The organism is Catenibacterium mitsuokai (assembly GCF_025148785.1).
In the GTDB taxonomy this organism is placed as follows: Bacteria; Bacillota_I; Bacilli_A; order Erysipelotrichales; family Coprobacillaceae; genus Catenibacterium; species Catenibacterium mitsuoka.
This window is the reverse complement of sequence record NZ_CP102271.1, coordinates 2535344-2593014: the sequence shown is the minus strand read 5'-3', so window position 1 is coordinate 2593014 and position 57671 is coordinate 2535344. Positions and strand designations below refer to the sequence as shown.

The window sequence follows — 57671 nt, the reverse complement described above, 5'->3', positions numbered from 1 at the left end:
AATGATTTCATGAAGAAAGGTAAAAAAGCACTCTTCTATAAGTTCATGCATTATAAAAATAAAAAGAAAGTAAAACAGTATGCGACTGATTTCTGGGCCTGCTCAGAACTAGCAGGACAGTTCTTCTTTGAAGAAGATATACGTCAGAGTCCTCGTTATCACGTTATTAATAATGCGATTGATACAGATCGTTTTAAATATGACAGAGAGGTCAGAGCCGCTTATCGTAAAGATCTTGATGCTGAAGATAAGATTGTAGTAATGAATACGGCAAGATTCACTTATCAGAAGAACCAGCTATTCTTAATTGATATCTTTTCTGAATTAAAGAAGATGGATGATCGTTTCGAACTTGTATTAGTGGGTGATGGAGAATTAAGAAGTGAACTTGAACAGAAGATTTCTGATTTGAATTTAACAGATAGCGTACAGCTGCTCGGCTTGCGTAGTGATATTCCAGAATTATTATCAGCCGCTGATATATTCCTCTTCCCTTCTCGTTTTGAAGGATTTGGTATATCATTATTAGAAGCACAGGCTTCTGGACTGTTATCCTTTACTTCCAAGACAGTTGTCCCAGAAAGTGTAGGGATTACAGATTTACTCACATATATTTCATTGGATGAATCTCCTAAAGAATGGGCTGATATCATTTATGGACAGTTCATCAAGAGAGACATTGAAAGAAATAAATATACGGATGTCATCAAAGATAAGGGATTTGATATTTATACTGAAGCTATGAAATTAAAATCCTACTTAGATGATTAAAGAAAGGAAAACAGTTATGAAAAAATATTATTTACAGGTTACTATCGATTCTAATTTGGATGCAAGTACAAAAGCTGTCCAGGATTGTAATAAGATTCTTCATCAGAATGGATTTGCACCTTTTGAAGTCAACCTTTATAAATCAGGAAATAAGTATATCAAGAAGGTACATAATTTTCTTGCCTTCAATCATTTAAATAAAATTGATGAAGGTGCGCTACTTGTCGTGCCTCACCCTCTTTATGTGAATAAGAGATATATTGATATCTTAGAAAAAGTAAAACAGAAAAAGCATATCAAGCTTGCATTTCTTATTCATGATTTAGACTCATTAAGAAAGTTATTCTTAAATGCACAGGATGATTTTGAATATATGGATCATAAGATGTATGACATCTCTGACTATATTATTGCGCATAATGATTCTATGATTGAATACTTAGTATCACAGGGGGTTGCAAGAGAAAAGATTCATAATCTTCATATCTTTGACTATTTATGTGATTCAAATAATACAATCAAGTTTGATCGTTCTGTGAGTATTGCAGGTAATTTAGATGAAAAGAAGAGTAATTATCTTGCTAAGTTAAAGGATATTAAAGCAGTACATTTTGATTTATATGGTGTTCATTTAAACGAAGAAATTCTTGCTTCTAATATCACTTATCATGGGGCTTTCCCACCTGATGAAATCAATAATCAGTTATATAGTGGTTTCGGTCTAGTATGGGATGGAAGTTCTATTGAGAGATGTGATGGTAATACAGGAGAGTATTTAAAATACAATAACCCTCATAAATTATCTTTATATTTAGTATCTGGTATTCCTGTTGTCATCTGGAAAGAAGCAGCAGAAGCTAAATTTGTAGAAGAATATGGCTTAGGTATTACAGTAAATTCTTTAGATGAACTTGGAGAAAAATTTGCGAGTCTAAGTGAAGAAGAATACTTTGAAATGGTAAAACGTGTGGCAGTCGTTTCTGAACGTCTTAAAAACGGTTATTACCTTACTCAGGCTATCAAAGAAATTGAAGAGGCATAATGCCTCTTTTTCTTCTTTAACTCTTACTATTTTTGAATTATAATAGTTGCGGTTTGTAACAAGGAAAGAGAGGTTTTGTATGAAAAAACAGAAATCACTTAAGTTGAATTTCATTATGAATGCATTACTTACAATGTCTTCATTCATATTCCCACTTATTACATTCCCATATGTATCGAGAGTATTAGGACCTACAGGAACAGGTCAGGTTAACTTTGCGACGTCATTGATTACTTATTTCTCTATGTTTGCACAGTTAGGTATTCCAACATATGGTATCAAAGTATGTGCACAAGTAAGAGATGATCATGAAAAATTAACAAGAACAACACAGGAATTACTAATTATTAATCTTGTCATGACCGTAGTCTCTTATATTGCGTTTATTATTGCGTTATTCACAGTACCAAAACTTGCATCTGATAAGATGTTGTATGTGATTACTAGTAGTACTATCTTACTTACTACAATAGGTATGGAATGGCTCTATAAAGCACTAGAACAATATACATATATCACTATCCGTTCTATTATCTTCAAGTTTATCGGACTTGTTGCAATGTTCATGTTAGTACGAACAAAAAACGACTATGTGATGTATGCGGGTATCACAGTATTTGCGGCGAGTGCTTCATTTATTCTTAACCTGTTGAATGCGCATAAGTATATTGGTCTCAAGCCAGTTGGACACTATAACTTTAAGAAGCATTTTAAGCCAGTTGCGATATTTTTTGCGATGAGCTGTGCAACAACTATCTATACGAACCTAGATTCAGTTATGTTGGGTTTCATGGCTACAAATGCGGATGTAGGTTACTATGGTGCAGCTGTCAAGATCAAGAATATTTTAGTATCCATTGTTACGTCATTAGGTACTGTATTACTTCCAAGAGCGGCTTATTATATTGAACATCAGCAGATGGATGAATTTAAGAAGTTGAGCAGAAAGGCATTAAACTTTGTATTTCTAGTCGCTTCACCAATGATGATTTATTTCATGCTTTTCGCAAAGCAGGGAATCTATTTCCTATCAGGTGATGCTTTTGGACCAGCCGTTGTGCCAATGCAGCTTATTATGCCTACCCTGCTTCTTATTGGTATTACAAATATCTTGGGTATTCAGATTCTTGTACCATTAGGATATGAAAAAGCTGTACTTGTATCAGAAATAGTTGGTGCAGTCATTGACTTAGTGGTTAATGCGTTATTGATTCCAGTGTATCAATCAAGTGGCGCAGCCATTGGTACATTACTTGCAGAATTTGCGGTTATGGTTGTTCAGTGCTTAGCCTTAAAGAACGAAATCAAATCAGCTTTTAGTGATATTAAATACTTAAAGATTATTCTTGCGATTGTAATTGCATCAATTGCATCATGTTGGGTAACAGTACTTAACCTTCATGTATTTATTACACTCGTTATTTCAGCTGTCCTATTCTTTGGTGTATATGGTGTTGTACTCATTATCATGAAAGAAAAGCTAGTGATTGAAATATTGACACAAATCTTTAATAAATTGAAACATAGAAGCGCATAATCTGCGCTTTTTGACTTATAAAACAATAAAGGTTATACTTTTATTGTAATGACTATTTAACATGAATGATGTAAAATGAATTATATTCATATGAAGGAGGAAATCAAAAATATGCCTGATAAACAGAGAATCGGTATTTTAGGAGCTGGTACCTGGGGTATGGCTCTTGCAAGAATGCTTGCTGATTGTGATAAGGAAGTTACAGTGTGGTCTGCACTTCCACAGGAAGTAGAACAATTAAGTACTACACATACACATCCGAAACTTCCTGGTGTGGATTTTCCTGAAACCATTCGTTATACAACAGATATAGAAGAAGCATGTACTGATCAGAATATTATTATGTTTGCAGTTCCTTCTATATTTGTAAGAAGCACAGCTGAGAAGGCTAAACCTTATATTAAAGACCATCAGATTATTGTGGATGTTGCGAAAGGTATTGAAGCAGATACATTCATGACCCTCACTGAAGTGATTGAAGATGTACTTGATAATGACACATTACATTTAGTTGCTTTATCTGGACCAACTCATGCCGAAGAAGTAGCAAGAGGATTACCTACTGCCATCGTATCTGCATGTAAGGATCTAGAAGCGGCTAAATATGTACAGAAGTTCTTCAGTAGTCCATTTATGCGTGTTTATACAAATAACGATGTAAAAGGAATTGAAATCTGTGGTGCATTAAAGAATATTATTGCGTTAGCTGCAGGTATTTCTGGAGGCTTAGGCTATGGAGATAATGCCCGTGCTGCTTTAATCACAAGAGGTCTTGCTGAAATGGAGAGACTGGGTGGTAGAATTGGATGTACACCACATACATTTAGTGGATTAACAGGTATGGGTGATTTAATTGTCACTTGTACAAGTGAATTTAGTAGAAACAACCAGGCAGGTCATTTGATTGGTGAAGGAAAGACACCAGCCGAAGCAGTGAAAGAAGTTGGCATGGTTGTAGAAGGAATTAATGCATTACCAGCAGCTGTTCAACTTGCGGAAACTTATAAAGTGGATATGCCTATTGTGATGACTGTCAATGAAATCGTTAATGAAGGCTTGAATCCAAAGGATGCAGTGAATGCATTATTACAGAGAGATTTAAAATCAGAAACACCTCTTCCATCTATTAATGATGTATTTGAAGAGTCAGTATTAAGAAAGACGAGGAAAAGTGGAATGAAGAGAGTTATTACTTATGGTACTTTTGACTTATTACATTATGGTCATATCAATCTATTAAGAAGAGCAAAAGAATTAGGTGATTACCTAATTGTTGGTTTATCAACAGATGAATTCAACTGGAATGAAAAACAGAAGAAATGTTATTTTACATATGAACAGAGAAAACAGCTACTTGAATCAGTAAGATATGTAGATTTAGTGATTCCTGAATGTGGATGGGATCAGAAACGTAAAGATGTTCATGAATATCACGTTGATACATTTGTTATGGGGGATGACTGGAAAGGTCAGTTTGATTTCTTAGAAGAAGAAGGCGCTGAAGTCGTTTATTTACCAAGAACTCCTGAAATCAGTACTACAAGAATCAAAAAAGACTTGAATAAATAGTCATAATTTAACTTGTGAATGAAAATGATATGTAATTTTTGTGTATTTATCCCGTTAAAGGTTTTCATTTTTTCATTTACGAGTATAATGACGAATGAACCCGAATATTAGGAGGTAGTTATGAAATTTATTACATCACGTGCCTTGATTCTAGGTATCCAGGCTGTTGTGAGTGCAGTGCTCGCATTCTTTGTGGTGAAGATTGGAATCTTACCAACAAAGTATTTAATGGCTGCATTTGCAGTACTTGTTGTATTATGGCTATTAATGTTATTGTTTACTAAGCCATCAAAGAAAAATAAAGTTGGAAGACCTTTAGTAGGTAAAATAGTTTCTCTTGTATTAAGTATCGCAATGGTTTTTGGTACGAGTAAGATCATCAAAGGTGACTCATTCCTTTCATCTCTTACTAATGTAGGTACTGAAACAACTACTTATTCTTTAATTGTACTAAAGAGTAGTGGTTATAAGACTGTTTCTTCATTAAAAGGTAAAACAATCGATTACTATACAAACGATAAAAAGAAAGCTATGGAAGTAAAAGATGAGTTACAGAAACAGATCAAATTCCATGGTAATGGAGAAGAAGATAACGCTAAGCTAGCATCAGATTTATATAGTGGTGATTGTGATGCAATTCTTTTAAATGAAAGTTATCGTGATTTAATCAAGGAAACATATAGTAACTTTGATTCAAAGACTAAAGTATTATGGCAGACTAAGCTCGTAGAAAAAGTTGAAAATACTGCATCTGATATTAACGTTACTAAGAAACCTTTCGTATGTTATATCAGTGGTGTTGACTCACGTGGCGGTGTAAATGAAAACAGCCGTTCAGATGTTAACTTATTAGTGACTGTTAATCCAAATAATGGTCAGATTTTAATGACAAGTATTCCAAGAGACTATTATGTAGAACTTGCAAACTGTGGTAAGAAAGATAAATTAACACATTCTGCTTTATATGGTGGTACAGATAACAGTGTAAAGACTATTGAAGACTTCTTAGATATCAATATTGATTTCTATGCAAGAGTTGATTTCCAGTCAGTTATTCAGTTAGTTGATGCACTTGGTGGTATTGATATTTATTCTGATAAGGCATTTATTCCATATACAGATCATGGTATTAAGATTCCTGAAGGTAATGTTCATATGAATGGTCGTATGGCACTTGCTTTCGCAAGAGAACGTTATACTTATAAGTCTGGTGACCAGCATAGAACTGAAAACCAGCAGGCTGTATTACAGGCTATTATCAAGAAAGCAGTATCTCCAAAGATTCTTACAAACTATAGTGAAATCTTAGATTCTATCAAAGATACATTCACTACAAATATGCCATCTTCAAGCATCAGAGCTTTAGTTAATAAGCAGTTAGATGACAATATCAAATGGGATTTCCAGAAATCATTCTTAAAGGGTGAAGGTGTTATCCAGACAGGTGGATATTCAATGCCTAAGACTAGATTATGGTATTGCATCCCAGATGAAGAAAGTATCAAATTAAATTCTAAGTATATCAACGCTATGTGTGATGGTAAGAAGATTGATACTGAAAAGAAAATCTTTGATGTAGAAAAAGCTGAAAAAGAAGCTAAAAAGAACGCAAAAGAAAATAACTAATTAAGAGACGGGGGCGGTTCATAGACAGCCCTCGTTTTATTTTGTGTTATGTGGTATTATTGAAGAGACGAAAGAAGGACATCAATATGAAATATGATTATCTAGTAGTAGGATCAGGTCTTTATGGTGCTGTTTTTGCCCATGAAGCAAATAAAAGAGGAAAGAAGGTTCTTGTCATTGATAAGAGACCTAACATTGCAGGAAATATCTATACTGAAGAAGTAGAAGGTATCAATGTACATAAGTATGGTGCACATATCTTCCATACAAATAATAAGGAAGTATGGCAGTATATCACTCAGTTTGCAGAGTTCAACAGATTCACAAACTCACCTGTTGCGAACTATAAGGGAGAACTTTATTCACTTCCATTCAACATGTATACATTCAATAAGATGTGGGGAGTAGTGACTCCAGAAGAAGCTGCTGCAAAGATTGAAGAACAGAGACAGGAAATCAAGGGAGAACCAAAGAACCTTGAAGAACAGGCTATCTCACTTGTAGGTAGAGATATCTATGAAAAGCTCATCAAAGGCTATACAGAAAAGCAGTGGGGAAGACCATGTACAGAACTTCCATCATTCATCATCAAGAGATTACCAGTAAGACTTACTTTTGATAATAACTACTTCAATGCGTTATATCAGGGTATTCCAATGGGTGGCTATACAAAGATGGTAGAAAACATGTTGGAAGGTATTGAAGTAAGATTGAATACAGATTACCTAGAAAACAAGGAAGAACTAGACAGCCTTGCAGATAAGGTTGTTTATACAGGACCTATTGATGCTTACTTCAACTATAAGCTAGGTACATTAGAATACAGATCAGTCAGATTTGAAACAGAAGTATTAGATAAGCCAAATTTCCAGGGAAATGCAGCAGTGAACTATACAGACGCAGAAACACCTTGGACAAGAATTATTGAACATAAATGGTTTGAATTCGGTACACAGCCTAAGACTGTCATCAGTAGAGAATACAGCTCTGAATGGAAACTAGGAGATGAACCATATTATCCAGTCAATGATGAAAAGAATGGTGCCTTATATGCAGAATATAAGAAGCTAGGCGAAGCAGAAACTAAAGTAATCTTTGGTGGAAGACTAGGAGAATATAAGTACTATGATATGGATGCAGTTATCGCAGCTGCGTTAGATAAAGTAAAAGAGGTATTTGAATAATGAAAAATTTAGTATCTATTATTATTCCTGTATATCGTGGAAATCCTGTATATTTTAATAAGACAATTGAAAGTTGTTTGAGTCAGATTTATAAAAATGTAGAAGTGATTATTATTGATAATGGGTTTAATGATGAATTACAGGATACATTGAATGAATTAAATACAAAAGAGAATGTGACAGTTATTAAGAATTCTAAGAGTGGTGTATGTTCAGGTAGAAACCTTGGTGTAAAGAATGCGAAAGGTGACTATATTATGTTTCTAGATGCAGATGACTGGATTGAAAGTAATGCCTGTAAAATACTTCTAAATCATGCAGTAGAAGCCGAGGCAGATTGTGTTATCTGTAACTATAGTAGAGATTATAGTGATCATAGTGAAAAGATGCTTCATTATATAAGAGATACAATGTATAGTGACTGGAAGGATTATTTAAAGGATCTTTTAAATGTTCAGGCTGGTGTAGGATTCTGTTGGGGAAAATTGATTAAAGCCTCTACTATTAAAGATGTATTATTAAATGAAGAATTGAGTCTTGCAGAAGATGCAGAATATTGTGCACGTGCTTCACAGAAATGGAATGTAATTGTGGGAGATGAGCATCCACTTGTTCATTATGTATTTAATGATCAGTCAGCTGTACGTAAGTTTGATACAGCTTATGCAGATAAGTTCCTCTTATCTATGAAAGCAGTAGAAGAAGATTTAAAAGATGTTATGGCAGAGGACAAGAATATAGAAACATTATTCTATAACTTTGTAAGTTATCATGTTTTACTTATTCTTGTGAATTACTGTGCACATCCACAAAATAAAGATCATGCGATGTCTTCTTTAAATACATTAATGAAGAATGATTTATTTAAACGTGCTGTAAAGAACTCTAACTACAATGGTATTTCTATTACACGTAAAGTACCATTATGGTTCTTAAAGCATAAGATGAATAGATTTGCATTACTTGTAGGACAAGTAAGACAGAAACAGTTCTCTAAGAGTAAATAAGGAGTATATTATGAAAGTACTTGTATTTGGAATTACAGATAATCCAGGTGGTATGGAAGCCGTAATTATGAATTACTATCGCCATCTAGATCGTACACGTGTACAATTTGATTTCTTATGTAATACTGAAATAGTCGCACATGAACAAGAGATATTAAGTTTAGGTGGAACTATTTATCGTATTCCTGCAAGAAGTAAAGATAAAAAAGCTTTTTCAAAGGCTTTGGATAACTTCTTTAAGACACATGCATCAGAATATAAAGCTATCTGGTTTAATACATGTTCTCTTGCGAATATTGATTATCTTAAGAAGGCTAAACAGTATGGTATCCCTACTCGTATTATTCATTGTCATAATGCAGCTAATGGTGATAGCTTCTTAAGAGGATGTCTTCATAAGTTCAATAGAACACAGATTAGAAAGTATGCAACAGATTTCTGGACATGTTCAGAAGATGCCAATGAATGGTTCTTTGGTAAGAATGCGGTATTACCTAACTATAAATTGATTAACAATGCGGTAGATGTGAATTTCTTTAAACCAAATGAAGAAATCAGACAATCTATCAGAGAAGAACTCAATGCAGGTGATAAGGTTGTATTGGGACATACAGGGAGATTCCATTTTCAAAAGAATCATCCTTACTTATTAAAGGTATTCAATGCATTGGATCATAAATATCCAGGTAAGTATATGTTGATACTTATTGGGGATGGTGAAGATAAAGAAACACTTAAAAACCAGGTCAAAGAATATGGTATTGAAGAAGATGTAAAGTTTTTAGGTATTAAGAGTAATGTGAGTGATTATATTCAGGCAATGGATCAATACATCTTCCCTTCTCGTTTTGAAGGGCTAAGTGTCGCATTATTAGAAGCAGAAGCCAATGGGTTACCATGCATGATCTCTGATACTATTTCTTTAGCCTCTATTGTGAATGATAATGTGAAGATGTTCCCTATTACGGATGAAGCAGTAGACAAGTGGGTAGAAGCAATCGAAGAAGCATCTCATCAATCTAAGCATTTTAATATTGAAGCATTTGAAAAACGTAATCTAGAAATAAATACAGAAGCGAAGAAGATGCAGGATTTCTTCTTATCTCTATAAAGCCTTCATTTATTGAAGGTTTTTTATTTGTATATATTTTTATACATAAATACGGCATTATTGTGTAATAATTGATGATTATTTATGTGATATTATGTTAATATGTTTTTTGGATTATATAAGAGGAAGGGAGATATATATGAACAAAAAGTTGTTTACAGGTTTTGTAAGTGCAGCTCTTGTTTGTTCAATGGGGATATCTGGTGTTAATGCAGTCACGCCAGCACCAGCTATGCTTAAGGACAATCAAGTAAGTGCCGCATCACTAAGTAAATCTATTTCTGATTACAAAAAGATCAATGGCATTAATGATCAGACTGTATTAGGTGCGGATTTTACTCATTACCAGCAGGACTTAGGATGGGGTAAGGCTTACTACAATTACAAGAGTGTAAAAATTAATAACCTATTTGAGTTTATGAAGGAACAAGGAATTAATACAATTTCTGTCAAGGTTGCGGTTAACCCAGATACATCTAGTGATGCATCTGCATGTTATACACTCGATAGTGCTATTAAAACAATTAAAGAAGCGAAGAAGGCAGGCTTAAAAACAAACATTACATTATTTTATTCTGATGATGTCACTTATGCGAATAGTCAGAATTTACCAGCAGGATGGACTAAGGATAATGTGGTAGAAAAAGCAACAGATTATACAAAAGAAGTACTTGATACTTTAAGTAAGAATGATGCTTTACCTACTATGATGACTATTGGAAATGAAGTGAATTATAACTTCCTTGGTTTAAGTGAAGATGGTGGATGGAACGGCTTTGTCGCAATGGCTGCTTTATCTGAACTTATTAATGAAAAAGGTGTTAAAACGGCTTTAAGTATTGCAACACCAGATAACGCAGAAGATGTTCAGTATGTAATTGAAAAGTTAGGTTATGCGAAAGTAAACTATGAGTATTTAGGAGTAAATCTTTATGCTGATCGCAGCAACATAAATGATTATGTGAAGACATTACGTACTACAGTAGAAGAAAAGGCATCTGATAAGCAGTTAATTGTATCTAATATTAAGTTCCCACGTGTGGATAATACAGATACAGCATCTAATGAAACACAGGCAGAAAGTACTTATAACTTATTGAGTGCTTCTATTGATGAGAGTAATGCAGGTGGATTAATTTATGATGAAGCTGAATATGTAGGAAGCTGGAATGGTTTCTTTAATGAACAGGGACTTGCACAGAATTCTCTTGCAGTATTTGGTTTTGCACAGGGCTGGAATGTAGATATTGATACATACAGAGACCCTTATGAATATGGTGATGATACTGGATTAAAGGAACAGAGAGTCACTTTTCATAAGATTTCTAATATGTCTGAATCTACAATCAGAGGTGTAGATATTGGATCATATATCGCACTTAAGAATGCAGGTGTTAAATATTATGATTATGATGGTAAAGAACAGCCATTAATGAAGATTCTTAAAGACAATGGTGTAAACTATATCCGTTTAAGAATATGGAATGATCCTTATAATGAAAAAGGTGAAACTTATGGTGGTGGAGACTGTACTGTAGAAAATGGTTTGAAGATTGGTGAAGAAGCTACAAAATATGGGATGAAAGTACTTGTAGACTTCCATTACTCAGATTTCTGGGCTGATCCTGCAAAACAGATTCTACCTAAAGCATGGCAGAAAGATGCGAATAATCCAGATAAGATGTGTGAAAACATCTATAGCTTTACTAAAGATACTTTACAGAAGTTTAAAGATGCTGGTGTTAATGTAGGTATGGTACAAGTTGGTAATGAAATTACCAAAGGTATGGCTGGTATTCATAATGCGGACAACAGTAAGTCTGTTTGGAAAAATGAAGCACAGTATACTATATTAGATCGTTATTTAAATGCAGGTTCTAAGGCAGTACGTGAAATCACTCCAGATGCTTTAATTACATTACATCTAGAATCACCTAATCGTTCTGCTTATTCTGCAATCATGGATGCATGGGATAAAGGAAATGTAGACTATGATGTATTAGGTTCTTCTTATTATCCATTCTGGTGGAATACAACAGATATGTTGAATGATGTAGAAACTCTTGCAAAAGAAAGAGGAAAACTATTTGCAGTTATGGAAACTTCATGGGTAAATAGCTATGAAGATGCTGATGGTACACCTAACTCAATTGGTGCGAGCTATAATCTTCATCAGTATGAAATAGGTCCTCAGGGTCAGGTTGATGAATTAACTGATATGTATAAGACCCTTACCTCACATGATAATGGTTTAGGTGGTTTCTATTGGGAACCAGCATGGATTCCAGTAAAAGCTGGATGGACTAACTGGCAGTATAATAAAGAAGCTGCTGATAAGTATGGTACTGGATGGGCTTCCAAGGGTGCTGTAGGTTATGCACCTGATAATGAAATGTACTATGATGGTCAACCTTCATGGGGTGGATCAAGCTGGGATAACCAGGGATTATTTGATATCCAGGGTAATGCATTGCATTCATTGAGATTCTATACTAATTCAGTTTCTTTAGGTAAAGTACAGACTACAAGAATTCATATTGTGAACAAGAAAAATGAAGTACTTAGAACTGAATTTGTGAATGTGAATGTTGGTGATACAAAGACTATTTCACTTCCAGGTATTTCTGGATATTCTGCACCAGATAAGAACTATAGCTATACAATTATTGGTGATACTGATGGAGTGAAGACTCTCTCAATCACTTATAATGTATCTAAAACAGCTAATCTTGTGAATAAAGATGGTGAATGGTACTTGATGCAGGATGATCAGGTTGTTCATAAGACAACTCTTGCACAGGTAAATGGAACTGGTACTTGGTATTATGTAGAAGATGGTAAGCTTAACTGGAATTATACTGGTTTAGTGAAATACTATAGCACTTGGTACTATGTACAAAATGGTGTGCTTCATTGGGATTACAATGGTTTAATCCAGCATAAGAATACTTGGTACTATATTGAAAATGGTAGAGTGAATGAAAACTATACAAACCTTGTGAAATACAATGGTTCATGGTTCTTTGTGAAGAACGGAAAAATCGACTGGTCTATCAATACTCTTTCACAGGTTGATGGAAAAGGTACTTGGTATAAAGTAACAGGTGGTAAGTTAGATTGGAATTTTACTGGTTTAGTCAATTATTTTGGTACTACATACTATATTCATAATGGTATACTTAATTGGGACTACAATGGTTTAGTACAGCATAAGAATACTTGGTACTATATTGAAAATGGTAGATTGAATAAGAATTATACAAACCTCGTAAAATACAATGGTACTTGGTATTTTGTGAAGAATGGACAGATTGATTGGTCAATCAATACTCTTTCACAGGTCAATGGAAAAGGTACTTGGTATTATGTAGATAATGCGAAGATTAATTGGCATTATACAGGTCTTACAAATTACTTTGGGACTTGGTATTATATCCAGAATGGTGTATTAGACTGGAATTATAATGGTTTAACTTATTATAATGGTACTTGGTACTATGTACAGAATGGTAGAATCAATTGGGATTATGAAGGTATTGTTTCTTATAATGGTAAGAAATATTATGTCACTAATGCGAAGATTGATTGGTCATTTACTGGAAAATATAAAAATTACAACATCAAGAATGGTGAAGTAAAATAAATGAAAGGCAGTATGCATTTTGACGCACACTGCCTTTTTTTACTTGATATTATCGAATAGATTTGTTGAATAAACACCTTCATCAATCAACTGTTTGAATGATTCCTTAACTACAGGTGCATCTTCTTTATATGTGACACCAAACCATGAATCCTGTACTTCTAATACCTTAACACTTAATTTATTATCTCTTAGTAGTTCACCAATATAGATAGGTAATAAATATTCATCTTTTAGTGGATCTTTGATGTTTTCAAAGAATTCTACAAAACCTTCCTTTAAAGTATTTACGAATTCAGGAGTTAATCCCCAGAAGTTCATAGATACATTCACGTTAGGATCAATTTCTCTGTCTCCTACATGTGCACCAGTAGATGTCTTTTCAATATTCTTAGTTTCTTCTACATCTGTTAAGTATCCTTCATCATTGACTGCACAGATACCTCTCGTTACACCACCATTATCACTTAAAGTATTCTTTAAGATAAATCCTGCCATAGCTAGTTTTTCTGGATGTTCAGGTGTGTAGTCTAATAAGAAATCATGAATCTGTACAAATGCTTCCTTACCATAATAATCATCGGCATTAATAACTGCGAATGGTTCATGAATCAAACCATCACATGCAAGAACTGCCTGACCAGTACCCCAAGGCTTAGTACGTCCTTCAGGACATTCAATACCTTCTGGTAATGCCTTTAAATCCTGGAATGCATAAGCAATTTCTACATCATATTTCTTTGCGACTTCTTCAATACGATTCCCAATAACTTCTCTGAAGTCTGCTTCAATATCTTTACGGATAATAAAGATAATTTTGTTGAAACCAGCGGCAATTGCATCATGGATAGAATAATCCATGATGATTTCGCCATTAGGTCCAACTGGTTCTAACTGCTTGATTCCTCCACCAAAACGTGAACCAATACCAGCAGCCATAATTACTAAAGCTGTATTCATAATATAATCCTCCGTCAAACATGATAATTATATTATATAACGAAAGTTGTGTAATAGATATGTAATTAAAAAAACTCAGGATAATTCCTGAGTTATATTAGATGGTGAAGTCTACACAAGCTCTTACTTCTGCATTTTCCTTCGCAATTTTCGCAACAGCTAAATGTCTAGGATCATTTGCATAGCTAGAAAGATCTTCCATATTATCAAATTCCATAACTAATGAAACATCATATGTTTCATTAGGGTTTTCATTTCTACCAACATGTAAAGAACGGATACCATCAATCTGTCCTACAAGTCCCTTTAATCCTTCTACAAACTGATTCTGTAGATCTTCTGTACCTTCTTTAAATTTCCATACAACAACGTGCTGAATCATTTTTTATTCCTCCTTCATTAATTCATTCACTATAGGCATAAGTTCCATCTGTGTAATTGTTTCAATAAGACCTGCATCAACTACTTTAGTAATTGCAGGATCCATTGGAAGACGACATACAGTAGAAATATTAAACTTCTTCGCAATTTCATCTATATGACTTTCACCAAACAAATAATGTTTATGTCCACAATCAGGACAGATATAATAACTCATATTCTCAACAAGCCCTAGAATAGGAATATTCATCATCTGTGCCATATTCACTGATTTTTCTACAACCATGCTGACAAGTTCCTGTGGTGAAGATACCGTAATAATACCATCTACAGGAAGAGATTGGAAGACTGTTAGAGGAACATCTCCTGTTCCTGGAGGCATATCGACAAATAAATAATCTAATTCGCCCCAATAGACATCAGTCCAGAACTGTGTAACAGTATTAGAAATCAAGTTTCCTCTCCATACAACAGGATCAGTAGGATCATCTAGCATCAAGTTTAAAGAAACAATCTTAATACCTGTACGTGTTTTGGCTGGAATAATACCCTTATCACATCCATAAAGCTTTTCAGTTAAACCAAAAGCCTGGGGAATTGATGGTCCTGTAATATCCGCATCTAAAATACCTACATTATAACCAATACGGTTCATCATGACTGCAAGTAATGATGTCATTAAACTCTTACCTACACCACCCTTACCACTTGTGACTGCAATAACATGTTTGATATGGGAATCCTTATTCAAATCTTTATGAAGATCCTTATTAAAATACTTATCATATTCACCCATTTTAATCACCTCATGTATTATTATACATGAAATAAAATGAAAATGCTGATTAACGAAGTGAATAACCAGCATACATGGTGATGGCAAATAAGATTAACACACAAATAATCTTAGATACTGCCCAGGCGATTTCGTATCTCATTGTCCCTCCTATTCTATACTTAGTATAAAATAAGAGGAGAAATACAAATATCATTACAACTACAAGAATACATAAATATTAAGTAAAAAAAACTAGAGAAATGAATCTCTAGTTTACACTCAATGAGTGGCAGATAGAAGTATAGTTCCCATAATCATTACAGCAACTAATTTTGAACCTAACCAATACAAATTGTACTTCATATCCATCACCCTTTCTTTTTCTATACTCAGTATAGTAAAGAAAGAGTTAAGAAGATATCACACTCACATTAAGTGTTCGTAAGTATTACTTTAAGAAACGTTTGATCCATTTCATCTTATCATCAGTAAGTGGATAATATCTAAATGGTAAATCAATACGTGTACTCTTATGCAAAACAGAACGACGATGAGAGAATGTCTCAAAAGTAAACTTACCATGATAATAACCAATACCACTTGCGCCTACACCACCAAATGGAAGTGTATTAGTCGCAAAATGGCTGACGGTATCATTAATACATGCATCACCAAAACTACATAAATCTAGAATCTTATTGGCATGATATGAATCATTAGAGAATAAATAAAGAGCAAGAGGCTTATCATGACTATTAATATACTGAATCGCTTCTTCAATTCTATTGTATTCTACAAGTGGAAGAATAGGTCCAAAGATTTCTTCTTCCATTAAAGGATTATCAAAATCTACATCATTCACAATAGTAGGCGCAATCTTTAAGTGTTCTTCATCTACTTCTCCACCGATAAGAATATCCTGATTCTCTAATAGCTTCTTTAAGCGATCAAATTGTTCTTTATTGACGATCTTACATAAGTTCTCACTTTCTAATGGATGTTCACCAAAGAACTTCTTAATATATTCTGCAGCATAATCAATAAAAGCCGCTTTCATAGTATCTTTAATTAATATGTAATCAGGTGCAATACAAGTCTGACCAGCATTCAAGAACTTACCGAATATAATACGCTTGGCTGCAATCTCCATAGGAATCATATCAGTTAAAATAGCAGGAGACTTACCACCTAATTCTAGTGTAACAGGTGTTAATGTTTCTGCCGCCTTCATATAGATTTCTCTACCAGCTTTCTTACCACCAGTAAAGAAAATATAATCAAAAGGTAAATCTACAAGTTCCTTAGAAACCTCTAAACCACCTTCAACACAATAGGCATGTCCTTTATCAAAACATGTATCAATGAGCTGCGCTACAATAGCGGAAGTATGTGGTGTCTGTTCACTTGGTTTTACAATCGCACAGTTCCCTGCTGCAATAGTACCAATAAGTGGTTCTATCGCAAGTAGAAATGGATAATTCCAAGGAGAAATAATAAGTGTAACACCATAAGGTTCATAAATCGTATAAGAACGAGAAAAGAACTGATGAAGAGGTGTCTTTACCTTTTCCTTCTTTACCCATTTTTTAATATTCTTTAATGTATATGTGCAGGTTTCAAGAGTTAATCCTATTTCTGTCATATAGGATTCTCCTCTGGATTTACCTAAATCCTTCTCTAAAGCATCTTCTATTAAGTCCATATGGTCTTTAATCCATAACTTAACACGTTTAATTGCATCTATTCTTAAACTTACATCTCTAGTCATTAATGTGTCATAATACGTTTTCTGATCATTAAAAATATTTTCTAAATCCATAGCTATCACTTCCTTCTCTAGTATTCTATTACCTTTTACTTACTAATACAATAAACGAATATAATTCACATAATTCAAAAAACATACTAGATATGATAAGTGAATTCAGTATGAATAAGATAAGAAATTTATGTGTTTATTTGTGATGGCACTTAAGAAAGTATCGTATTATATAGATCTATAGAATTCCTCCGGTGTGTCAACTAGAATGCAAAATTACTTGAATTACTTGAAACATTCACTTTGTTTTTATGATTTCAAAACTTTAAAAATATTTCATTTTTGAAAGTGGCATCTTGTTCATGTTGTTTTAGAACAGTATAATGAATGTAGTGGTTCAGTTTCAAAATTATAAAAAAATTAAACTTTTGAAAGTGGGTGAATATATGAAAACAATTGTGAGAAAAAACTATCTCAATAGGATCATTGAACTAAAGGATACACCGGACATAAAAATCATTACTGGTATTCGTCGTTCGGGTAAATCTAAACTGATGCAGTCATACATTGAATACCTAAAAACAAATTATGATAATATCAATATAATTTTTATCGATTTTATGGATTTAGAGTTTGAAGAAATTAAGGAATATCATGCACTACATTCTTATGTGGAACAACATTATGTAGCAGGTAAAATGAATTATCTCTTTGTAGATGAAGTTCAGATGTGCCCAAAGTTTGAGTTAGCTATTAATAGTCTCTATTCTAAAGGAAAGTATGATATCTATGTAACTGGTTCTAATGCTTTCTTGTTGAGTGCTGATCTAGCAACTCTCTTTACAGGACGATATATTGAAATACATGTATTTCCATTCAGTTTTCAAGAATATTGTGAATATTATAGTGATGTAAGTGATAAGGATAGGCTTTTTGATGAATACTCTTTTAAAGGTGGTTTGGCAGGATCGTATTTATATCCAAATGATAGGGATAGGGTTACCTATATTAAGGAAGTCTATGAAACGATTGTGACAAGAGATCTAGTTCAGAAGTATGCTTTACCTGATACAACGGTATTACAAAGACTAAGTGAATTTTTGATGGATAATATTAGTAATTTGACTTCTCCAAATAAAGTAAGTCAGCTTTTGACTGCGAATAATGTATCTACAAGTCATGTGACAGTACGTAAATACATTAAATACTTATGTAATGCTTTTGTTTTCTATGATATTAAGAGATATGATATTCGTGGTAAGAAATATTTGGAAAGTTCTGAGAAGTTCTATTTGTGTGATACAGGTATTCGATATGCTATTTTAGGTAGTAGAAATATGGATTATGGCAGAGTGTATGAGAATATGGTTTGTATTGAACTATTGCGTCGTGGTTATGATGTTTATGTTGGAAAACTTTACCAGAAAGAGATAGACTTTGTAGCTCAAAGAGGTAGTGAAAAAATCTATATTCAGGTAAGTGATAATATTTCAGCACAAGAAACTTTTGAGAGAGAATATTCTCCTTTACTACAAATTAGAGATGCATATCCTAAAATGATTATTGCAAGAACGAGACATCCAAAGTATAGCTATGAAGGCATTATGATTTATGATATTGCTGAATGGTTACTAGGAGCGTAAGTGCTTTAATGGTTCACTTTCAAAACTTTAATAATATTCAACTTTTGAAAGTGAACCTCTCTGTGATAATGTGAGGACTTTCAACCCTATCATTGACAAGGTTGTAGAAATTTGTTAAAGTTTTAAAGTAAAAGCAATGAACAGAAGAGACTAAAGTGAAATGCATAGAGAACTTATGGCTGGTGTAAATAAGTGTGAAGCTTTAGAAAGATGGTCTGGGAGCTGTTATTTCGAATAGGGATAACCGTAACTCGCGTTAAGAGATTGAGTGACACGTAAGTGTAAAAAAGGTGGTACCGCGATAATTTCGTCCTTTATTAAGGACGTTTTTTTTATTTTTAGGAGGGAGCAGATAATATGAAAGATCCAAAAGATTTCTATTTAACAACCGCAATTACTTATACTTCAGGTAAACCTCATATTGGTAATACTTATGAAATCGTATTAAGTGATGCAATCTGCCGTGCTAAGAGACAGCAGGGCTATAATGTACGTTTTCAGACTGGTACAGATGAACACGGACAGAAAATCGAATTAAAGGCTAAAGAAGCTGGAATTGAACCAAAGGAATATGTAGATAAAGTTGCTGCAGAAGTAAAACGTATCTGGGATATGATGGATGTTACTTATGATAAGTTCATTCGTACTACTGATGAATATCATGTAAAACAGGTACAGAAGATTTTTAAGAAGTTACATGACAAAGGTGATATCTATCTAGGTCATTATGAAGGTAAATACTGTACTGCATGTGAATCATTCTTTACAGAATCTCAGTTAGTAGATGGAAAATGTCCTGACTGTGGTGGAGAAGTTCATGATGCAAAAGAAGAAGCATACTTCTTTAAATTATCTAAATATCAGGATCGTTTAATGCAGTATTATAATGATCATCCAGAATTCATTCAGCCTGAATCAAGAAAGAATGAAATGGTGAACAACTTCTTAAAACCTGGTTTACAGGATTTATGTGTATCAAGAACATCATTTACTTGGTCAATCCCTGTAGACTTTGATCCTAAGCATGTTGTATATGTATGGATTGATGCATTAGTAAACTATATTACTGGATTAGGTTATGACTTAGATGGTAATAACGATGAACTATTTAATAGATATTGGCCTGCAGATGTACATGTTATTGGTAAGGACATCGTAAGATTCCATACTATCTATTGGCCAATCATCTTAATGGCATTAGATTTACCTTTACCAAAACAGGTATTTGGTCATCCTTGGTTATTAATGGGTGATTCTAAGATGTCTAAACATTTAGGTAACGTTATTTATGCGGATGACTTAGTAGACCTATTTGGTGTAGATGCTGTAAGATACTACTTATTACATGAAATTCCATATGATAACGATGGTTCAATTACTTGGGACTTATTAGTAGAACGTATCAACAGTGATCTCGCTAATATCTTAGGTAACTTAGTTAATAGAACAATCGCTATGTGTAATAAATACTTTGATGGTGTTGTCACAAATACAAATGTATGTGAACCAGTGGATGATGAATTAAAATCAATCGCACTTGCAATGCCAGAAAAGACTATTAAGTTAGAAAATGAATTCAAACTTGCAAAGGCATTAGATGAAATCTATGTCTTATTAAGACGTACGAATAAGTATATTGATGATACTATGCCTTGGACTCTTGCTAAGGATGAAACAAAGAAAGATCGTCTTGCAACAGTACTATATAACCTAGTAGAAGCTATCAGATTCTCAGCTATCGCATTAGAACCATTCATTCCTGGTACTTCTAAGAAAATCTTAGATATGATCAATACAGATGAAAGAGATATGATGAAGCTAGATACTTTCGGTTCATATAAATCAGGTACTAAAGTGACTGATCATCCAGAAGTATTATTTGCTAGATTAGATCCTAAAGAAGTTGCTAAACAGGTAGAAAAGTTAACTCCTGCTAAGCCAGTTGTTCCAGAAAAGAAGGATGAAACACCTGAAATCACTATTGATGATTTCTCTAAAGTAGAATTAGTTGTTGGTGAAGTAAAGAAATGTGAAAAGCATCCTAAAGCAGATCGTCTTCTTGTATCACAGATTGATATTGGTGGAGAAGTAAGACAGATTGTTTCAGGTATCGCAGATAGCTATTCACCAGAAGATATGCCTGGTAAGAAGGTAATTGTTGTAAAGAACTTAAAATCAGCTAAATTAAGAGGTGTAGAATCTCAGGGTATGATTCTTGCAGGTGGAACTAAGAAATCTATTAAAGTATTAGAAACAGATTTACCAGCAGGTACAAAAATCAGCTAACATGAAAAGAGTGAACTTTAAACTGGTTCACTCTTTTAAATTCTCTAATTGTGTAATATAGCTATCAATGATTTCAAATGCGTCTTCTTTACTTAACAATCTTTCTTCTAGTATATATTGATAATAGTCATTAAAAGCCATGACAAGACTTGCTTCATGCAGCTGTATTGTTTTGATTGTGCCACTGGCTGATACAATTTGGAAATAGAGTGTATTAATGTTCATGACTATAACTGAGAAAGACATATTATCATATTCAGGGACATCTACAAGGTTTATAGAGTAGGTATTTATAAAGTTCTTTAGTCTACGTAAGATTTTGATTCTATCATTAGTCGTTAGTGGTTGATAGAATGGTTGTAGGAAATCAATTGTATAACCAGTATCTACAAAATGTCTTAATCCTTGTAGAGTATAGAGCCCTGATAGATGATCTTTATTACGCTTCACAAACTGTTTTAAATACATTGAATGTTTCTTGAACGATTCCACAAAATCATTATCTTCTAAAAAAACTGGAAATGGATCGTCCTCTTGATAAACTGCACCAATAGGAGGTGCATAGAGAATACATTTGAAATCTTTTATCACATCGCTTTTATCATCTTTTTTAGTGATTAAACACTTTGTTTCCTTTAAATATTGATTAAATAGTATTTCATACGCATCATATGTTTCTCCTTTTTCATAAAGAATACCACTTGAATGATCTGCTGTATAAATAAGAAGATATCTAGTAGTAAGAATCATATTAGGAAAGAAACAAAGATGGTTATTAATCGCATTGATCTTATTATAGTAATAATATGGACTATAGTGATCATTATTAAAGATCAATGGCATGATATTTGTAAGAACAGTTAAGTTATAGAACTGATTATCTTTCGTTAGTTCATTTGTATTATTTAAACAGAATAAATGCGTAATAGGTATATGAGAAGAGACTATTCTTAATAAATAGAGTGCATGAGTAGGCTGACCAAAGATCCTTATATGAGGTTTTTTTTCTTTTCTTTCTAAGAGAGATAGTTCATATAAGAGATATTCTACATCATATTTATTCGAATAGTGTCCTGTCTTTAAGATAGAATCTAAAGTATCAGGTGTTGTAAAGGAACGATTATCAAGTAATGTGGCTTCTTTTAAGAAGGAACTTACATGCTGACGACAATAATAACGAAACTCTCCTATTCTGTCTATTTCATAGGCATTTAGTAATTCTTTCTTTTCATCATTAGTAAGATAGAGATACTGACTGATCTGCTGGATAAAATCACGATTTGGTATTTTACGTTCTCCTCTAATAATCTTATAAAAAGTAGAACGGTCTATCTGGAAGTATTCTGCACACTTCTTGATATTGATTTTTTTAGTCTTGATATATTCGGATAATAATTGAGAAACATACATAGTACTACATCTCCATTTCAATCATTTTTATACATTCATCAATCAGTTTGATTTCATCTTCTTTACTATAAGCATTCTTCTTCACTACATTGTCAATAAAGTCTTTAAATGCTTCTACAAGGGTGATTTCTTTAATAGAGATATTTGCGAGGGTGCCAGTTGAATCGGATGCAATTATATGGAATGATTGATTAGTTAACTGGAAGTATGTTGTAGATGTTTCAGAAAGATAAGGCATATCTGCCATCATGACATAAGGATGCTTCTTGCAGAATTCTTTCCACTTTCTAAGTAATGTGAGTCTATCTTCTAAAGAAAGAGGGTTAAAGAGTTCTGGGGGAATATCATGTAGATAACCAGTCTTTGCTGTATAGCGTAATCCCTGCAGTGTATAGATAATATGGAATATATCAGAATGTTGAGGATAGAAGACCTGATTCCAGTAATTCACATAGTTTTGATAGTCTTTAATAAATCCTTCTTTATCAGGAAAGAAATCTTTTAATACTCTACGCATAATATTAAAATCACTTTTTTCAAAGACATAAGTAGGACATGGTGTTGTCATGATCTCCTGTGTAATAACATGAGTATCAAAGAATGTCTGCGTGTCTGCAAGATAGTTTGTCCATGAATCACGTGTCATAAAACACTCTGCTTCTTTTAAATAAGCATCAAATTTTTCTTTATAGGCATTCACAATCTGTGGAAGTTTATAAAGTATTCCCTGACTATGATCATTTGTATAGGTAAACACATAACGTGTTGTAATCATTACATTAGGGTAGAATATATCATGTTCATTCATGATAGAAACATTACTGTAGTAGTAATAAGGATGATAATTCTTATTACGTAAGATGACAGGTAATAGATTATTTAAACACTTTAAGTTATAGAATTCATTATTCTTTGTCTGTTTCTGTGAATTATCTAGATAGAATAAATGAGTCATAGGCATCTCTGCTGAAATATGATTAAAAGAATCGAATATAATAGACATATCATAAGGCTGTTCCATGATTCTTACATGAGGTTTTTCTTCTCTTAGTTCATAAGAATATAAAGTATAGAGTATATGTTCTACATTGATTCTTCCTGTATAGACATCATCTACAAGAGTCTGATCATCTTGTACCTGTTCTGTAATGTGATAATGATGATCCAATACATGATCTGCTTCCTTAAAGAAATCCTGGATATGTTTACGACGATAGAATATAAAAGCACCTATTGTATCAATTTCATAAGCTTCTAATATCTGTTTTGTTTCTTCCTGACTTAAACATAGATATTGTGCCATTTTATTGACTAATGCTTCACTTGTTGCAGGTCTTTGACCTTTAATGATCTTATGTAGTGTAGAACGATCTATTTCTAAGTATTGTGAAAATTGTGTTATATTCGTTTTCTTTTTATTAATATAAAACGATAATAGTTCTGATAGAGACATAGTTATATCCTCCCTTACTCATAATTATATCACGGAACTATTTAGCTAAGATATAATCAAATATTTTTTATTAACTCCTATATTTAGGCTTTATCGTATCTAACTTTAATACATTACTTATTTGATTGGTTTATACTATGTATAGGAGATGATAATGTGCAAACATTTTCACAACAATTGCATACGCTCTCTTTTGGTGCTAGACTTAATATGGTTGGATAGTCAACTAAAGAGGTGAGAAAGATGGATAAGAAAGAGAACTTCATGAGTGATAATGCATTACTGTATCGTGCGGCTATTAAATATTATGATAATAGATTAAAGAGATATGATATAGGTTATGGACAGGTTGTGAATCTGATGATGATTCATGAACATCCTGGTATTACTATGAAGGAATTGTCTTCAAGTGGTTCTGTGGATAAAGGAACAATTACCAAGAGTATATCTAAGTTACAGGAGGCGGGCTATATTCGTGTAGAAGAGAATACTCTTGATAAACGTTCTAAGAGGCTTAAAACAACACCTAAAGCGAAAGATGTGATTGCGGAAATGTATCTTGCGAGAAAAGACTGGTGGTCACATCTAACATCTGATCTGACTTTAGAAGAAGTGGATCAGTTAGAAAAGACAATGCATCTATTGGTCAAGAAAGCAATAGAAGAACCAGCTTATCAGAATCATTTTCGCATCTTTGGTTTTCAAAAGCTCACTCTTCTAGATTATCCAGGAAAGATGGCATGTACTCTATTTACTGGAGGATGTAATTTTAAATGTCCTTTCTGTCATAATTCTGATTTAGTTTTCTTACCAGAAAATATGGTGGAGATTGAACAGGAGGATGTCCTTGAATTCTTAGAAAAGAGAAAGAATATATTAGAGGGTGTATGTATTACAGGTGGAGAACCTTTATTACAGGCTGGTATTGTGGATTTCTTAAGAGTGATCAAGGATATGGGGTACTCTATTAAATTAGATACAAATGGTTCTTTTCCTAATAAGTTAAAAGAATTGGTAGAAGATGGTCTTGTAGACTATGTAGCAGTAGATATCAAGAATGCCCCTAAGAAATACAATAAGACAATTGGTTTAGAAGGTTATCGTCTTGATTCTATTAAAACAACAGTCCAGTATTTATTAGAAAATCATGTGGATTATGAATTCAGAACGACAATTATTAAAGAATTTCATACAGAAAATGATATGAGACTAATTGGAGAATGGATCAAAGGTGCTAAGCGTTATTATCTTCAAAACTTTGAAGATAATGAGAATGTGATTCAAAAAGGTTTACATGCATGCTCATTAGAAACACTCCAGAGTTATAAGAAGATTTTAGAAGAATATGTTGATGAATGTGAAATCAGAGGGATAGAAGAAAGGATATGATGATATGTACCAGGTCATTAAAAGAGATGGTAAGATTACAGAGTTTGATTTAAAGAAGATAACCCGTGCGATTGAAAAAGCATTTATTTCATTAAAGAAAGAATATCATCCAAGTGTGATTGATATGCTTGCATTAAAGGTCACAAGTGATTTTGAAAAGAAGATTAAGGATCATAAGATTGCAGTAGAAGATATCCAGGATAGTGTAGAGGATATTTTATCACAGGCAGGTTATAGTGATGTGGCGAAGTCTTATATTCTTTATCGTAAACAGAGAGAGAAAGTAAGAAATATGAAGTCTACGATTCTTGATTATAAGGATCTAGTGAATAGTTATGTGAATGCGACTGACTGGAGAGTGAAAGAGAATTCTACTGTCACTTATTCTGTTGGTGGGTTGATTCTAAGTAACAGTGGTGCAATTACTGCAAATTATTGGTTATCTGAAATATATGATCAGGAGATTGCGGATGCACATAGAGATGGTGATTTCCATATTCATGATTTAAGTATGTTGACAGGGTATTGTGCAGGATGGTCTTTAAAACAATTGATTCAGGAAGGTTTAGGAGGCATTCCAGGTAAGATTACATCTAAACCAGCTAAACATCTTGCGTCATTATGTAACCAGATGGTGAACTTCTTAGGTATTATGCAGAATGAATGGGCAGGTGCTCAGGCTTTCTCTTCTTTTGATACTTATTTAGCACCATTTGTAAAGGTAGATAATCTTCCATATGATCAAGTTAAGAAATGTATTGAATCATTTATTTATGGTGTCAATACACCTTCACGCTGGGGAACACAGGCTCCTTTCTCTAATATTACTTTAGACTGGACAGTACCAAATGATTTAGCTGAATTGAATGCGATAGTTGGTGGAAAAGAAATGGACTTCCGTTATAAGGATTGTCAGAAAGAAATGGACATGATCAATAAAGCCTTTATTGAAGTGATGATTGAAGGTGATGCGAATGGTCGTGGATTCCAGTACCCTATTCCTACTTACTCTATCACAAAGGATTTTGATTGGTCTGAAACAGAAAATAATAAACTATTATTTGAAATGACTGCAAAGTTTGGTACACCCTATTTCTCTAATTATATTAATTCAGATATGGAACCAAGTGATGTCAGATCAATGTGTTGTCGATTAAGACTTGACTTAAGAGAGTTAAGAAGAAAGAGTGGAGGATTCTTTGGTTCAGGTGAATCAACAGGATCAGTGGGTGTCGTTACTATTAACCTTCCACGTATTGCTTATTTATCTCATAATGAACAGGAATTCTATGAAAGACTGGATCACTTAATGGATCTTGCTGCAAGATCATTAAAGGTAAAAAGAGATGTGATTAGTAAGTTATTAGAAGAAGGTCTCTATCCTTATACTAAACGTTATTTAGGATCATTTAAGAATCATTTCTCTACTATTGGCTTAGTAGGTATGAATGAAGCCACACTCAATGCGAACTGGCTTAAAGAAGACTTAACACATACAGATGCACAGGAATTTGCGAAGGATGTGTTAAACCATATGCGTGAAAGATTAGTGATCTATCAGGAAGAATATGGTGACTTATATAACCTAGAAGCAACACCTGCAGAATCTACATCTTATCGTCTTGCGAAACATGATAAGAAGAAATATCCAGATATCATTACTGCCACTAAAGAGGGTAATACACCTTACTATACAAACTCATCTCATTTACCAGTAGGTTATACAGATGACTTATTTACTGCTTTAGATATTCAGGATGAATTACAGACTCTTTACACATCAGGTACTGTATTCCATGCCTTCTTAGGTGAAAAGCTACCAGACTGGAAAGGTGCTGCAACACTTGTAAGAAAGATTGCAGAAAACTATAAACTTCCTTATTATACAATTTCACCTACTTACTCTATTTGTGAAGATCATGGTTATCTTGTAGGTGAACAGCCTATATGTCCTGTATGTGGTAAACCAACAGAAGTATGGAGCCGTATTACAGGTTACTATAGACCAGTTAAGAACTGGAATGAAGGTAAAGCACAGGAATTCAAGGAACGTAAAACATATGATATGGGTCACTCAGTACTAAGTGGCAGACATATGAAGAAGATCAAAGAAGAACAGGCACAACCTGTTATACAGAATGAAAAGCTTTATTTATTCACAACAAAAACATGTCCTAACTGTCGTATTATTAAGAAGATATTAGAAGATGAACATGTAGACTATGAATTAATAGATGCAGAAGAACAAGTAGACCTCACAAAGAGATTTTCTGTCATGCAGGCCCCTACTCTTGTCGTTGCGAATGATAAGAGCTATGCGAAATATGTGAATGTGTCTAATATTAGAAAATATATAGAAGAAAGATCATAACCAAAGTGGGCATCACTAAAAGTGATGCCCATTTCTTTCAAAGTAAAAAGAAGACTGTGAGATCATTCGATTTCATAATCTTCTTTGACTTCTATTGTTTCTTCAAAATACCCACCTTTTGAATCTCTTATTTCTTCAAAAGTCTTTTGGTAAATATATGCTTTATAGCATAAGAATACTAATAATACAACAAGCGCAACTGATAAGAAATTCTTTAATAATCTTCTTACCTTCGCTTTTTCAATCAGACGATCCATATCCTCTTGCTCATAGTAACTAATAATAACTTCCTTGGGTGTACCAAGTCTTTCTACGATTTCATCATATGTCATATCATGAGAACCATCATCAATATTATCTATGAGTTTTCTTATATATTCTTTTTCAGATTTACCATAAGAAGCAAATAGATACTTACATTGTTTAATATACTTTTTAACGTTTTTATTGTAAGTCATGCTCTTCCTCCATAAATGTATCAATAATGCTTGTCATCTCTTTGTATTCTTTGTATATGCTCTCTAGGTACTCTTTTCCAGATGGCTCCAAATGATAATATATTCTTGTCATTCTCTTTCCAACAAGCTTTTTCTCACTTGATATATAGCCTAGATCTTCAAACTTATAAAGAACAGGATACATACTTCCTTCTTTGATATCTATCTTACCATTTGTAAGTTCTTTAATGGAATGAGTGATCTCATACCCATAACAATCTCTTATTGAAAGAATCTTGAGAAATAACATTTCTAGTTTAAAAAAGTTATTATTCTTTTTTGGCATAAGGCTACCTCCATAGAAATAGTAACATGAATATATTTGTTAGACAATATATAGAAAAACTATATAGTGGTTGACAAAAAGATAAACCACATGATAACATTTAAGTGAAGTAAACGTTTACATTTGTGCTGAAAAATGGAGTGTTAAGGTATGAAAAAATTAATTGTGCTTTCTTTTTTGGCTGTTGCTTGTGCAGTATCGCTGGCTAATACTGAAGTTGATGCTTTAGATGATACAGTTATCAATCAATATCTTCTTTTAAAAAATGAATATAATATAACTAAATCAAGATATATGCTATCTGAAACTCATAATAATGCAGTGAAGTTAAATAAAGCAGGAAAGGATATTGATTGTTTTAAAAATCGTATTTATGAATTAAAAGGTAAATCAAGAGAGGAATTGAAAAGATATAAGTATACAAATTCTCAAATTGATGCGATAAAGAATTATGATGGAACAGAAGAAATGACTGTAAAAGCTTCTTCAAAAATCAAGTTTAGCGTTAAGAAGAATATATTAAGTTATGATGCGAAAACAGGATTGTCTACTGTAAAAGCAACAGTAAGCTTTAGCTGGAATGGAACACCTGAAGATTATGGAAATGATGCTTTTGCGATGGCATATGAAGCAGATAATAATCATATTTTTAAGGAAGTTTCATCCGTTACTTCTTTATTAAAATACAAGGAATTCAAATCCTATAAGAGTGTAAAAACATGGACGAAGTCAGCGATTAAGAAAGGTGATCAAGATGTTATTGGATCATATGGATGGTCATTTCCTTTAAGAATAAAAGGTGATCAATATTATGCGTATTTGTATAAGGGATCTTTTTCTATAACAGGAGTAGTAAGTGGAAAATTAAAATATTTCAATGTGCGTTACTTATACAGTCATAAATCATCTATAGTTCCAACAGGATTTGGAATTAGTATATCTAGAGGTATGTCTTCTGCAGGAATAGTACTCACAAAAAGATCTCGACATAAAGGGTATCCTGAAAAACATGGTGGCGTTGTGACTTGTTCATAATCTTAATGAATTATAAGGAGATAATAAAATGAAGAAATTATTGATGATAATATTTTTATTCTTTTTGGTAACTTATGGGTGTCATGTACTAACTCTAATTAATTTAGAGATATTCATGTATATATTTAATGCATGGCAGGATTTTGAATTTTATAACGTGCTCTTTAGTATATACACTGCCTGTGCTATAGTTGTAATAACTATGTATCTTTTGCATAAGAAAAAGAATTAATACACGGGAAAAGACCAATCACTATTATTGATATACTTTGTTTGTTGATACAAATATGAGGCTGTTGAACTTCAACAGTCTTTTATTTTATAAAAACACTTGATTATATAGTTAGTTTATGCTAACCTATAGATAGTTAGTAAGAACTAACTAGGAGGTCAACAATGAAAGTAGTCTATGCATCAAGAACTGGAAATGTAGAAACATTAATTGGAAAACTAGGTATTACAGACGCATTACATATTGAAGATGGTACAGAAAAGGTTTCTGAAGACTATATCTTATTTACTTATACAGATGGCTTTGGAGATGTTCCTTATGAAGTATCAGACTTCTTAGAAAACAATCCATCTATTAAAGGTGTTATTGCATCTGGTGATACAGGATATGGTGAAGCATATTGTTTAGCTGGTGATAAAATCAGTGAAGATTATCATGTTCCATGTCTTTATAAAGTAGAAAATGATGGTACTGATGATGATGTAGAAGCCATCAAAGAGTTACTTTAATATGACCTTAGGATATCATCAATTTGAACGTCTTCTTCTTATGCATTGCACACCTACCTTGATCAAGCGTAAGTTAGGTAGTATGTTTCATCTTGATAATAGATATTCAGATGTTCATGAACTTGTAGAATATTATGATCAGATTCTTAACCTTCAAGGATTACGAATAAATCTCTTTTATACTCATGGTCGTTATACAGTATATGTATATCTGCCTTCCTCACTCAATTACTTAATGACTAACAAAGACATTCAATCCTTTCTGAAACAATATGATTATCCTGATCATGATATTCTATCTCATCTAGAGAAACGTCTTGAGATGAGTCAATATCCACACGAAATAGGGTTATTTTTGGGTTATCCACTTGCTGATGTATGGGGGTTTATACATCATAAGAAGTGTCAATGTTGTGGCTATTGGAAGGTATATGAAAATAAACGTGAAAAAGAAAGTCTCTTTGAACAATTTGACTGTTGTAAAAAAGAATTCATACTCCTTTATGAGCAGGGCTATTCTTTGTCACAAATCCTTAATCAGGCTGATAATCAGCCTTTTTCTTTTACCTTAAATGAATTATAATATTTTCGAGGTGGTTATAAATGATGAGAGTAAATGAAACAGAAACCAAAAGATTATTAGAAGCTGTTAAACCAGCGAAGCTTGTTGCAGCAACTAAATATATTGATGAAAAAGAAGTAGAAAAGCTAGAAGAATGTGGTGTTATGATCTATGGTGAAAATAAAGTACAGGACTTCTTAAAGAAGTATGAAGACTACCATGGAAAAGGTGTATGGCATTTTATTGGTACATTACAGACGAATAAAGTAAAGTATATTATTGATAAAGTACAGATGATTCATTCTGTCGCAAACTATAGATTAATTGATGAAATAGAGAAACAGGCAGCTAAACATGATCTCGTTATGGATATCTTATTACAGGTTAATATTGCGAAAGAAGAATCTAAACATGGCTTTAATGAAGAAGAAATGAATGAAGTGATGGACTACTTAAAAGATAAACCTCATTTAAATCCTAGAGGATTAATGATGATGGCTCCTAACATTGAAGTGGAAGAAACAAGACAATACTTTAAAGCAACTAAAGATCTATTAACTAAACTACAGGAATCTTATCCTAACTATCAATTGACTGAACTATCAATGGGTATGACACATGACTTCCCTATTGCGGTTGCAGAAGGTAGTACAATGGTAAGACTCGGTCATGCATTATTTGATGAATAATTAAAAACATCCCTAGAAACTTATGTTTCTAGGGATTTGTGTTTAGTATAGGAAATCTGGATTATTATATTCTGCACAACATTCCTGCCAGTATGCCATAGATTCCTTAATATCATGACAGACATAATCATAATCTTTCTTCTCTATCTTTCCATGTTCTGCCATACACTTATAGAATTTCTTTAAACTTGTAGCAGTTGTTTTGACAGTTGCAGGAGTAGACCACATACATTTACGGATAAAGAAATCTCCAAGGAAGTCACCAAGCATAGTAACGCCTTCCTCCATAGTTGCATCCATATGGTAATTTAAAAATTCATTGATAAACAGATCGGCATTAGATAGATGATTGTAGATGGTTTTTTGTTTTAATCCTGCATTTTCAAGATCTTCTTGAAAGAGAATTAAGTAGTTATGATTCGTGTCTTCATTTTGTTCACTAAAGTCTAGATGGTCCATAATCGTTATATTCCTTTCGATGTATAAATATATTATATAGTAATAGAAGAAGAAAGGCGTTAAATAGGTGAAAAATTTTATAAAAACGGTATTTTACCGACTTCTCATATTCCGCTGTTATAATAGAAATATGGAGAATACAGGTGTGGTTAAACGTATATTAGCTGTCTTAGTGCTTGTTTCTGTAATGCTTATACCAGGTTGTACGCATGATGAATATTCAGGTGAATTTAAGAACGATGAAGAAGTTGCAGAATATGTAGAGAAAATAATAAATAAGAAGTATAGCCGTTACTTTGATAATGAAAAGTTGTATTGTTCTGATTATGGGACGACTGATGAAGGAGTCTTTTATGCAACTGTATATGTGAAAGATGAGAAGTACGAATTTGGTGTTGAATATGATATTAAGAATAAGACATTAGAGACGGATGTATCAAAAGGATATCATTATGAGGAATTGTTAGAGGATATAAGAAATACGATTCCTGACACAATGAAATACGATGTACAGAGTGTAAAATGTAATAAGCGTAAAGGATTTATCAAAGATTATCATAAGTTTATAAGTGACACGGATACAAAGATTGAGTTAATGTTGTATTTTGATGGCTCTATGAGTGATGATGATGCAAAACAGGTACGAAGTTTAATGAAGATTTTATTTGATAAAGGGTTTAATGGAAGTGTTCAAGGTTGCAATGGAGAGTATTATAGTGATGTATTTAAGTTAGGCTCTATCCTTGATATTAAGAATATAGAAAAGTGTGATAATGAATAAATAGTGTAAAAATAGTGAAAGAATAGTGAAAAAGTTTTCTATACAGGTATAATTATAGAAAGAAGGAGGGCTTTTCTTATGATTAAAGTGACAATAACTAATGATATTTTAAACTCTATTATAGAAATAGAGCTGAACAGATATAAGATGTCGTTAGTGGAATTATCACAGAACGTTTTGAATAAACTTCGTAAAAATTCAAAGAAAAAAAGCTCTTATGCTTCAAACAAGATTGAAGGAAATCCTTTATCTGAAAAACAGGTGGAAGAAGTCATTGAAAGTGGTGAAAGAAAACATTATTTGAAGCCAGAACAGGAAGTAAGAAATTATTTTCTTGCATTGAATTATCTAGAAGAGAAGTTGAACAATAAAGAAAAGTTATCTAAAAAACTAATTTTAGATGTTCAGAAATTAGTTGAGAAAGGTGCTTCTAAAGAAAAAATAGGCCTTAGAGGACCTATGCCACCAGGAGTATTATTTGCAGTATATGATTCTAAGACAGGAAATCCGGATTATATTCCACCAGAATATAATGATGTTCCAGGATTACTGGATGAGTTGATAGAGTATGTTAATACTACTGATGATCATCCATTGATTGTTGCAGCAGTTGTACATTATCAATTGGTAACTATTCATCCATTTGAGGATGGTAATGGAAGAACCGCAAGATTATTATCTGGATATATTATGGATTTAAATGGATATGGTTTTAATGGAATTAGTTCACTAGAAGAGTATTTTGCATATGATGTAGATGAATATTATGACTCTATTCAAATGGGGTTACCTGCATTGTATTATTCTGGAAGAGAGAATCCGCCACATCCTGAAATATGGATTAATTACTTTCTGCGAATGGTAAAGTTGTATTCTAGAAAAGTGTGTGATCTACAATTATCTTCTGAAGAGGAAGATATTGCAGGAAGTTTATCTTTCTTAAAAGAGAGAGAAAAAGAATTATTAGTATTGTTGATTTCAACTTATCGAGGAGAGTTTACTCCAATAGAAGTGAGTAAACAATTATCAGTTACAAATAAGACAGTTATTAATAGATTGGCTGGTTTAGTGAAGAATGGATTTGTGATTCCAATATTAGTTAATAAGAGAATCCGTTCCTACAAACTAAGTGAATTTGCGGTAAATCATGAAAGGGAAATTAAGGAAGCAGTTGGGTAAAAAATATGATGAATAAGTATAGAATTATATTCAGTCCAACAGGTGGAACTGAAAAGGTATCAAAATCAATCACAAAAAATTGGGGGTATGTCGAAGACATAGATCTTTCAGTTGTAGATAAGAATTATCAAAATATATCATTGATAGAAAATGATATTGCGGTGATTGCCATGCCAACTTACGCAGGACTAGCACCACAAGTCGCATTAGATAGACTTGCTAAAATCAATGCACATAACTGTAAATGTGTCATTGTTACGGTATATGGAAATAGAGCATACGAAGATACACTTGTTCAAATGGAAGATTATGCACGTATGGCTGGATTTGATGTCATTGGGGCTATATCAGCCATTGCTGAACATTCTATTTTCCATCAATTTGCGACAGGAAGACCGGATGAGAATGATTGTCATCAATTAAAAGAATTTGGTGATCAGATTCTAGAAAAAGCATCTAATAAGATTAATACTAAACCGAATATTCCAGGTCATAGACCTTATAAGAAAGCAGGTGGAGGAACGATTCCTCAAGCAAATACCTTATGTACAAGGTGTGGCTTATGTGTAATGAAATGTCCAACAGGTGCTATTAGTAAAGATAATCCGCAAGTGACAGACAAGAATAAATGTATCTCATGTATGCGTTGTGTGGCTGTTTGTCTTAGTCAGGCAAGAAGTCTAGATCAAGAGAAGATGGCAGTTATAGAAACAGCAATCACAAAGGCTTGTTCAATCAAAAAAGAGTGTGAATTATTTATATAATTGAATAGTAGATCATACAAAAGAGGACGAGATAGGATGATATTTTCATCCTTCTTTCCTCTTTTTGACTTTGTTGGACGAGCGTCGTACTTTTCCTTACAAATAATTAAAATTTGTGTATTTATCGTGATATTTTGTAATTTTATTAGGCAAAAAACTAGATTATTTCTTAAAATTCGTTTAATATAGGTTCGATATAATACACAAAAAGAGAGAAGGATGTGGAAATATGAAATATTATTTAGGAATTGATGTAGGATCTACGACTGTAAAACTCTATTTGACAGATGAGAATGATAAATGCTTATTTTCTAAGTACACAAGACATTTCTCAGATGTTAGAAAAACAATCTATGAGTTATTAATTGAAGTAAAGAACCAGATGGGTGATATTGATTTATATCCTGTTATGACTGGTTCAGGAGGTTTATCTCTTGCAGATAAGCTTGGTATTTCTTTTATACAGGAAGTTATTGCGTGTACAAAGACAGTAGAAACATATATTCCACAAACTGATGTTGTTATAGAGCTTGGTGGAGAAGATGCCAAGATCACTTATTTTGAAGGACAGCTTGAACAGCGTATGAACGGTACTTGTGCAGGAGGTACTGGGGCATTTATTGACCAGATGGCTACTTTATTAAAGACTGATGCTGCTGGTTTAAATGAATATGCGAAAAACTATAAGACAATCTATCCTATCGCATCACGTTGTGGTGTCTTTGCGAAAACAGATATTCAGCCTTTAATTAATGAAGGTGTATCTAAAGAAGATATTGCGGTATCTATTTTCCAGGCAGTCGTCAATCAGACTATTTCTGGTCTTGCCTGTGGTAAGCCTATTAGAGGGAATGTTGCATTCTTAGGTGGTCCACTTTATTTCATGGATCAGTTAAGAGAACGTTTTATTGAAACATTAGGTTTAACTGAAGATGAAATCATCTTCCCACAGAACTCACAGCTATTTGTTGCTATGGGTGCATGTTTAAATGCGAAAGAAAAGGTAGAAAGCCCATTAAACATCTCTAAGATTATTGAAGACTTAGAAGGTCTTTCAGACTCCCCTACAGAACTTACAAATGTCTTAGAACCATTATTCAATGATGAAGCAGAATTAAAAGAATTCAGAGAAAGACACTTTACCCATATCACTAAGAAAAGAACACTTAAGAAATATAAAGGTAAAGTATTCTTAGGGATCGATGTTGGTTCTACAACATCTAAGATCATCATGACTGATGAACAGGGTGCTATTTTATATTCTTTCTATAGTTCTAATGAAGGAAATCCATTACAGTTGATCATGAGTCTGATGAAGGAAATTTATCAGATGCTTCCAGAAGGATGTTATATTGCGAAAGCCGGTGTTACTGGTTATGGTGAAGCCCTTATTAAAGCTGCTTTAAAGGTAGATATTGGTGAAGTAGAAACAATTGCCCATTATACTGCCGCAAAAGCCTATGAACCTGATGTAGACTTCATTCTTGATATTGGTGGTCAGGATATGAAGGCTATTACTATTAGAGATAATGTCATTCAGAATATTTCATTAAATGAAGCATGTTCTGCGGGATGTGGTTCATTCTTAGAGACATTCGCAAAATCATTAGGTTATAAGATTGAAGAATTCGCAGAACTTGCATTAAAGTCTAAACACCCTATTGATTTAGGTTCTAGATGTACAGTATTCATGAACTCAAAGGTAAAACAGGCACAAAAAGAAGGTGCTTCAGTAGAAGATATTAGTGCTGGTTTATCTTATTCAGTTATCAAGAATGCGTTATATAAAGTTATTAAATTAAGAAGTAAAGAAGATATTGGTAAGCATGTTGTTGTACAGGGAGGTACTTTCTATAACGAAGCTGTACTACGTGCATTTGAAAAAGAAACTGGTATTGAAGTAGTAAGACCTGATATCGCAGGATTAATGGGTGCTTATGGTATGGCCCGTATTGCGATTGAAAATGATGACAATGAACCTTCTACTATTCTTTCATTAGAAGAAATAGAAGCACTTGACTATGATACAAAGATTAGAAACTGTGGTAAGTGTACAAATAACTGTATGTTAACTATTACATCATTCAATGATGGTAGAGAATATATTTCAGGTAATAGATGTGAAAGAGGGGCTAACCTTCCAATGACATCTAAGAAGTTACCTAACCTCTATGATTATAAATATGGTCGTATCTTTGGGTATAAATCACTTTCTAAAGATGATGCAAAAAGAGGAGAAGTGGGTATTCCTAGAGTACTTAATATGTATGAGAACTATCCATTCTGGCATACATTCTTTACTCAGTTAGGCTTTAGAGTTGTCTTATCTGCAAGATCTTCTAAGAAAATCTATGAAAAGGGTATTGAATCTATTCCATCAGAAAATGCCTGCTATCCAGCAAAGATTTCTCATGGACATATTGAAAACCTGATTGAAAGAGGTATTCCTTTTATCTTCTATCCATCAGTAGCTTATGAAAGAAAAGAATATGAAGATGCAGGTAATAACTATAACTGTCCAGTTGTTGCTTCTTATCCAGAAGTTATTAGAAACAATGTAGACAGCTTAGAAGAACACAACGTGAAATATAAGAACCCATTCTTATCTTTAAATAACCCTAAAACATTATTTAAGGTAATGAAGGAATCTTTAGCTGAATATGATATTTCAGATAAGGAAATGCATAATGCGATTGATAAGGCTTATCAGGAATTAGCACGTGCAAGAAAAGATATTGAAGTTAAGGGTCAGGAAGCATTGGAATGGATGCATAAAAACCATAAGAAGGGTATTGTCCTTGCAGGACGTCCTTATCATGTAGATCCAGAAATCAACCATGGTATTGCAAGTTTAATTACAAGTGAAGGTTTCTGTGTATTAACAGAAGATTCTGTATGTAATTTAAATAAAGAAAACTTAGATTTACGTGTAGTAGACCAGTGGACATATCATTCTAGACTTTATCGTGCTGCTGAATTCGTAACAACTCAGCCAGATCTTGAACTCATTCAGTTAACATCATTTGGATGTGGATTAGATGCAGTTACAAGTGACCAGGTGGCTGAATTATTACAGGCAAGAGGTAAGATTTATACACTTATTAAGATTGATGAAGCTTCTAACTTAGGACCAATCAGAATCCGTATTAGATCACTAAAAGCAACAGTAAAGAAGAAAGACAATACTGTACACTTAGAAAATAAATATGAATCTGAAAAGGTATCATTCACACAAGAAATGAAGGATGATAGATGGACTATTCTATGTCCTCAGATGTCTCCTATTCATTTCCAGTTTGTAGAAACTGCAATGAATTCAGAAGGCTATAACTTTGTGGTATTACCTTCAGTAGATAAAGAAGCGGTAGACCAGGGATTAAAGTATGTCAATAATGATGCATGTTACCCAAGTATCTTAGTAGCAGGTCAGATGATGAATGCCTTGAATTCAGGTAAGTATGATCCTCATAAGGTGGCATTGATCATCTCACAGACAGGTGGAGGATGTCGTGCAACAAATTATATTGCGTTTATTAGAAAAGCATTAAAGGATGCACATATGGATTATGTACCTGTTATTTCAGCAAACTTACAGGGATTAGAATCTAACCCAGGCTTTAAGATCACTTATAAGGTGGCTAAGAAGGTTATTATTGGGGCTATGTATGGTGACTTATTCATGAGAGTTTTATATCGTGTAAGACCTTATGAAAAGGTGAAAGGTTCAGCAAATGAATTATATGAATCATGGGTAGAAAAATGTAAGGAAAACGTTGAAAATGGTTCTATGAAGGAATTCAAGAAGAACGTTTATCAGATTGTAAAGGAATTTGATGAATTACCACTTCTAGATATTAAGAAACCTAGAGTAGGTCTTGTAGGAGAAATCCTTGTAAAATTCCACCCTACTGCCAATAATGAGATTGTAAAGACTATTGAAGAAGAAGGCGCAGAAGCAGTTATGCCAGATCTCATTGACTTCTTCCAGTATTGTTTCTACAATACTCAGTATGAACATGAACATTATGATGCAAGCTGGAAATCAGCTAAGTTATGTAATGTAGCAATTAAACTCGTAGACTTCTTAAGAAAAGATATGATTAAGGCATTAGAAGCATCAAATCGTTTTGATGCACCACATCCTATTGATCAAATTGCGAAGAAAGCAAGTGAAGTTGTTTCTATTGGTAACCAGACAGGTGAAGGATGGTTCTTAACGGGTGAAATGATTGAACTCATTGATGAAGGTGCACCAAATATTGTATGTATGCAGCCATTTGCCTGCTTACCTAACCATGTAACAGGTAAGGGTGTCATTAAGGCATTAAGAAGAAAATATCCACAGTCTAACATCGTTGCGATTGATTACGATCCAGGGGCTAGTGAAACAAACCAGCTTAATCGTATTAAATTGATGTTATCAACAGCATTTAAGAACATGGAATCATCTAAATAGTGGAGGAAGATATGGAAGATGGACATTCCACCCCGCCCTCGCGAGGTAGGGCTATTCTAGGCTTTATAAGATCAAAACTGAATTATAATAAGATTTCTGTATTAAAGAAATTAGCCTGTAAGAATAACCCTGTAATATATAGACGTGTATTACAAGAATTAGGCGACTACAAGTATAAAAAGAAACCTGTGAAGGGTATAACCCTTTCACAGGCTGATTATGATACATGCTGCCTTATACTCACTGTAATGGTTGAGAAAGATTTCGATTATTATTATGATCAGGGAGATGTCAAACGTACAATAGAACGTATGATTGACTTACTGAGTTAGGAGACTATTGTGAGAAAGATTAAAGAAGTTGTTGTAGTAGAAGGTAAAACAGATACAGCAACACTTAAACAGTTATTTGATGTAGATACAATTGAAACATCTGGGTCAGGAATCAACGAAGATATTCTGTCTCTCATTAAAACTGCTGCCAAGACACGTGGTGTCATTGTCTTAACAGACCCTGATTATCCTGGTACACAGATTAGAAATAAAGTTATTCAGGCTGTTCCTAATGCGAAGCATGCCTTTGTCGCAAAAAAGGATGCTAAGGGTGTGAAGAAACTTGGCATTGCGGAAGCAAGACATGATGCAATTATCGAAGCACTAGAGAATGCAGTCACATTTAGTGATGCTAAAGAATCTATTTCATGGGATGAATTTATTGATCTAGATGTATTAGGAAATAAGAAGAGAAGACTACAGGTCTATGATGCCTTTCATTTAGGTTATGGTAATGCGAAAGCATTATTTAAGAGACTGAATATGATGGGTATTACAAAAGAAGAAGTACTTAAAGCATTAAAGAGTCAGTAGACATAGTATCTACTGACTCTTTCTTTTACTGATCTGTTATTGTATATTTTATTTCTCCTACACCTGAATATTTTGAATTTCTGTAGACATCATACCAAAGAAGACCAAACCATAGCGCAAGTAATGTACAAAGGACACAAAGAAAAATAATGAACTTCTGGAACACTTCTTTTAGTCTCATTCTTTGAATCAAATAGTTCTCATCACTATTCTGGATATATTCAACGACTATATCCTTTGGTTCACCAAAATGTTCTACAATATCTTCATAGGAACAATCAGGATGATCATCCATGAATTCTTTTAAATGTTTCTTCAAATCAAGAAGATAGAATTTCTCTTTATCTGTATGCATGGGCATAATAGTCCAAATATTGTGAATATATTGTTCTGTATTATTCATAAGATTCTCCTAAAGATTCCTTAATCACATTATGGATTCCATCCACGGCTTGATTAAATTCATTAATCATTTCTAATAACTTTTCTTTACCCTCTTCTTCTATATGATAATAGACTCTTATTTTGCGTTCTATTACCTTCTCGTAACTAGAAATATAGTGTGCATCCTGTAATTTATAGAGAATAGGATACATAGTGCCTTCTTTAATGTCTATGAGTTCATGAGAGTAAGTTTTAATCTGTTTTGTTATTTCATACCCATAACAATCCTGCTTCGCAATAATACATAGAAGAAGCATATCCAGTTTGAAAAATTGATTCTTTTTGGCCATATTAATCGATCCTCAACATTCATATACCTATATTATACTTTGTGTTTTAAAACTAGCAATACATAGATATACTATGTACAAAGTGCAAAATTCATGATATTATATGTATGTGGAAACGTTTTCAACAAAAAAATAAATAATAGGAGTCATTATTATGAAACGCAGATTAAAATTCGCATTAGTATCAATTCTCTCTTTAATTATGGTTTTATTTAATTTTGTTCCTGTATCAGCAATCGAAGAAAATATTGTAATTCCAGTTAAAATTAGTGATACGGAAACATGGTTTTTTAAATCAGTAGAAGATTATAATAAGTACAAGCAACAAATAGAGTTAGGCGCAGATAATATTAACGTATGTGGAGAGTATTCAACTACCAAAGAGATATCTAGAAAGAATGTTTCTCATAAATTTATAGGCTATCATAGCAAAACTAAAAAATGGAGTAAAACTTCATATTATAAATTAACGCCATCAACAAAATGTACTGTTTCACTTTCTTCAACTTATGAAGGTATTTTGTTTAAATTTCTTTTAAATCATGTAACAACTGTTGAGACGAGACTAAATGCCGATAGTAGCAGATATAGCAAACTTGCACTTTCAGGAGATTATATAGTGAAGCATATGAGAACATTCTATTATGATTCAAATGGATTATATGATACTTATGATTATGTTTCGAGCAAAAACACTAACAAGTATTTAGATGTAAAATACAAATAATAATTTGAATACCCATAATTTGCTAAAATACTTTTTCAAGATATATCATGCGAACTTGTATGCTATTTACAAAGACTATTGTTAAAGAGTTCTTATAATATGCTTATTTTATGGGTATTCAAAATGAAAAATGTTTTAATTTTATTAGGAAATGAGGAATTATTTATGCTCAGTACTAAAGAGAAGAAGTTTATTATTTGTTTTGTGATTTATGTCGCATTATTTATTGCATCGGCTTTTTACCCTGATGGAGTTAGTCTTTATTTCGGTTTAGGCAGTATTCATATTGTGATTTCTTCACTACCTACAATATTCTGTTCTAATTTAGTTTTACCATTTATCGGAAACACATTATTACTCATCTATTTCTTTAAAGATGAAATCAAAAACTTCTTCACGATATAATAAAAAGGCTGTTCACCACAGCCTTATTTTAATAGTATGTGCTTTTCATCCAATGCTTCTTTAATACGCTCTAATGTCTCTTCATCAGGTACTGTAATTGTATGCAAGTGAACACCATCCGTTAATAGAGAAAGAGGTGCAATATCATTATCTTTAACTGCAGACATGAACTTCGATACATCATAACGTGAATATATATGTAGATTCCCTTTGATTTCTCCATAAAGAGGATGTTCTACTATCACATCTTCAACCTTACCACCTAAATCTACAATAGTATTTAATTCTTCTTCTAATTGATCATTATTATGCTTTACTGCAATCGTATAATGATTACTCCTATTAGTATCTAATATATATCCTCTAGGTGTTGCAGTAATATCTTCTCCCGATGCTCTAAGTAAAGCCACATCTCCTACAATAATCTGCCTAGAAACACCTAATTCTTTCGCAATTTTACTTGCTGAAACAGGTTTATCACTACTACTTATTATTTCCATTATTCTTGTTTTTCTATCCATATACATCACCTTTTCGACCATTATAGAAGAATTTTTCAGGGAACTCAATGGTCTTTTCTTTACATATCCTATATAATAAATGATATGGAAAATATCGCAAAAAAATCAAATACAGAATTTATATTAAATACATTTAACTTAAAGCCTTCTAAGAAATATGGACAGAACTTCTTAGTAGATCCAGGTATTATTCAAAGTATCGCAGATCATGCTTCGCTGGATAAGGAGACAGCAGTTATTGAAATAGGACCTGGTATAGGCGCTCTTACAGAACAGCTCTCTAATAAAGCTGGTAAAGTATTATGCTTTGAAATAGATGAACGTTTAAAAGAAGTATTATCATTCTCTTTAGAAGGACATGATAATGTAGAAATCATCTTCCAGGACTTTATGAAAGCTGATTTAGAAGAAGCTTGTAAGAAGTTAAAGAACTATAAGGATATCTGTGTTGTCACAAATCTTCCTTATTATATTACGTCTAAAATCATCACAAAGATTGTATCTTCTTCTACACCTATTAATCGTTTAGTCGCTATGGTACAAAAGGAAGTCGCACTAAAGCTCTGTTCTGAAGAAAAGAGTCCTTTAAAGATGATGATTGATTATGTAGGAGATGTTCAATATGAATTGAATGTGCCTAGACATGTATTCATGCCAGCACCTCATGTAGATAGTGCTGTTATTTCTATTCATAAAGAACGTGTTATATCACAGGAATTGATTGATCTGATTGAAGCAAGTTATACTGCAAAAAGAAAAACACTCTATAATAACTTAAAGTCTTTATATCATGATCAAACAAAAGAATTATTAGAATCATGTGGTATTCCTGCCAATAAACGTGCTGAGGAATTAAACATTGATGACTATATAAGAATACTAGAAAGGAGTCATACTCTATGAAGATTCGTGCTTATGCGAAAATAAACCTTGCATTAGATGTAGTAAGTGAAAGAGAAGATGGATATCATGAATTAGATATGATTATGGCCCCTATTGTTCTTCATGATTTGATTCTTATTGATCCTATTGAAAAAGGTATAGAAATTACTACAAACACATACCGTGTACCTACTGATGAACGTAACATCATGTATAAGGTGGCCGATGCATTAATCAAGAAGTTTGATATCCAAAGTGGTGTAAGAATCCACTGTTATAAGCATATTCCATCTCAAGCTGGAATGGGTGGAGGAAGTGCTGATGGTGCAGCTATCTTTCGCGCAATGAACAGTTTATTCCATTTACGTATGTCTTATCAGGATATGTGTGAAATGGGTAAAGAGATTGGTGCAGATATTCCATTTTGTGTATGGAATCGTATTGCGGTTGTAGGTGGTATTGGTGAAAATCTACATTTTATTGATCGTTCATGTTTTAATTGTCATTTATTGATTGTAAAACCTAAGAAAGGTGTTTCTACAAAGAAATGTTTTGATGATCTAGATATTGAAACAGCTGTTCATCCAGATATTGATTTAATGAAGCATGCAATTGAAAAGAATGATTATCAGGGTGTTGTAGATTGTTTAGGTAATACTTTAGAAGCTCCTTCTATTAAGATGGTACAGGATATCCAGTCTATTAAGGATGATATGATGAACTTTGGTTTTGATGGTGCTCTTATGTCAGGTAGTGGTTCATCTGTTTTTGGTATGACTCAAGATCCTGAATTAATTGATAAAGTGCTTCCATATTTTAAAAAGAAATATAGTTTTGCAGTAAAAACACAGATTTACTATCCAGAGAAAAGGAAAAAGGGATAACTTATGCCTTTTCTCTTTTATTTTGAATTGAATTTTGCTAGAATGTAGGGGAAAAAAAGGAGATATGTCGATGAAAGTTTATGCAGTTGTCTTAGCTGCGGGTAAAGGTACCCGTATGAAGTCAGATGCACCTAAGGTTGTTCATGAAGTTTTATATAAACCAATGATCAATCATGTGGTGGATGAATTAAAGAAGTTAGATATCGCAGAAACAGTCGTTGTTGTTGGACATGGGGCTGACCAGGTCAAGGCTTTGTTAGATAACGACGTCACTACTGTCTTACAGGAAGAGCAGAAAGGCTCTGGACATGCTGTCATGATGGCAGAAAGTGTTCTAGGGGATAAAGAAGGAATCACTCTTGTATTAAATGGTGATGCACCTTTAATTACTGCGGAGACATTACAGGGACTTATTGATTATCATATGAATGGTAAGAATAGTGGTACTGTAATGACATGTGATTGTGACTTGTCACTTCCATTTGGTCGTATTATTAAGGAAGATGGCCAGGTAACAGGAATTGTAGAATTCAAAGACTTACAGGAATCTCAGATGGATATCACTGAGATGAACGTAGGTGAATATTGTTTTGATAACAAATCAATGTTTGAAGCTTTAAAGAAAGTAACAAACAACAATGCTCAGGGTGAGTATTATATTACAGATTTAATTGGAATCATGAATGAAGAAGGCAAGAAGGTTGATGGCTATAAGATTCAGGATTTCAGTGAAGTAGGTGGCATTAATGACCGTGTTCAGCTTGCTGAAGCAACTAAGTTACTTCAGAAGAGAGTAAATAAGAACTGGTTATTAAATGGCGTAACTATTGTAGATACTGATAACACATATATTGGTACTGATGTTGTGATTGGTAAAGATACAATTATTGAACCAGGTTGTATTATCAAGGGACATACTACTATAGGGGCACACTGTCATATTGGTCCTTATTGTGAATTTACAGATGTAGATATTAAGGATAATGTGGAAATCAAGTTCTCAGTATTAAGCGATTCTGTTGTAGAAAGCGGTACTGATATTGGTCCTTATGCAAGACTAAGAACTAATTGTCATATTAGAGAGAATGTACACATTGGTAACTTTGTGGAAATGAAGAAAGCTGATTTTGGTAAGGGAAGCAAGTCTGCTCATCTTACTTATATCGGTGATGCTAAAGTAGGCGATGGCGTTAATATTGGTTGTGGTACTATCACAAGCAATTATGACGGTAAGAATAAGTCAATGACTGTTATTGGAAACAATGCATTTATTGGATGTAATTCAAATCTCGTTGCACCAGTGACTGTTGGTGAAGGCGCATTTGTTGCAGCTGGATCTACTGTAACAGAAACTGTAGAAGATGGCGCAATGTCTATCGCACGTGCTAGACAGGTGAACAAACCTGGTTATGCAAAAGTTTTAGAAGAAAAACGTATGAAGATTTATAACGAAAGAAACAAGAAATAAAAAAAGGGGACACATATGAAAAACAAAATTACAGTATTTTCTTTATCTTCAAGCAAGAAATTAGCTCAGGATATCGCAAGCATTTTAGGTACTAAGGTTGGAGACTGCAAAGTTCATCACTTCGCAGATGGTGAAATCTTATGTGAAATCGGTGAATCTGTTCGTGGTAAGGACGTATTCATTGTTCAGTCTACTTCTAATCCAGTAACTGAAAACTTAATGGAAATCTTAGTATTAACTGATGCTTTAAAACGTGCTTCTGCTCGTGAAATTACTGCAGTTATTCCATATTTCGGATATGCTAGACAGGATCGTAAAGCTAAACCTAGACAGCCAATCACTTCTAAGTTAGTTGCAGACTTATTAACTACAGCTGGTGTTAACCGTGTTGTAACTGTTGACTTACATGCAGCTCAGATCCAGGGATTCTTTGATATTCCAGTAGATGAAATGCAGGCTTTACCACTATTAATCAAATACTTCCGTAAAAAGAAGGTTCAGGATTTATGTGTTGTATCTCCTGACCATGGAGGAGCTACTAGAGCTCGTAAGATGTCTGAAGCATTTGACTGTCCTATCGCTATCATCGATAAGAGAAGACCTAAACCAAACGTTGCTGAAGTTATGGGTATCATCGGTAATGTTGAAGGTAAGAACTGTATCTTAATTGACGATATGATCGATACAGCTGGTACTATTACAGCTGGTGTTGATATGTTAAAACAGAAAGGTGCTAAGGATGTATATATTGCATGTACTCATGGTGTACTTTCTGGACCTGCTGTTGAAAGATTATCTACTTGTGCGGCAAAAGAAGTTGTTATTACTAACACTATCGAAATTCCACAGGATAAGAAATTTGATAAACTTGTTTCTGTATCTGTTGCAGGATTACTTGCACATACAATTGAAAACATCGAAAACGATTTACCAGTTAGTGACGTATTCACTCAGTATGATTGTTAATGTAGAGGACTCATCACGAGTCCTTTTTTAGACCAAATATAAGATTGTATATATGAAGTGAAATAAGGAAACTGCTCCTGTGGTTTCTATGCAGTAACGACTTGACTATGAATTGGTTAAGTGTTAGACTTCAAATGAACTCAGAAATCAAAATGCATCAAACGAAAAGGTAAGGATCCACCAATCCTTACCTTTTCTAACTTTTATAGTGGTTTAACACTAGGCTAGTTATCGTTTAAAAAATTCGTCTAACCATTTGCAAATATAATATGTAAGAACACCTGCCATGACGGTTATGATAAACTCAAAAAAATGTATCACCCCCCTTTCAAGGAGGACGATATCAAACTAGATCTGAAACAAGTAGTGAATTGGAAAAAGTGCATTAAAAACATAGTACGTAAAAATATCCTCCTGGTTACTGCCTAGAGGATATTTTCATTTCTACTTAAGTGCTTTTTTATTTAGTGTCCTTAACACGGGGTCCACATTAATATACTCTTTTTCTTAATACTCTATAGAGGATGATTGAAAGGATAGGAATCATTAAATATATACCAACAAGGATAGCCATATTAAAGAGTATAATCCAGACTCTCTCTTCCATATATAAGCTTATTGATGTGACAACAGTGCTATAGTGCAGTACAGATATTGCGATTACTTCTACAACTATGAGAAGGTAGAAAAACTTTGGCATTTTAGCTTTAACTAATAAGAATGTAAGTAACAGCGATACAACTAATAATGGCAGGATTTTGATTAATAAACTGCTATACAAAGCTAGAAGAAAATTCATCATATTACTCACCTCGATTGTATTAAACCATTTTTATAGTATGTCACATCTTTAAATTTAGAGTATTCCATCCTCTTCTACTACTTAAATAATATATTATTATTATTAAATAGTCTACATTTCTTGCATAAGAGACATATTTTCTTGCGTAAAAGACATGCGCTCTTTACAACTCATAGAAAAGTCTATTAATTCCTCACTTTTTCTAGAAAGCGTATACATAATTATTCATAACATGATAAAATATATTAAGTAATAGGTATGAATTATCTATGTTTCCGAAGATGAGGTGAATAAATGTGATAGAAGTAATAGAAAAAATTGGAAATATTGAAAATTTATCATTAAAAAACGATGAGATGGAAGTTGTTGTCTCAACATTTGGCTGTACTATTATTAAGATGATTATTGAAGATAAGAATGGAGTAAAAGGTGATGTTGTATTAGGTTATGATGACTTTAATCAATATCAGACTCTAGATGGTTATCTAGGTGCATTAGTAGGTAGAGTTGCGAATAGAATAGGAAAAGGAACATTTGAATTAAATGGTGAAACATATCATTTACCTATTAATAATGGTCCTAATAGCTTACATGGTGGTATTAGAGGATTTAGTTATCAGATTTTTGATTATGAAATCTTAGATGACTATACTATTAAGTTTACTTATCATGCAAAGGATGGAGAAGAAGGTTATCCAGGTAATATGGATTTTAGTGCTACTTATCATTTAGAGGGTACTACATTAACTATTTCTTATCATGCTACGAGTGATAAGGATACTTTAATTAATATTACTAACCATTCATATTTCAACTTATCAGGACATAAACATAATATCTATAATCACACTTTAAAGATTGATGCTGATTATTATGAACATGTAGATGCAGATGGTCTTGCTACAGGTGAAAAGGAAGCTGTAGAAGGTACTCCATTTGACTTTAGAATACCTGCAAAGATTGGTGAACGTGTAGAAGTGGATCATCCACAATTAAAGCTTGGTAATGGTTTTGACCATCATTTCTTCTTTACTACAGATAAGAACCAGGTTGTATTAGAAGATGAAGAAAGCGGTAGAAGATTAACAGTATCTACTACTTTACCAGGAGCACAGATCTATACCGCAAACTATCTAGATGGTCGTATTGGTAAGAATGGTGAACCTTATAATGCGAGAGATGCAGTATGTATTGAAACACAGAACTTACCAGACGCTATTCATATTGAAAAGAATCCAAGCACTATTTTAAGAAAGGGAGAAACATTTGATGCACAGACATCTTATTGTTTAGAGGTAATTAAATAATGAAACTTGCAACACAGATTATTAAAGATATTAGAAATGGTCAGGCAGATGCTTTATTAACTGATATTTATGTAGATGAGTCTTTATTAGATACTCAGAAAGAAAGATATATTGCAGCTATTGAAAAGTTCATCTCACTTTATGGTGATAAGGAAGTAGAAGTATTCTCAGCACCAGGTAGAAGTGAAGTATCTGGTAACCATACAGACCACCAGCATGGTGAAGTATTAGCTGCTGCAATTAACTTAGATATTATTGCGATTACAGCACCTAGAGATGGTGAAATTAAGGTATTATCTGATGATTATGACTTAAAGGCTGTAGCTGTAGATGACTTAGAAAAGAAAGCTGAAGAAGAAGGTACTTCTGAAGGATTAATTAGAGGTACTCTTGCACGCTTTAAGGAATTAGGTCTTCATATTGGTGGTTTTGAAGCTTATATGACAAGTGAAGTATTACAGGGTTCTGGTCTTTCTTCATCAGCAGCATTTGAAGTCATGATTGGTACTGTATTATCAGGTTTATATAATGATATGACAGTAAGTCCAGTATTGATTGCGCAGATTGGTCAGTATACAGAAAACGTCTATTTTGGTAAACCATGTGGATTAATGGACCAGTGTGCAAGTTCAGTAGGTGCTCTTATTCATATTGACTTTAAAGACAATGATCATCCTGTTGTAGAAAAAGTAGATGTTGATTTCTCTTCATTCCATCATAGTTTATGTATTGTAGATGTTCATGCATCTCATGCAGACTTAACTGATGATTATGCAGCCATTCCTACAGAAATGAAGGAAGTAGCACACTTCTTTGGAAAAGAATTCTTAAGAGAAGTATCAGAAGAAGAATTTAAAGCACATATTCCTGAATTACGTGAAAAGATGAGTGACCGCTGTGTCATCCGTGCATTACATTTCTTTAAGGAAGATGCAAGAGTAGAAAAAGCAGTATCAGCCTTAAAGAACAATGACTTTGATACATTCAAGTCAGTCATCAAATCATCAGGAGACAGTTCTTATAAATACCTACAGAATATCTATTCTAACCATGATGAAACAAACCAGGCTGTTTCTATTGCCTTAGGCTTATCTGAAGATATCCTAGGTGATAAAGGTGTATGTAGAGTACATGGTGGTGGATTTGCAGGTACGATCCAGGCCTTTGTAGAAGATGATTATGTAGAAACATATAAGACTGAAATTGAAAAGTATTTTGGGGAAGGGTCTTGTCATATTCTTAAAGTAAGAAAGTATGGCGGTAAGAAAGTAGAATTATAAGCATTAAAAAATCTCTTTGATATGAGAATCAAAGAGGTTTTCTTTACTATAGAATTGATTTTCTCCAAGTGATATTCTGCTTATCAAAAAATGCATGTAATCTCTCAATGTCTTCAATGTTGGCATTTTTCTTTTCAAAATAGATTCTAAAACCTGCTTTACTTGTAAATAATACAACATCTTTAGTTTCTATTATGTTTTTTATATTCGTATATTTTATGGAAGCTTTATTTTCTACTGAGTCTACCACTGTAGTTAGTTTATCTTCATAAAAGACCAAGTCATAGATATATTCATCTGTCTGGAGTGACTTATTGCGATTTTTTATGATTATTTTTGATAGCATTCTTGGTTGAGAACATACAAGTATTAAATTAATAACACTTATTACACTGTAAATAACATGTCCTGCAGATAGATTCATAAACAAAGTAATCCATGAAAGACAGAATGCAACTATTAGGAATAATGTAAAGAATGTGGGAAAGAAGTGAAAGATGACTTTTTTGAGAGTTGGATAATCCAATTTATTATTTTTGACAGTTAATATTTCCATTTTCGATACCTCGATATTCATAATATATTAATTCTAGCATAGATAAGTATCAATTACACCAAATATAGATGCTATATATTACTAATTATGATCAATATGAAGTGATTCAAATCAAAGGTGATAGAGTAGTAATTGGGGTAAACGGTAAAGTAACAGGAGCAATTTCATTGAATAGCTTATATTAATGAAATGCGAAAGGCACAATGGTGCTTCTGAATGAATGTATGATAAAAATGTAGAAAGAATACCGGTATGAATTCTACGTAAAGTAGTTATCAAAATAGGAGGATAGTAATAATGGCAGATGAAAATGTTAGAAAGGCACAGAAATATTTAAACAGCATGTATGGTCATCGTTCTGAATGGGTAAAGCTGGATGAGGACGGCTTGACTGGTACAGGTACATGCAAGGGGATTATCAGAGCCTTTCAGATTGAAAATGGAATCTCTCCAGTAACAGGAACAGCAGGAAATATCACTTTAAATAAAATGAGATCTTTAAGTGATATTTCAAAAATGAATGCTAATGATCCAGGAAATCCAAATGTATGCATTCTGCAGTGTGCATTGTTTGTAAAGGGGTATAATGCTGGAGGAATTACAGGAGTTTATTATACGGCTGGAGTGAATGCTGTAAAGCAGTACCAGGAAGATGCAGGACTTCCAGTAACAGGCATCATTGACTGGAAAGTTTGGATGGGACTAGTATCAATCAACTGGTTTAAAAAGACAAATGCTGGAGATAAGACGATTGTAAAAATTCAGCAGCAGTTGAATGCAGACTGGTCTGATATCATTGGTGTAGGTCCATGTGATGGTGTTGTCTCAAGATTTACTTCTTATGCATTAATTGCAGCACTACAGGCTGCTGAAGGTATTTATACAAGCTTTATTGGCAGTATTGATAAAAGAAATTTTGGTGATCAGACAGCAGCAAAATTCCCTGGTGTATTAAAGCAGGGGAAGAATGGTACCTATGTAAAGTATAATAAGCTTGTTCAATATGGATTATACTTGAATGGATATGATGCTGGAAGATTTGATGGTAACTTTGACAGTACTACTAAGTCCATGGTTGCATCATTCCAGGAGTTCTATGCATTAACGGGAATTGGGCTAGTTACATCTGGAGAAGTAAACTGTGCAACAATGAAATCACTTTTAACAAGTAAAGGTGATACAGGAAGAAAAGCAAAGGCATGTGACTGCTCCACAGTATTAAATAAGCAGCAGGCACTAGATATTAAGAATGCAGGATATCAGGTGGTAGGTAGATATCTGACAGGAACAGCAAAAGGAAAAAGAAAGTTCATCACATTTGAAGAAATTAAAAACATTGAAAGTGCTGGATTAAGAGTATTCCCTATCTATCAGGATGGAGGATATAAAGCAGAGTATTTCCAGAATCTGAGTCAGGGCATTGTAGATGCACATACAGCAATTACAGCAGCTAAGAGAATCGGTGTTCCTAGTGGTACAACTATCTACTTCGCAGTAGACTTTGACTGCTATGATTATCAGATGAAATCATTTATCGTACCATACTTCGAGAAACTGAATTATGTATTTAAGAGTGAAACAAATAATAAAAAATATAAAGTCGGAATTTATGCACCAAGATATATCTGTTCATATATCAGTAATAAAGGCTTAGCGGAATACTCATTTGTAGCTGATATGTCAAGCGGATACAGCTGCAACTTAGGTTATCCTATTCCGAAGAACTGGGCGTTTGATCAGTTCTTCGAATTTAATGTGAATAATGGTGGGCAATTCCCTTCAAGTCCTTCATTTGATTTAGATAAGGCAGGATATTCTGGTAGAGATAAGGGGATTACAACATTTGATAAAGTGCCTTATATGTCACCAGATCAATTAGCAGAGAAAAGTTCAGATCAGATGATAAAAGAACAAAAAGATCAATTCGTTTGTAATATTCTAGAAAAATTAGGATATTTAAATAAAGTTGTTAAGGCAAACATTGTATACGAGAAAGAGTTCTCAGTTGCTGCAATTCCTACAGATGGATGTACAATTTTTGTATCTTGTAAAAACTCAAAATCTTTTACACCTGATAATGAGTTTAGTAAAAAACCTATTTATATTGAAATGGATAATACAGGTTCACTGACAACAACATGTGATAATCAAATTAAGGATTTGACAGCTGGCTTGGAGATTAAGGACAAAGATATCGTAAGAATACTAGATGGTACAGTAGATGGCCTAAGAGAAGTGGCAATCTCTATGAAGGCTGGAAAAATTGGTATGAAGATTGGAGTAAAGGATAATTTGCCTGTATATACAATTATCTTCACAACAAAAGATATTTTGCCTCAATTAGATACAAAAGATTATGAAATGACAACTGAAATTAATTTTAAAATCATGCCTAGTATTTCAGATGATGGGAAGCAGCCAAAATACGAAATTGATTGGGAAAAGGTAACACAATTAGCGATTATAATTGTGTTGGTAGGATGTATAGCAGCTAGTGGTAATGCTCTTCCACTGTTGGGTAAAACACTTATTGCTCAGGGAATATTGAAACTTAGTGAGGTGATGGTCTGAGTCAATAATACTGTATATAAGGTTATAAACGCATAAAATGATTTAACTTATTTAAAAATTGCTTTTGATGATAAAAAATAATTGAGTTATGATATCATGACCTCCCAGTAGTCAGTGTAAATAATTAAAAGCACTGTTTGCTAAGGAGGTTTTTCTTAGGGGAAGAAAAAGTAAGTTTTCTAAAGAACAAAAAGTTGAAATATATAGAAGATATTTAGACATCAATTGTAAAGTGAAACTGGAATTAAGGAATTGGGATAAAGGGGCATGCCCCTTTATCCCAATTCGTACGAGCACATGCCCCTTTTATTTCATTATTATATTGGCTTTTGTAATTACTTTATTCTTATCATCTACAAAATTGATTTTCTCCAAATGATGTTCTGCTTATCAAAAAATGCATGTAATCTCTCGATATCTTCACTGCTGGCATTTTTCTTTTCAAAATAGATTGTAAAGCCTGCATTAGTTGTAAAAAATACAACATCATTTGTTTCGTTAATTTTCTTTAAATCTTTGTATTTTATAGGAGCTTTATTCGTTGATGAGTCTGCCTTGGAGTAAAGTTCATCTTCTTCAAAGACTAAATCAAAATATATTACATCTTTGTTAAATTGTTCTATTTGCTGGTTCAATAATTTTTTTAATACAGTTCTTGATAAAGCAAGATGAAATATAACTAAAAACAATAATATAATGGCAAGAGTTATGCAATAAGAAAAATATCTCATAAATAGACTTATCAATAAAAATATCAAACCAAAACTGGATGTGGCTACAAATAAGATTTTATATTTAGTAGGAAAAAATAGAATGATGATTTTTTTGAAAGTTGGATAATCCATTTTATTATTTTTGACGGTTAATATTTCCATTATTTGATACCTCGCTATTCATAATATATTAATTTTAACATGGATAAGTAACAATTGCACCAAGTATATCTGATATATATTACAAATTATGATTTTCTCTTTCGATTGATTATTTATTCTGATAAGATAATCATTTCATGATCTTGGCTGTGCTTGTATACAGAATAGCTTTTTACATCCAATGGTATATCAACTCGAACTTATATTTTACGGAAGTATTAAATCTAAATTCTATTTTGATTAACTGTCTGGATAATATGTTTAAATATACAGAACTAATAGTTGTGATAAACAGGAACAATTAATTTGAACTATTATAATAATCATAAAAGCACAATTGTGTCGATTAAATATAATATAATACATTTGTAAAACGTTTTACAATTTATAAGAAGAGGAGTAAGTAGGCAATGGTTTATTCTAATGAAGAAATTGAACTTACTCTAAACTTCTACTCTATTGCTAAATTACATATAGATAATTTAAATCAAGCAATACAGTTTAAAGAGTTGAATGACCTCGAAAAGAATGAATATGTGTTCTACTCACATATTGTCTCTAAAGTTAATTATTGGTTAAAAGAATTATTACCAGATGAGCTTGAAATTATTTCTTTGCGTAATTTTGAGAATAAAACCTTTGATCTTATTTCTATTCATGTGGGATATGCCAATCATAGTTCTATTGTAAGAAAATATAAGAGTATTATTAACAAAGTGAGAAAACTGAATAATGAACAATTTTGTTAAGAATATAGATAAAGTGTATTCTATTGTATTATCTATTCTTACAATTGCTATGGATAAACATTGGATTTTATTTATGGTGCTATTGCTATTAAATGTTCTTGATACATTAACAGGATGGATAAAATCAAGAATAAATAATAAAGAAAATTCAATGGCTGGATTGAAAGGAACCGCAAAGAAAGTAGCTCAATGGATATTAGTTTTATTGTCTTTTATAATTCCAGTATGTTTTGAAGAATTAGGAAATATAATTCACATCGATTTGGCAATATTAACGTTTTTAGGCTGGTATGTTTTGATTTCATTAATTATTAATGAATATCGTAGTATTTTAGAAAATCTTGTAGAAGCTGGATTTGATGTGCCACAGATTCTTGTTAAAGGCCTAGAAGTAGCTTCTCAAAACATAGAAAGCATGGTAGAAAAAAATGAGTAATTATATTATAGATATTTCATATCATAACGGGAAAGTAGATTTAAGCAAGGCAAAGGATTCTATTTCTGGTGTGGTGGCTAGATGTTCTTATGGATGGAGTTCTGGAAATATTGACAAGCAGTGGAACAATAATGCGAAACAAGCAAATGAGTTAGGCATTCCATTATTTGCTTATCATTTTTGTTATGCTAGAAACGAATATGAAGCTAAAAGAGAAGCATATTTAGCTTTGCAGGCATGCAGTAAATATCAGGTATGTGTTATTTATTATGATATTGAATATTCTGATTATCAGGGCAGTTTGAGTAATGACATGTATTATAAGATTGCTAAAGCATTTTGTGATGTTATTGAAGGAGCAGGTTATTCTGCTGGAATATATGCCAATCAGGATTGGTTTAAAAACAAGCTTACAAATAGTGGCTTTTCTGCATGGACGTTATGGATTGCTAATTATGGGCTTAATAATGGGTATAATAATTGGGACAATAAGATTCAATACAATCCTTTTGGAAATGTATTATTGCATCAGTTCACTTCTAATGCTAAAAAAGGAGTTTTAAAAGATATAAAAGGAATAGATTCAAAGTTTTTGGATTGTAGTTATGATCATGGTCTTATTAATACATTTTATAAGGTAAAAAACAAAACTAGTAATTTAAACGTTGGAGATAGTGTGCGTGTTAAGGCTGGTTCAAAGTGGTATGATGGTCAGTCAATCGCAAATTGTGTATTTAAAAATCAATATGAAGTGATTCAAATCAAAGGTGATAGAGTAGTAATTGGGGTAAACGGTAAAGTAACAGGAGCAATTTCATTGAATAGCTTATATTAATGAAATGCGAAAGGCACAATGGTGCTTCTGAATGAATGTATGATAAAAATGTAGAAAGAATACCGGTATGAATTCTACGTAAAGTAGTTATCAAAATAGGAGGATAGTAATAATGGCAGATGAAAATGTTAGAAAGGCACAGAAATATTTAAACAGCATGTATGGTCATCGTTCTGAATGGGTAAAGCTGGATGAGGACGGCTTGACTGGTACAGGTACATGCAAGGGGATTATCAGAGCCTTTCAGATTGAAAATGGAATCTCTCCAGTAACAGGAACAGCAGGAAATATCACTTTAAATAAAATGAGATCTTTAAGTGATATTTCAAAAATGAATGCTAATGATCCAGGAAATCCAAATGTATGCATTCTGCAGTGTGCATTGTTTGTAAAGGGGTATAATGCTGGAGGAATTACAGGAGTTTATTATACGACTGGAGTGAATGCTGTAAAGCAGTACCAGAGTGATGCAGGACTTCCAGTAACAGGCATCATTGACTGGAAAGTTTGGATGGGACTAGTATCAATCAACTGGTTTAAAAAGACAAATGCTGGAGATAAGACGATTGTAAAAATTCAGCAGCAGTTGAATGCAGACTGGTCTGATATCATTGGTGTAGGTCCATGTGATGGTGTTGTCTCAAGATTTACTTCTTATGCATTAATTGCAGCACTACAGGCTGCTGAAGGTATTTATACAAGCTTTATTGGCAGTATTGATAAAAGAAATTTTGGTGATCAGACAGCAGCAAAATTCCCTAGTGTATTAAAGCAGGGGAAGAATGGTACCTATGTAAAGTATAATAAGCTTGTTCAATATGGATTATACTTGAATGGATATAACGCTGGAAGATTTGACGGTAACTTTGACAGTACTACTAAGTCCATGGTTGCATCATTCCAGGAGTTCTATGCATTAACGGGAATTGGGCTAGTTACATCTGGAGAAGTCAACTGTGCAACAATGAAATCACTATTAACAAGTAAAGGTGATACAGGAAGAAAGTCAAAGGCATGTGACTGTTCCACAGTATTAAATAAGCAGCAGGCACTAGATATTAAGAATGCAGGATATCATGTGGTAGGTAGATATCTGACAGGAACAGCAAATGGAAAGAGAAAGTTCATCACATTTGAAGAAATCAAAAATATTGAAAGTGCTGGATTAAGAGTATTCCCTATCTATCAGGATGGAGGATATAAAGCAGAGTATTTCCAGAATCTGAGTCAGGGCATTGTAGATGCACATACAGCAATTACAGCAGCTAAGAGAATCGGTGTTCCTAGTGGTACAACTATCTACTTCGCAGTAGACTTTGACTGCTATGATTATCAGATGAAATCATTTATCGTACCATACTTCGAGAAACTGAATTATGTATTTAAGAGTGAAACAAATAATAAAAAATATAAAGTCGGAATTTATGCACCAAGATAT

The 57671-nt window shown here is 33.0% G+C and carries 51 protein-coding genes, 1 pseudogene and 1 other annotated feature (2 of these 53 running past the window's edge); of the genes and pseudogenes, 37 read left to right on the top strand and 15 right to left on the bottom strand.

All coding sequences use genetic code 11. The features are described from left to right. The 10 genes and pseudogenes from NQ499_RS13285 to NQ499_RS13240 form a co-directional block, all read left to right on the top strand. Positions 1–771: the 3' portion of a glycosyltransferase gene (locus NQ499_RS13285; RefSeq protein WP_006506700.1), read on the top strand. Its footprint begins 345 nt before the window's first position; 771 of the gene's 1116 nt are visible here — the last part of the coding sequence; its start codon lies beyond the left edge, outside the window; it ends in the stop codon at positions 769–771. Between the two features lie 16 nt (positions 772–787). Next, entirely contained in the window at positions 788–1813 is a 1026-nt protein-coding gene (locus NQ499_RS13280; protein WP_040390146.1) for a hypothetical protein, read from the top strand. 79 nt (positions 1814–1892) lie between these two features. Beyond that, entirely contained in the window at positions 1893–3350 is a 1458-nt protein-coding gene (locus NQ499_RS13275; protein WP_006506702.1) for a flippase, read from the top strand. Positions 3351–3425: 75 nt separating this feature from the next. After that, positions 3426–4448, top strand: a pseudogene (locus NQ499_RS13270) (NAD(P)H-dependent glycerol-3-phosphate dehydrogenase); the annotation flags it as partial. A 78-nt stretch (positions 4449–4526) separates the two neighbouring features. Then, positions 4527–4919, top strand: a complete 393-nt coding sequence (gene tagD / locus NQ499_RS13265) for a glycerol-3-phosphate cytidylyltransferase (protein ID WP_040390148.1) — start codon at positions 4527–4529, stop codon at positions 4917–4919. A gap of 120 nt (positions 4920–5039) precedes the next feature. After that, positions 5040–6545, top strand: coding sequence for an LCP family glycopolymer transferase (locus tag NQ499_RS13260; protein WP_006506704.1), 1506 nt, complete (start codon positions 5040–5042; stop codon positions 6543–6545). Positions 6546–6631: 86 nt separating this feature from the next. Continuing rightward, positions 6632–7729: a UDP-galactopyranose mutase gene (gene glf / locus NQ499_RS13255; protein WP_259848549.1), complete on the top strand. Its 1098-nt coding sequence runs from the start codon at positions 6632–6634 to the stop codon at positions 7727–7729. Beyond that, positions 7729–8736, top strand: coding sequence for a glycosyltransferase family 2 protein (locus NQ499_RS13250; RefSeq protein ID WP_006507176.1), 1008 nt, complete (start codon positions 7729–7731; stop codon positions 8734–8736). The genes glf and NQ499_RS13250 overlap by 1 nt, the downstream gene beginning before the upstream one ends. A 10-nt stretch (positions 8737–8746) precedes the next feature. Next, positions 8747–9847 carry a glycosyltransferase family 1 protein gene (locus NQ499_RS13245; RefSeq protein WP_006507175.1) on the top strand — a complete coding sequence of 367 codons (1101 nt, stop codon included), beginning with the start codon at positions 8747–8749 and terminating at the stop codon, positions 9845–9847. A gap of 139 nt (positions 9848–9986) precedes the next feature. Further along, positions 9987–13490, top strand: a complete 3504-nt coding sequence (locus NQ499_RS13240) for a glycosyl hydrolase 53 family protein (RefSeq protein ID WP_006507174.1) — start codon at positions 9987–9989, stop codon at positions 13488–13490. A gap of 39 nt (positions 13491–13529) precedes the next feature. On the opposite strand, the gene NQ499_RS13235 is transcribed toward NQ499_RS13240, so the two are convergent. The 4 genes from NQ499_RS13235 to NQ499_RS13220 all read right to left on the bottom strand — a co-directional run bounded on the left by NQ499_RS13235 (position 13530) and on the right by NQ499_RS13220 (position 17428). After that, on the bottom strand, positions 13530–14450 hold the full coding sequence (locus tag NQ499_RS13235) for a sugar phosphate nucleotidyltransferase (RefSeq protein WP_259848548.1): 921 nt from the start codon (positions 14448–14450) through the stop codon (positions 13530–13532). Between the two features lie 97 nt (positions 14451–14547). Then, positions 14548–14832 (bottom strand): Dabb family protein, encoded by a 285-nt coding sequence (locus NQ499_RS13230; RefSeq protein ID WP_006504446.1) that lies wholly within the window; start codon positions 14830–14832, stop codon positions 14548–14550. Between the two features lie 3 nt (positions 14833–14835). Further along, positions 14836–15627 carry an Mrp/NBP35 family ATP-binding protein gene (locus tag NQ499_RS13225; protein ID WP_155812559.1) on the bottom strand — a complete coding sequence of 264 codons (792 nt, stop codon included), beginning with the start codon at positions 15625–15627 and terminating at the stop codon, positions 14836–14838. Positions 15628–16057: 430 nt separating this feature from the next. Next, the gene (locus NQ499_RS13220) at positions 16058–17428 is read right to left on the bottom strand and encodes an aldehyde dehydrogenase family protein (protein ID WP_006504448.1); all 1371 of its coding nucleotides are present in this window, start codon (positions 17426–17428) and stop codon (positions 16058–16060) included. Positions 17429–17814: 386 nt separating this feature from the next. Here NQ499_RS13220 and NQ499_RS13215 point away from each other — a divergent pair, with 386 nt between their 5' ends. After that, positions 17815–19011, top strand: a complete 1197-nt coding sequence (locus tag NQ499_RS13215) for an ATP-binding protein (protein ID WP_040389554.1) — start codon at positions 17815–17817, stop codon at positions 19009–19011. 127 nt (positions 19012–19138) lie between these two features. After that, positions 19139–19329 (top strand) — a binding site (T-box leader). A 39-nt stretch (positions 19330–19368) separates the two neighbouring features. Further along, positions 19369–21297: a methionine--tRNA ligase gene (metG, locus tag NQ499_RS13210; protein ID WP_006504450.1), complete on the top strand. Its 1929-nt coding sequence runs from the start codon at positions 19369–19371 to the stop codon at positions 21295–21297. Between the two features lie 27 nt (positions 21298–21324). On the opposite strand, the gene NQ499_RS13205 is transcribed toward metG, so the two are convergent. Continuing rightward, on the bottom strand, positions 21325–22707 hold the full coding sequence (locus tag NQ499_RS13205) for a hypothetical protein (protein WP_006504451.1): 1383 nt from the start codon (positions 22705–22707) through the stop codon (positions 21325–21327). 4 nt (positions 22708–22711) lie between these two features. Beyond that, positions 22712–24160 (bottom strand): hypothetical protein, encoded by a 1449-nt coding sequence (locus NQ499_RS13200; RefSeq protein ID WP_006504452.1) that lies wholly within the window; start codon positions 24158–24160, stop codon positions 22712–22714. Between the two features lie 243 nt (positions 24161–24403). On the opposite strand from NQ499_RS13200, the gene NQ499_RS13195 reads away from it, so the two are divergent. After that, positions 24404–25549 carry an anaerobic ribonucleoside-triphosphate reductase activating protein gene (locus NQ499_RS13195; RefSeq protein ID WP_006504453.1) on the top strand — a complete coding sequence of 382 codons (1146 nt, stop codon included), beginning with the start codon at positions 24404–24406 and terminating at the stop codon, positions 25547–25549. A gap of 4 nt (positions 25550–25553) precedes the next feature. Then, positions 25554–27920: a ribonucleoside triphosphate reductase gene (locus NQ499_RS13190; RefSeq protein ID WP_006504454.1), complete on the top strand. Its 2367-nt coding sequence runs from the start codon at positions 25554–25556 to the stop codon at positions 27918–27920. Between the two features lie 62 nt (positions 27921–27982). Here the strand turns inward: NQ499_RS13190 and NQ499_RS13185 are convergent, their stop codons facing one another. Beyond that, positions 27983–28378 carry a DUF6120 family protein gene (locus tag NQ499_RS13185; RefSeq protein ID WP_006504455.1) on the bottom strand — a complete coding sequence of 132 codons (396 nt, stop codon included), beginning with the start codon at positions 28376–28378 and terminating at the stop codon, positions 27983–27985. Beyond that, positions 28365–28703 carry a PadR family transcriptional regulator gene (locus NQ499_RS13180; protein ID WP_006504456.1) on the bottom strand — a complete coding sequence of 113 codons (339 nt, stop codon included), beginning with the start codon at positions 28701–28703 and terminating at the stop codon, positions 28365–28367. Before NQ499_RS13180 ends, NQ499_RS13185 begins: the two co-directional genes overlap by 14 nt. Positions 28704–28853: 150 nt before the next feature. Here NQ499_RS13180 and NQ499_RS13175 point away from each other — a divergent pair, with 150 nt between their 5' ends. The 4 genes from NQ499_RS13175 (at position 28854) to NQ499_RS13160 (ending at position 31730) form a co-directional block, all read left to right on the top strand. Then, entirely contained in the window at positions 28854–29738 is an 885-nt protein-coding gene (locus tag NQ499_RS13175; RefSeq protein ID WP_006504457.1) for a hypothetical protein, read from the top strand. 396 nt (positions 29739–30134) lie between these two features. Beyond that, on the top strand, positions 30135–30479 hold the full coding sequence (gene nrdI / locus NQ499_RS13170) for a class Ib ribonucleoside-diphosphate reductase assembly flavoprotein NrdI (protein ID WP_006504459.1): 345 nt from the start codon (positions 30135–30137) through the stop codon (positions 30477–30479). Between the two features lies 1 nt (position 30480). Continuing rightward, complete coding sequence (locus NQ499_RS13165) at positions 30481–31062, top strand: DUF3793 family protein (protein WP_006504460.1); 582 nt, start codon at positions 30481–30483, stop codon at positions 31060–31062. 20 nt (positions 31063–31082) lie between these two features. Then, entirely contained in the window at positions 31083–31730 is a 648-nt protein-coding gene (locus NQ499_RS13160) for a YggS family pyridoxal phosphate-dependent enzyme (RefSeq protein ID WP_006504461.1), read from the top strand. A gap of 42 nt (positions 31731–31772) precedes the next feature. Here the strand turns inward: NQ499_RS13160 and NQ499_RS13155 are convergent, their stop codons facing one another. Further along, positions 31773–32189, bottom strand: coding sequence for a hypothetical protein (locus tag NQ499_RS13155; protein ID WP_006504462.1), 417 nt, complete (start codon positions 32187–32189; stop codon positions 31773–31775). A 145-nt stretch (positions 32190–32334) separates the two neighbouring features. On the opposite strand from NQ499_RS13155, the gene NQ499_RS13150 reads away from it, so the two are divergent. The 6 genes from NQ499_RS13150 to rnmV all read left to right on the top strand — a co-directional run bounded on the left by NQ499_RS13150 (position 32335) and on the right by rnmV (position 40235). Beyond that, positions 32335–32970 carry a hypothetical protein gene (locus tag NQ499_RS13150; RefSeq protein WP_040389555.1) on the top strand — a complete coding sequence of 212 codons (636 nt, stop codon included), beginning with the start codon at positions 32335–32337 and terminating at the stop codon, positions 32968–32970. Between the two features lie 78 nt (positions 32971–33048). Continuing rightward, positions 33049–34149, top strand: a complete 1101-nt coding sequence (locus NQ499_RS13145) for a Fic family protein (RefSeq protein ID WP_006504464.1) — start codon at positions 33049–33051, stop codon at positions 34147–34149. An 8-nt stretch (positions 34150–34157) separates the two neighbouring features. Beyond that, complete coding sequence (locus NQ499_RS13140) at positions 34158–34913, top strand: 4Fe-4S binding protein (protein WP_040389561.1); 756 nt, start codon at positions 34158–34160, stop codon at positions 34911–34913. A 229-nt stretch (positions 34914–35142) separates the two neighbouring features. Beyond that, positions 35143–39369, top strand: coding sequence for a 2-hydroxyacyl-CoA dehydratase (locus NQ499_RS13135; RefSeq protein ID WP_006504466.1), 4227 nt, complete (start codon positions 35143–35145; stop codon positions 39367–39369). 11 nt (positions 39370–39380) lie between these two features. Beyond that, positions 39381–39701, top strand: coding sequence for a hypothetical protein (locus tag NQ499_RS13130; RefSeq protein ID WP_022424598.1), 321 nt, complete (start codon positions 39381–39383; stop codon positions 39699–39701). 9 nt (positions 39702–39710) lie between these two features. Then, positions 39711–40235, top strand: a complete 525-nt coding sequence (gene rnmV / locus NQ499_RS13125; protein WP_006504468.1) for a ribonuclease M5 — start codon at positions 39711–39713, stop codon at positions 40233–40235. 25 nt (positions 40236–40260) lie between these two features. Here rnmV and NQ499_RS13120 read toward each other — a convergent pair whose 3' ends face one another. Continuing rightward, positions 40261–40638, bottom strand: coding sequence for a DUF6120 family protein (locus NQ499_RS13120; protein ID WP_006504469.1), 378 nt, complete (start codon positions 40636–40638; stop codon positions 40261–40263). Beyond that, a complete protein-coding gene (locus NQ499_RS13115) occupies positions 40631–40969 on the bottom strand; it encodes a PadR family transcriptional regulator (protein WP_006504470.1) in 339 nt (112 codons plus the stop codon). The genes NQ499_RS13120 and NQ499_RS13115 overlap by 8 nt, the downstream gene beginning before the upstream one ends. A 154-nt stretch (positions 40970–41123) precedes the next feature. Between NQ499_RS13115 and NQ499_RS13110 the strand changes: the two genes are divergently transcribed. Continuing rightward, positions 41124–41696 carry a hypothetical protein gene (locus tag NQ499_RS13110; RefSeq protein WP_006504471.1) on the top strand — a complete coding sequence of 191 codons (573 nt, stop codon included), beginning with the start codon at positions 41124–41126 and terminating at the stop codon, positions 41694–41696. Positions 41697–41861: 165 nt separating this feature from the next. Then, on the top strand, positions 41862–42101 hold the full coding sequence (locus NQ499_RS13105; protein WP_155812561.1) for a hypothetical protein: 240 nt from the start codon (positions 41862–41864) through the stop codon (positions 42099–42101). A gap of 23 nt (positions 42102–42124) precedes the next feature. Here NQ499_RS13105 and NQ499_RS13100 read toward each other — a convergent pair whose 3' ends face one another. Beyond that, positions 42125–42622, bottom strand: a complete 498-nt coding sequence (locus tag NQ499_RS13100) for a transcription repressor NadR (protein ID WP_202898359.1) — start codon at positions 42620–42622, stop codon at positions 42125–42127. Positions 42623–42706: 84 nt separating this feature from the next. Between NQ499_RS13100 and rsmA the strand changes: the two genes are divergently transcribed. The 4 genes from rsmA (at position 42707) to NQ499_RS13080 (ending at position 46822) form a co-directional block, all read left to right on the top strand. After that, positions 42707–43525, top strand: a complete 819-nt coding sequence (rsmA, locus tag NQ499_RS13095) for a 16S rRNA (adenine(1518)-N(6)/adenine(1519)-N(6))-dimethyltransferase RsmA (RefSeq protein ID WP_006504474.1) — start codon at positions 42707–42709, stop codon at positions 43523–43525. After that, positions 43522–44388: a 4-(cytidine 5'-diphospho)-2-C-methyl-D-erythritol kinase gene (ispE, locus tag NQ499_RS13090; RefSeq protein WP_006504475.1), complete on the top strand. Its 867-nt coding sequence runs from the start codon at positions 43522–43524 to the stop codon at positions 44386–44388. The genes rsmA and ispE overlap by 4 nt, the downstream gene beginning before the upstream one ends. Positions 44389–44458: 70 nt before the next feature. Next, positions 44459–45856: a bifunctional UDP-N-acetylglucosamine diphosphorylase/glucosamine-1-phosphate N-acetyltransferase GlmU gene (gene glmU, locus NQ499_RS13085; RefSeq protein ID WP_006504476.1), complete on the top strand. Its 1398-nt coding sequence runs from the start codon at positions 44459–44461 to the stop codon at positions 45854–45856. Between the two features lie 15 nt (positions 45857–45871). Further along, positions 45872–46822, top strand: coding sequence for a ribose-phosphate diphosphokinase (locus NQ499_RS13080; RefSeq protein ID WP_006504477.1), 951 nt, complete (start codon positions 45872–45874; stop codon positions 46820–46822). Positions 46823–47312: 490 nt separating this feature from the next. Here NQ499_RS13080 and NQ499_RS13075 read toward each other — a convergent pair whose 3' ends face one another. Further along, positions 47313–47624: a hypothetical protein gene (locus tag NQ499_RS13075; protein WP_006504478.1), complete on the bottom strand. Its 312-nt coding sequence runs from the start codon at positions 47622–47624 to the stop codon at positions 47313–47315. Positions 47625–47920: 296 nt separating this feature from the next. Here NQ499_RS13075 and NQ499_RS13070 point away from each other — a divergent pair, with 296 nt between their 5' ends. Together NQ499_RS13070 and NQ499_RS13065 are read left to right on the top strand one after the other, a co-directional pair. After that, on the top strand, positions 47921–48931 hold the full coding sequence (locus tag NQ499_RS13070; RefSeq protein WP_006504479.1) for an aldose epimerase family protein: 1011 nt from the start codon (positions 47921–47923) through the stop codon (positions 48929–48931). After that, on the top strand, positions 48931–50211 hold the full coding sequence (locus tag NQ499_RS13065; RefSeq protein WP_259848547.1) for a galactokinase: 1281 nt from the start codon (positions 48931–48933) through the stop codon (positions 50209–50211). The genes NQ499_RS13070 and NQ499_RS13065 overlap by 1 nt, the downstream gene beginning before the upstream one ends. A gap of 46 nt (positions 50212–50257) precedes the next feature. Here NQ499_RS13065 and NQ499_RS13060 read toward each other — a convergent pair whose 3' ends face one another. Continuing rightward, the gene (locus tag NQ499_RS13060; RefSeq protein WP_040389665.1) at positions 50258–50767 is read right to left on the bottom strand and encodes a hypothetical protein; all 510 of its coding nucleotides are present in this window, start codon (positions 50765–50767) and stop codon (positions 50258–50260) included. A gap of 297 nt (positions 50768–51064) precedes the next feature. On the opposite strand from NQ499_RS13060, the gene NQ499_RS13055 reads away from it, so the two are divergent. Beyond that, positions 51065–53338 (top strand): glycoside hydrolase domain-containing protein, encoded by a 2274-nt coding sequence (locus tag NQ499_RS13055; RefSeq protein WP_259848546.1) that lies wholly within the window; start codon positions 51065–51067, stop codon positions 53336–53338. A 353-nt stretch (positions 53339–53691) separates the two neighbouring features. On the opposite strand, the gene NQ499_RS13050 is transcribed toward NQ499_RS13055, so the two are convergent. Further along, a complete protein-coding gene (locus NQ499_RS13050) occupies positions 53692–54213 on the bottom strand; it encodes a hypothetical protein (protein WP_006505151.1) in 522 nt (173 codons plus the stop codon). Positions 54214–54623: 410 nt separating this feature from the next. Here NQ499_RS13050 and NQ499_RS13045 point away from each other — a divergent pair, with 410 nt between their 5' ends. The 4 genes from NQ499_RS13045 to NQ499_RS13030 all read left to right on the top strand — a co-directional run. Continuing rightward, a complete protein-coding gene (locus NQ499_RS13045) occupies positions 54624–54962 on the top strand; it encodes a hypothetical protein (protein WP_006506246.1) in 339 nt (112 codons plus the stop codon). After that, entirely contained in the window at positions 54946–55398 is a 453-nt protein-coding gene (locus tag NQ499_RS13040; protein WP_006506245.1) for a phage holin family protein, read from the top strand. Before NQ499_RS13045 ends, NQ499_RS13040 begins: the two co-directional genes overlap by 17 nt. Beyond that, positions 55391–56233: a GH25 family lysozyme gene (locus NQ499_RS13035; protein ID WP_259848545.1), complete on the top strand. Its 843-nt coding sequence runs from the start codon at positions 55391–55393 to the stop codon at positions 56231–56233. The genes NQ499_RS13040 and NQ499_RS13035 overlap by 8 nt, the downstream gene beginning before the upstream one ends. A 112-nt stretch (positions 56234–56345) precedes the next feature. Beyond that, positions 56346–57671, top strand: partial view of a glycoside hydrolase domain-containing protein gene (locus NQ499_RS13030; RefSeq protein WP_259848544.1) — the 5' portion only. 930 nt of this gene lie beyond the right edge of the window; 1326 of the gene's 2256 nt are visible here — the first part of the coding sequence; the start codon lies at positions 56346–56348; its stop codon lies off the right edge, out of view.

What these genes read in the sequence shown, in the direction of transcription:
- NQ499_RS13180 (WP_006504456.1), bottom strand. Translation starts at nt 28,703, where the DNA reads ATGCCAAAAAAGAATAATAACTTTTTTAAACTAGAAATGTTATTTCTC.
- NQ499_RS13260 (WP_006506704.1), top strand. Translation starts at nt 5,040, where the DNA reads ATGAAATTTATTACATCACGTGCCTTGATTCTAGGTATCCAGGCTGTT.
- NQ499_RS13215 (WP_040389554.1), top strand. Translation starts at nt 17,815, where the DNA reads ATGAAAACAATTGTGAGAAAAAACTATCTCAATAGGATCATTGAACTA.
- NQ499_RS13225 (WP_155812559.1), bottom strand. Translation starts at nt 15,627, where the DNA reads ATGGGTGAATATGATAAGTATTTTAATAAGGATCTTCATAAAGATTTG.
- NQ499_RS13275 (WP_006506702.1), top strand. Translation starts at nt 1,893, where the DNA reads ATGAAAAAACAGAAATCACTTAAGTTGAATTTCATTATGAATGCATTA.
- NQ499_RS13230 (WP_006504446.1), bottom strand. Translation starts at nt 14,832, where the DNA reads ATGATTCAGCACGTTGTTGTATGGAAATTTAAAGAAGGTACAGAAGAT.
- NQ499_RS13220 (WP_006504448.1), bottom strand. Translation starts at nt 17,428, where the DNA reads ATGGATTTAGAAAATATTTTTAATGATCAGAAAACGTATTATGACACA.
- NQ499_RS13160 (WP_006504461.1), top strand. Translation starts at nt 31,083, where the DNA reads ATGATGAGAGTAAATGAAACAGAAACCAAAAGATTATTAGAAGCTGTT.
- NQ499_RS13130 (WP_022424598.1), top strand. Translation starts at nt 39,381, where the DNA reads ATGGAAGATGGACATTCCACCCCGCCCTCGCGAGGTAGGGCTATTCTA.
- NQ499_RS13100 (WP_202898359.1), bottom strand. Translation starts at nt 42,622, where the DNA reads ATGGATAGAAAAACAAGAATAATGGAAATAATAAGTAGTAGTGATAAA.
- NQ499_RS13065 (WP_259848547.1), top strand. Translation starts at nt 48,931, where the DNA reads ATGAAACTTGCAACACAGATTATTAAAGATATTAGAAATGGTCAGGCA.
- glf (WP_259848549.1), top strand. Translation starts at nt 6,632, where the DNA reads ATGAAATATGATTATCTAGTAGTAGGATCAGGTCTTTATGGTGCTGTT.
- NQ499_RS13245 (WP_006507175.1), top strand. Translation starts at nt 8,747, where the DNA reads ATGAAAGTACTTGTATTTGGAATTACAGATAATCCAGGTGGTATGGAA.
- rsmA (WP_006504474.1), top strand. Translation starts at nt 42,707, where the DNA reads ATGGAAAATATCGCAAAAAAATCAAATACAGAATTTATATTAAATACA.
- NQ499_RS13165 (WP_006504460.1), top strand. Translation starts at nt 30,481, where the DNA reads ATGACCTTAGGATATCATCAATTTGAACGTCTTCTTCTTATGCATTGC.
- NQ499_RS13250 (WP_006507176.1), top strand. Translation starts at nt 7,729, where the DNA reads ATGAAAAATTTAGTATCTATTATTATTCCTGTATATCGTGGAAATCCT.
- NQ499_RS13280 (WP_040390146.1), top strand. Translation starts at nt 788, where the DNA reads ATGAAAAAATATTATTTACAGGTTACTATCGATTCTAATTTGGATGCA.
- NQ499_RS13175 (WP_006504457.1), top strand. Translation starts at nt 28,854, where the DNA reads ATGAAAAAATTAATTGTGCTTTCTTTTTTGGCTGTTGCTTGTGCAGTA.
- NQ499_RS13155 (WP_006504462.1), bottom strand. Translation starts at nt 32,189, where the DNA reads ATGGACCATCTAGACTTTAGTGAACAAAATGAAGACACGAATCATAAC.
- NQ499_RS13120 (WP_006504469.1), bottom strand. Translation starts at nt 40,638, where the DNA reads ATGAATAATACAGAACAATATATTCACAATATTTGGACTATTATGCCC.
- NQ499_RS13145 (WP_006504464.1), top strand. Translation starts at nt 33,049, where the DNA reads ATGATTAAAGTGACAATAACTAATGATATTTTAAACTCTATTATAGAA.
- NQ499_RS13200 (WP_006504452.1), bottom strand. Translation starts at nt 24,160, where the DNA reads ATGTCTCTATCAGAACTATTATCGTTTTATATTAATAAAAAGAAAACG.
- NQ499_RS13235 (WP_259848548.1), bottom strand. Translation starts at nt 14,450, where the DNA reads ATGAATACAGCTTTAGTAATTATGGCTGCTGGTATTGGTTCACGTTTT.
- NQ499_RS13135 (WP_006504466.1), top strand. Translation starts at nt 35,143, where the DNA reads ATGAAATATTATTTAGGAATTGATGTAGGATCTACGACTGTAAAACTC.
- NQ499_RS13195 (WP_006504453.1), top strand. Translation starts at nt 24,404, where the DNA reads ATGGATAAGAAAGAGAACTTCATGAGTGATAATGCATTACTGTATCGT.
- tagD (WP_040390148.1), top strand. Translation starts at nt 4,527, where the DNA reads ATGAAGAGAGTTATTACTTATGGTACTTTTGACTTATTACATTATGGT.
- NQ499_RS13240 (WP_006507174.1), top strand. Translation starts at nt 9,987, where the DNA reads ATGAACAAAAAGTTGTTTACAGGTTTTGTAAGTGCAGCTCTTGTTTGT.
- NQ499_RS13110 (WP_006504471.1), top strand. Translation starts at nt 41,124, where the DNA reads ATGAAACGCAGATTAAAATTCGCATTAGTATCAATTCTCTCTTTAATT.
- NQ499_RS13080 (WP_006504477.1), top strand. Translation starts at nt 45,872, where the DNA reads ATGAAAAACAAAATTACAGTATTTTCTTTATCTTCAAGCAAGAAATTA.
- metG (WP_006504450.1), top strand. Translation starts at nt 19,369, where the DNA reads ATGAAAGATCCAAAAGATTTCTATTTAACAACCGCAATTACTTATACT.
- NQ499_RS13075 (WP_006504478.1), bottom strand. Translation starts at nt 47,624, where the DNA reads ATGATGAATTTTCTTCTAGCTTTGTATAGCAGTTTATTAATCAAAATC.
- NQ499_RS13105 (WP_155812561.1), top strand. Translation starts at nt 41,862, where the DNA reads ATGCTCAGTACTAAAGAGAAGAAGTTTATTATTTGTTTTGTGATTTAT.
- NQ499_RS13045 (WP_006506246.1), top strand. Translation starts at nt 54,624, where the DNA reads ATGGTTTATTCTAATGAAGAAATTGAACTTACTCTAAACTTCTACTCT.
- NQ499_RS13060 (WP_040389665.1), bottom strand. Translation starts at nt 50,767, where the DNA reads ATGGAAATATTAACTGTCAAAAATAATAAATTGGATTATCCAACTCTC.
- NQ499_RS13035 (WP_259848545.1), top strand. Translation starts at nt 55,391, where the DNA reads ATGAGTAATTATATTATAGATATTTCATATCATAACGGGAAAGTAGAT.
- glmU (WP_006504476.1), top strand. Translation starts at nt 44,459, where the DNA reads ATGAAAGTTTATGCAGTTGTCTTAGCTGCGGGTAAAGGTACCCGTATG.
- NQ499_RS13055 (WP_259848546.1), top strand. Translation starts at nt 51,065, where the DNA reads ATGGCAGATGAAAATGTTAGAAAGGCACAGAAATATTTAAACAGCATG.
- NQ499_RS13050 (WP_006505151.1), bottom strand. Translation starts at nt 54,213, where the DNA reads ATGGAAATATTAACCGTCAAAAATAATAAAATGGATTATCCAACTTTC.
- NQ499_RS13205 (WP_006504451.1), bottom strand. Translation starts at nt 22,707, where the DNA reads ATGTATGTTTCTCAATTATTATCCGAATATATCAAGACTAAAAAAATC.
- NQ499_RS13185 (WP_006504455.1), bottom strand. Translation starts at nt 28,378, where the DNA reads ATGACTTACAATAAAAACGTTAAAAAGTATATTAAACAATGTAAGTAT.
- ispE (WP_006504475.1), top strand. Translation starts at nt 43,522, where the DNA reads ATGAAGATTCGTGCTTATGCGAAAATAAACCTTGCATTAGATGTAGTA.
- NQ499_RS13115 (WP_006504470.1), bottom strand. Translation starts at nt 40,969, where the DNA reads ATGGCCAAAAAGAATCAATTTTTCAAACTGGATATGCTTCTTCTATGT.
- NQ499_RS13140 (WP_040389561.1), top strand. Translation starts at nt 34,158, where the DNA reads ATGAATAAGTATAGAATTATATTCAGTCCAACAGGTGGAACTGAAAAG.
- NQ499_RS13040 (WP_006506245.1), top strand. Translation starts at nt 54,946, where the DNA reads ATGAACAATTTTGTTAAGAATATAGATAAAGTGTATTCTATTGTATTA.
- nrdI (WP_006504459.1), top strand. Translation starts at nt 30,135, where the DNA reads ATGAAAGTAGTCTATGCATCAAGAACTGGAAATGTAGAAACATTAATT.
- NQ499_RS13190 (WP_006504454.1), top strand. Translation starts at nt 25,554, where the DNA reads ATGTACCAGGTCATTAAAAGAGATGGTAAGATTACAGAGTTTGATTTA.